This window comes from Ancylomarina sp. YFZ004, assembly GCF_054254355.1.
In genome coordinates this window covers 57,672-115,342 of sequence record NZ_JBTCHQ010000001.1, presented here as the reverse complement: position 1 = coordinate 115,342, position 57,671 = coordinate 57,672, and the positions used below count along the sequence as shown (strand labels likewise).

Here is a 57,671-nt window from a genome sequence, read left to right as displayed (position 1 = left end):
GAGGAACAAGCTTTTGTAAGTGATTATATAGAAACTATTTTTAAGGCAAATTCGATTGATGGTTTTGAAAGAAAAGGACCTTTTACGGTTCAAGCTGGACAGATAGCTCATTTGAAGACAGAATTTAAAATTGAAAAGAAGCTTAGTTTTGAAGATAAAGCAAGTATGATAACAGCCTTACACCCAACACCTGCTGTTTGTGGCTTACCTAAGCAAAATTCGTTAGATTTAATCAATCGTGTTGAATGCCACGATAGGGAATATTATGCTGGCTATTGGGGACCTATGGAAAGGAGTGGAGATTTTGATTTGTATGTGAATTTGAGAACCATGAAAATAGCAGAAAATCAATTATCTTTATTCGTCGGTGGCGGCATTACTGCCGATTCTATTCCTGAGAAGGAATGGGAAGAAACCCAGCATAAAGCACAAACTCTTTTATCTGTGATAAATAGAGGACGCTTTTCATGAATGTAATTCATCGCTTAAAAGATAATTTTAAGACAATGGATTCCTATCTAAAAATATAAGAATGACACAAAATACATCAGATATAAAAGGTGTTAGCGAAATAATTGATATTTGTGCGGCAAAAGGAGTAAATCATGTTGTTGTTTCTCCAGGATCGAGAAATGCGCCTCTAAGCATTTCATTTGCTCGCGATAAACGTATAGAAACCCCGGTGATAGTTGATGAACGTAGTGCAGCTTATTTTGCCTTGGGTATTGCTCAACAAACAGGGAAGCCTGTAGGTTTGGTTTGCACATCAGGAACAGCTCTTCTAAACTATGCACCAGCCATAGCAGAAGCATTTTACCAACGATTACCTTTAGTCGTTATTTCAGCCGACCGACCTCAGGAATGGATTGGACAGGATGATAGTCAAGCTATAGATCAAGTGAATGTTTTGCAAAATTTTGTAAAAGCAAGTTATCAGCTGCCTATTGCCATTGACGGAACTGATGATTTATGGAGTATTAATAGAATAATGAATGAGGCTTTATCGAAATCCATTTCTGGAAGAATGGGCCCCGTTCATATTAATGTGCCATTTAGAGAACCACTTTATGGTGAAAAAGCCCAGGAATATAAATCTGAAAGAATCATTAATAAGCTGGTTTCGAAAGAGGCACTTTCAAATGAGGCAAATGAGAGTTTGAGTCAGGAATGGCAAGCTTCAAAGAAAATTTTAATTCTAGCTGGTCTATTGCCTAAGAATGAAAAGCTAAATGCATGCTTAAGTGAGTTAGCTAAATACAAGCAAGTTGTTGTTCTGACTGAGTCGATTTCAAACTTGCAGAATGAAGCTTTTCTACCCTGTATTGATAGAGTGATTACGAGCTTTTCATCTGAAGAAATTCATAATTTCCAACCCGATCTGCTCATCAATTTTGGAGGACCACTTGTCTCTAAAAAAATCAAGTCATTCTTGCGAGATCATTCTCCTAAGAAACATTGGTTCATAGGGAAAGAAGATACATTTATTGATACATTCAAAACCCTTAGTTCGCATATAGATCTTGCTCCAGATCTATTTTTTGAAGATCTATTAGCTCTTTTTACAGAGAAAGAGAGTAAGTATGCAGAAGTATGGAAAGATAGAGATCAAGCTTGTGATTTAGTACATGGTACTTATCTGCAAAAAACTGAGTGGTCAGATTTAAAGGCTTTTGAGTCGATTTTAAAAGCTATTCCTGAAGGAGGAAATCTACAATTGGCAAACTCTTCAGTCGTTCGCTATGCTCAATTGTTTAAAATTGATCAGAATCTTTCATATAACTCAAATCGGGGTACTTCTGGGATTGATGGCTGTACTTCAACCGCAGTTGGAGCATCACATGTGAATGGTCAAATCACCACACTTATAACTGGTGATATTAGTTTTTTTTACGATAGTAATGGCTTGTGGAATAAATATTTAAATAAACGCTTGAAGATCGTTTTAATAAATAATGGAGGTGGGGGAATCTTTCGTTTTATCCCTGGGCCATCTGATGCGCCCGAATTGGAAGAATATTTTGAAACAACTCAAGAATATCGTGCTGATAAGCTTGCTGAAACATATGGTTTAGATTATTTTTATGCCGACAGCTTGGAAGCTCTCGATCAGACCTTGCTAGATTTTTATAAGGCTGATAATAGAGCCTGTATTTTGGAGCTAAAAACACCAAGAGAATTGAATGATGTGATCTTAAAAGATTACTTTAAGACTTTAAGAGAAATATAAATAGCAATATAATATCCCTGAATTTTAAGCTGTTTTTGCATTTAAAATTGGTGTAATCAGTGAGATTTGTGGATGAAAAACAAAGAAAGATGACAACAAGAAAGTGGACTACAATAAAAGAATACGAAGATATTAAGTTTGATTTCTTCGAAGGAATTGCAAAAATTACCATTAACCGACCAGAGGTTTATAATGCTTTTCGTCCTCAAACGAATTTCGATATGCTTGATGCTATGGAAATTTGCCGTGAGCGTTCTGATATTGGCGTAATTGTATTCACAGGTACAGGAGACAAAGCTTTTTGTTCGGGTGGAGACCAAAATGTAAAAGGAGTTGGTGGATATATCGACGAGCATGGTGTTCCTCGATTGAATGTATTGGATTTGCACAAAGCGATTCGTTCTATGCCCAAGCCAGTTGTTGCTATGGTTAATGGTTATTCTATTGGTGGTGGCCATGTTTTACACGTGGTTTGCGACTTGACTATTGCTTCTGATAATGCAATGTTTGGTCAAACTGGCCCTAAAGTAGGTAGTTTCGATGCTGGTTTTGGTTCTTCATACTTAGCTCGTCACGTCGGTCAGAAAAAAGCACGTGAAATTTGGTTCTTATGTCAGCAGTATACCGCTAAGGAAGCTGAAGATATGGGTATGGTTAACAAGGTGGTGCCTTTAGAAGACCTAGAGGACACAACTGTTGAGTGGTGTAAGATTATGTTGCAGCGTAGCCCAATGGCTCTTCGTATGATTAAGCGTGGCTTGAATGCTGAGCTTGATGGACAGCGTGGTATGATGGAATTTGCAGGTGATGCAACCATGATGTATTACTTGATGGAGGAAGCTCAGGAAGGTAAGAATGCATTCCTAGAGAAGCGTGATCCTGATTTTCAGAAATTTCCTAAATTTCCGGGATAAGAAATACCTTATAGGAGAAATATAAAATTAAACCTGACTGGTTTATTTACACCGTGTAAATAAACCAGTCAGGTTTTTTTAGTTTTTACTGAATTCTTTTATCTCCTGATATTGATATTTGTTTTTGTATCGATGATGTTGCACATAGCTTGACCAAAAATCATCAGATACAGTTTTAGATGTCTTTGGGATTTTGAATGACTTTGATTTAAATAGTGTTGCCTTAAAACCAAACCTCTCATTATAGCTTATTGGTGACCAATTATCATGATGATAGGCATAATCCATAAAATAATAATTGCCTTGTTTGCTATAGAATACGACATCGCGTTCGAACCATATGTCCTTTGATTTATAAGCCTCGGATTTTTCTGCATTCCAAATCTTATTTCTATCGTTTATAGTATTGCTTTCTATTTTTACAATGGCATAATCATCCATATTTATAAATAGATATCCATGAAATTTTAATGCTGCTAGTTGTAGAGTACTTCTATATGATGGGTATTTGCATTTAAAATCGATTCGAAAAACGCTTTGTCCATTGAACTTAAGTGTATCGGAAAGTTGAAAATCATATCTGAACCATTTCAAGGTATTCAGAAAGCTGTTCTTTCTAAAATTGATCAGATCCTGATAAGCGTGGTAATGATGGCGTTTTGATTTAATAGATTTATACCCATTTAAACTTCTTCCTAACGAATCTATAGTGGCAATCCTTGTTGCAAGACATTGCTTATATTCTTTCACACTTGTCATGTCCAACCATCTAGTTTTGTAGCCATTACTGTCGTAAGTGCGATTTACAAATTCGAGTAGGTATTCGGAATTACTATCTGAGTATTTATCTTTTTTGCGGAATAAGACATCTTGTGTATAGGCTTTCTGATAGTAGTTTTTATCGATTGCTCTAATCGTTTTTCTAAGTATCTTTTTTGCCGTGAGTCTTTCTACAGATATTGTCACTTCATTGAGGTCATAGTTCTGAGCTTCCATTTTAATTTCTGATCTCGATGCATTCAAAAATTCTTTTATCGGATGATATTGAATCTTGTAGCCAATGCATGAAAAACAGACTGTATCCTGGAGATTATTATTGGTAATGTCCAGTTTGAAATCACCTTGCTCGTTGCTAATAGTACCTATAGCATCATTTTTTAAACCGATATTGACATACGGAATCGGCTCATCATTTTTATCCATGATTATCTTCCCTAGAATTGTTCTATCAATGTCAGATTGACGAATTGATTTGTAGCTCGATGTTTTGGAATGAACCGTTTCTGCTACCACTTGATTTAACTCTTCGAGTTCTTCTTCGTAGTTAAAGTCTCCTTGATATAAATTGCAGCGCTTTGTCTCCTTGATAAACAAAAGCGCGTCGAATACGTTCCCCCATTTACCTTTAAGAGGTGTATATTCAAGAGCCGAAGAAGTTATACCATCTTCTTTATTTAGGCGAATAATCGCGTTGTTGATAGAATCAGATATGAGCTTCCATTCTATGCTTTCTTTAGTAGGAGTAGGAACAGTTTTAGATTCTTCTGAAATACTGGCATATTCTCCACTTGCACATGTGCTCCCGATTATAAACACCTTCTTATCACCAAGTTCTTTTTTTAAGATACTACCCATTGGAACAAAACGACTGAACTCTTCATTATTCAAGGCTTTTAGCTGATTTGCAAAATGGGCATTAGCTCCCCAACAAATAATCTTCTTATTTGGATTGTGCTTGATGAAATAAAGCAAGTTATTTGCCATGAGTGCATCTCGAGTATTATTATCAGAGGCTTTAAATTCCTCTCTCGATTTACGTGATGGATGATTTTGATGGTAATCTGTTGCAACTTCTTTTATATTGAAAAGGAGCTGTAACCATAGGTGAACTGGCTGCTTATTAATGATTTTATCTGTGTCCAATCGATTTAATTTTAGCTCAAAACGATTAATCAAGCGAATTAAATATTTCAACTTGTAAGTGTCTGGAACGTCAAAGCTGTCACTTAAATAATTAAGTGTTTCATTTAAAAACTGTAACTCTTTTTCGTTTAGTTTAGAATTTAATTTTTCAGAGATAATAAATAGGTCACCCAATAGCATTTCCTGAGAATACTCACTCATAAGTTGACAATCAAAGCCCGTAACTTCTAATTTCGTATTTTGCTTGACTAGATATTTAAGCATGCCTTGAAACTCACTTGCTTGAGCCCAAATCGGATAAATACATCGCCTTAGGCAGTCTACTTTGCTATCTCCTTCGCTTATACTTTGATCGATTTTGTTGAAATCATATAAGCTACTTTCAAAAGCTAATACATCAAATCCCATTTCCTGATTTAGAAATTTGACTAAGCGTGTTTTGGCTTCAAATACATTCCCTTCACCATGTGTGGGTTCCCCAAGGAGAACGACCTGAGCTTCACCAATGATATCTTTAAGCGGTTTTAGGTCATCAAACTGATCATCGCTTGGCGAAATAGTATTAAGTTTAATTATATCTGGATTTTCATTGTTTTGAGCATTAGCAAAAATGGATAAGAATAAGATAATGCAACAATAAAGGTATTTCATATATGTGTGTATGTTTTGTGTGTCTGCAAAAGAAGATAAATGGGGAGATTTATAATTGTAAAAAACAGCCAAAGTTTTAGTCTTGATACCAAAGTGCATCAGAATCTCGATCTAGCATATTTTTGATGATTTTTCTGGGTGTAATATTTGCCATATTCTGACACTCTTTATTAAAATGAGCCTGATCGAAATAGTCTTGATCACATGCTATTTGAGTGAGAGATGTTTCCTTATTTTGCTTAGCCTGATTAAGAGCTTTTCTAATTCGGATTATTTTTTCAAACTGCTTAGGGGCTAAAAAACTGTATTTTTTAAATTTTCGGTAAAGACTTCTTTCGGGCAATTTCATTATTGATTCAAATAGATCCTTAGGGGAAATGCATTTCTCGTTGGTGTCGCAGTGGCTAATAAATTGCTTTTCAAGAAATAATACGATCTCATTTATCTGTTCGCTAATACTGATATCACTAGCTAGTAATTTTTTATTTAAGGCTAACAACTCATCAGGCCATATTTTATCAGCATTAATAACTCCATTGCTTATTGTTTCTGAGCTAATATTAGCTGAGAAATTATGAATACTGAAAGGTTTGAATACAATTGAGATCTCTTTTGATGGACCAGAATTACAAATATTTAATGTTTTAGAATAGGGGAGAATAAGAAGACATTGCATTCCATTTTTAGAATGTTTAATAGTTACCTTATTGGTATCGAATTCTGCTTCAGAATGGAATAAAAAAGTGAGAATTGGATAAACTGATGGTAGACAGTTGTAGTGAGTTGACTTGACTGCCTCTTGATTTGAAGAATAGATTTTATGAATATATTTATTTATCACTTCAGACTGAAATGTATGAAACTCCATCATTGTTTTGTGTCGTATTATATTTGAATCAAATCAATCCCGTCCTAAACGTTTTTGTTTGTGCCTTGTATTTCATTACTAATCTCACAATTAAGCTCAATATTAGGAACAAGGGGTTCTTTTTTAAGCTCAAGGAAATAGGGCCTCTCTTTTAAATCTTTTTCGTTTAACGAAAGCTTTAGTAAGACCGGGAAGTTGAGAACTTGTTCGAAAATCACCCGGCCACACTTAAGCATGAGGCAAATAAGAAAGATATTTAAAAAGCAGCCTTGATCTTTTTTGCTTCGTTTTTTGGATCAAGCCAAAAAATGAAGTCGGGTTTGGGCGAAGCGCCATTTTATTTAGGACGCTATTGGAATCAAATATAATGTTCTGAAATTGTATTTTACCATACATTTACTGCGATTGTTAAATATTAAGTTTGATTAACAATCGAAAACTTCTTTGATACTATCTATTCGTATAGAATTTCTTATTTTTAAATCCTAAATCAAACCTCTACAATCAAATAATGAATATTCGTTTAGCCCAACATACCGACCTTAAATCAATTAATACAATTTACAACCAAGCTATTGATGCGAGGTATTGCACTGCTGATTTAGATCATATCAGTTTAGAAGAACGCGAGCAATGGTTTCAGTCGCACTCAGAGGATAAATATCCTGTTTATGTGGGTGAAGTGGAAGGCGAAGTGATTGCCTGGTTCTCATTTTCAGCTTGGCGTGCAGGGCGGCGAGCTTTAGCTATGTCTTCCGAAGTAAGTTATTATATTCACGAAAATCATTTTCGTAAAGCTTATGCCAGTCAGTTGATGAATTTTGCTTTAAGCAAGGCACCAGCGCTAGGTTTTAGAAATCTGTTTGCCATTCTTTTAGCACCCAACATCGCTAGCACAAAACTGCTTGAGAAGTTCGATTTTGAATTATGGGGGAAATTGATTGATGTGGCCGAGATTGATGGTGAAGTTTGTAGCCAAGGTATTTATGGGAGAAAAGTTTAGGTCAGGTTTAATAGTGGGGGAGTTTATCATAGGATAAAGACTGCCAATCGGGGAGTGGCAGCCTTTGATTATAACGGTTTTGTATATGAAAAGTACGATTATTTAAGGGTAGTAGTTATTTTAAAAGTGCGTAAATGCTACTTGCTAATGATAATACGAAAAAAAATGCTTCAATAATTAGGGTAATCAATAGAGATGTTCGAAGGTATTTTTGCTTGTAGCTTGCTCCTTTAAATGGAATAAGACTGAGAATTGTACCAAGAACAAAACCCAATATTGGAATATTTAAAAATAGAGTTCTTAAAGTTGCTATTCTTGTTTCGTTAAATGCAGCAGCTGAACCATCTAGGTGTTGACCTTGTCCTGTTCCAAAAATACTAGAAAGTAACAATGTGAGAATTGCTAGAATACCAATGTAGATTATCCATTTATTTCTTTTGTCTTTAGGGAATATCTGATTTGTCATAGTTTTTGAAATTACTGGTAACGGGCTTGCTATGTGTTTTGCGGGATTTCGAAGCGCTTCACTTTAAATCTGCATTTAGCCAAAACTTTGATTTACATTAATTCAAATTATAAATTGACAAATCAAAGATTTGGCGGTGTTGCACCGGAGAACTGCGGTTGATTTACCCGCTAAACCCCGCATTACATATAGCTTTTGTTAGGCAAAGTTGTTTTTAGATCAGCCTGTAATGATCTTCTTCTAATTTTATCCCTGTACTTTTTTCATATATCTTCGGATAATTTACAACGTAATTATCATAACCAACATACTTTAAAATTACGGATGATATCAAAACATAAATTTTCAGGTAAAGATAATATCGAAACTTATCAGCTTCATTTAAATTTTTGGGGTCATTTGAGTTAACCATAGGAGTTTTACCATGCAAAAAGGCATTTCTTTGTTCAATAGCCTCAATATCAATTGTAGAAATTGGAATCTTTAATATATTAAACGGAATTAATAATTTATCTCGGTTTGTTCGTTGATTGATTTGGTTGATTCTATTTTCAATTATTTCAATCCCCTCTTCATCAACATCATCCCTAAATGAATCAAGAGCTTTTATTAAACTCTGTCTAATTTTTTTTGAAATGGCTTTTGATTTTATTGGAGCTAGTTTTGTCTCGTTTTCTTCATAAACTACATTTGCTATGGTTTCTAATGCGATGGATAAAATACCAGGTCCAGAAACTAATGTTTGGGTATGTACTTCAATCAGTAATAATAATATCGATTTAACATCGTCGTTAGAATGGCATAATTGACACAATTTTGAAAATTCATTTATGTACAGTGTTCTTACCTTATCCTTATATAAATCTGAAATCTCAGAATTGTGAATATATCCATAAGGATTTGAGAAGATTGGAACATATTGACACTTTATAGACCCTCTCATTTGGCTATAATACAAGCCTGTGGGATCATTCATTTCAATATTATCATATTGAAAAAAGTAACCATCATTGTTTATGAAATCACCTGAGATGTAGCCGAAGCAGATTAATATGGAAAAGCAGTACTCAGAGAATTCAGAGTACTCCATTGGGGATTTGCTTTCCAATATTAAGTAGTTCTGATTAGATGTTTTATTTGACTTGTTTTTGGCTAAGAATAAATGAAATGTTTTATCATTTATTTCAATTTCGGTTGCTTCTCTTGTAAGGAATTTATTTTTGTAATTGTATTCAATTCCAACATTTTCAATGGAAAACATAAAATTCAATTCTCCATCCACAGGTAGGACTAGTCTATGAAAAGCTTTAATTTCCTTACTGAACTTTCCAAATTCAAACGTTGGAATTTTGCCACATGAGATTCTATTTGACTGTTTGGTAAAAAACATAAATGGAACCTTAATTTCTAAATCATCAGACTTGATGTTTAGGTTTTCAAAATTCCATTTATCATGCGAAAAAATAAACGAATCATGATGTAATTTAAACTTTATACCCTTGTTTGCTTTTGAAAGGGTTACTTTATAATTTTCCGAAAATTCTTCCGAGGAGACTACTGAACTCTCAATACCTTGCAACTTTTCAAGAAGCTCCATTGTATTTGAGATGTCTATTTGCCTATTAATCTTTTTCATTATTGCGCTTCTGTTTTTTTTCAATTTTGCCTAACTAGTTTATAACGTCCATATGGCTGTTATCTCTTATATGTTTTTTGAAAAGCTGTTGTTAATTTATTTTCCGAAGCCTAAATTAAGAATAATCTCCCCAAATAAGCCCTTTCACTCTTCCAATTATGATATGTATATTTTAAAGCTACACTTTAGGATAGGGGAGTTCTATATAAAGAGTTTTTAGTATTATATTGTTTTATGGAGCTACACCTATTGTTTTGTGTGGCGGTCCTATTATCAGTTTGTTTACTCATTTGCTCTGCCTTGCCCATATATTGCGATGTTAAGCCATTCAGTTGCAATTTATGATCGTCGTAATGGCTCTGATTTTTCTTGTGTTGCCTTCCTGTTCTAATGTTTTGTTAATTGTTTTAGCTAGTTTGGTATTTGGTCTTGCTCTGTTGGCTTTTAGTGTCGGTGGAAGCTTGCAACGGAGTGGTGGAAGACTGCAACGGAGCGGCGGAAGGTATTAATGTGATGGCTGGCAATATCTTTTTACCGCCATGTAGTTTAAGTATAAAGCTTCTTGAGAAATTCGACTTTGAATTATGGGGGAAATTGGTTGATGTTGCTGAAATTGATGGTGAAGTTTGTAGCCAATGTATTTATGGGAGACAGTATAGTTCTAAACAAAAATAAAAGCACCTTCCGTATCAGGAAAGTGCTTAGGAGTTATTTTATTTAAGATCAATGAGAGAGAATCACTCTCCTTCTTCTAATTCAAAAATATCACCAACAGGCGTCTCAAAATAGCGAGCCATTTTTAGAGCCAATAGGGTAGAGGGAACAAATTTTCCTTTTTCGATTGCATTTATGGTTTGTCGAGAGACACCTATCTTTTCAGCCAAACTTGCCTGCGTGATGTCCTTTTTTGCTCGTTCAACCTTTAAATAGTTTTTCATATCGATTAGTCTTTCAGTGCTATTTCTTGTTCCTCTTCCTCCGAAAGTTCCTTGTTTTTATTACGATGGAATATGATAACATAAACTATGAGTTGCATTTGTAAAATGTAGATGCCATCTAATGGAATAATACTTGAAAAGATTTTTGCCACACCATAGATAATCCAGGAAACTATAAAGGCTTGAAGCATTGATTTTAATCTTAAGTGTTGCATGAATTCATCATCGATTTTCTCTTTAGAAAAGAGGTAGATTAAAAAACCTATAATGGAAAAGAATAAACTAATATTAGCATATATATCAGATTCTTCTTTAGTAAAATATGGTGTAATACTTTGATCTACTTTATCAGATTCTTCATTTAGACTTTGTTGTTCTGTGTAACTTTCCATAAAACCTTTTCTAAAGTCATCTACTCCGGAAATACACGATAAGATAAATGCAATAGATACAAATAGAATTCCAATTCTTTTAAAGTAGTGTGGTAAATAAGTTTTCATAATTTATGGGTAATTGTGATTATATATTTTTTGATTACAAATCAAATGTAAACTAAACTTTACAAATAGACAACTAGTAGCGTCAAAAAGTTTTGTTTGCGCGACTATTTGCTTGTGTTATTAAAATTCATTTTTTATCTGAACCAATCATTTTTAGTTGTTAAGAAGATCTTAAATAGGGGTAAGGATTTTGAAATCTGATGGACTTGTTTTATTTTAGATCAATTAAAAATAAGGAATATGGGACGACTAATAATTATATCTTTATTACTGATGGTATCAGTAATAACAAACGGACAGACGGTGATGAAAAAAGGAAACTATAATAAATTGAATGAGCTTGAAAAGCGTGTGATTCTTAATAAGGGAACAGAATATCCACATACGGGTGAATACGTTAATCACAAAGAGGAAGGAGTCTATGTTTGTAAGCAATGTAACCTGCCTTTGTACAGATCGGGAGATAAGTTTGATTCAAATTGTGGCTGGCCAAGCTTCGATGATGAAATTAAAGGAGCCGTCACACATTTAACTGATGCTGATGGAAGAAGAACGGAGATTATCTGTTCAAACTGTAAAGGACATTTGGGGCACGTTTTTAAGAATGAAGGTTTCACTGAAAAAAATACACGCCATTGTGTCAATTCAATTTCATTGAGTTTTATTCCTGTGGCTGATAAAAAGAAATAAGATTGTATTCCTAAGCTAAAGAACCAGAAAGGGCCGTTATAGTTTTTATACTATCAACGGCCCTCTTTTTATTATTTGAAATTCAAACGAGAATTAAATTGCTTGAATTTTTTGTTTTAACCAAGCCTTATGTTTTTCATCTAGTTGAGGTGCTAGGCTGTCATATACTTTTTGGTGGTAATGGTTGAGCCAGTTCTTTTCAATATCGTTTAGTAGGTTTAAATCTAAAGCTTTGGTGTCAAATGGGAAAAGAGTTAAGGTATCAAACTCTAGAAATTCACCATATTCCGTATTTAGCTTCTCCTTACAAAGAATTAAATTTTCGTGACGAATACCATAGGCACCTTCCTTATAGAATCCTGGTTCGTTAGAACTAATCATTCCGGGTAAAATGGCTTGTTCTTTTAGTTCCTGACGAATACTTTGTGGACCTTCGTGAACATTTAAGAAACAGCCAACACCGTGTCCGGTTCCGTGTCCATAGTTTTTACCATACATCCAAAGTGCCTGGCGAGCTAAAATATCAATATTACAACCACGAGTTCCCTTAGGAAAGACAGCCAAGGTCATTTGAATCATACCTTTTAGAACGAGAGTGAAATCCATTTTCTCTTCCTGGCTTAGTTCTCCAAGTGCTGTAGTACGGGTTATATCTGTAGTACCATTCATGTATTGTCCACCAGAATCGATAAGAAGAAGCCCTTCAGCTTTGATTTCACAATCTGTTTCTTCAGTCGTTGAATAGTGAGGCGATGCACCGTGGGCTTTATAAGCAACAATACTCCCGAAACTTTCACCCATAAAATGCTTTTGCTTCGATCTAAAGTGTCGGATCTGATCCATAAGGGTAAACTCAGTTATTCTGCTTTTACCAAGATTTTCTTCAAGCCAACAGAAAAATTGAGTTAAGGCCAAGCCATCTTGAATCATAGCTTCTTTCATGCCTTTGATTTCAGTCGGATTTTTCTGGCTTTTTAGTAGTTGAGAAGGGTTTTCTCGTTCAATAATGTTTGCAGAAATGGAACTGTAAATACTTAAGTTACTACGATTGTTATCAAGAAGAACATTTTCAGAGCCACGAAGCTCTTCTAAGTCATTGCATATTTTTTTATAGTCAGCAGTTTGAATGCCATCTTTTTGAAGACTCTCAATAAGTTCATTATCTAGTTTTGATTGATCCAGATAGAGAGAGCAGGAATCTTCCTTGATTAAAGCGTAAGCAATAGCAACGGGATTAAAGTCAACATCCTGACCTCTAAGATTAAAAATCCAAGCAATATCGTCAAGACTTCCAACGAAGTGATGCTTGGCTTCAAGCTTGTGCATTTCATTGCGAATGATAGCTAGTTTCTCTTTACGAGATTTGCCAGCAAATTCTACGGGGTGTTCAAATATTTTGTGCTTAGGCAAACTTGGTCTATCTGACCAGATTTCATTAATCAAATCATCCTCTTCACAGATATGGATAGATAAGTCGCCAAGCTTATTTTTTAATTCTCGGGTTTGAGCGATTGAAAAACAAGTTCCATCGAAGCCAATATTAGCTTCAAACTCTAGCTCAGAAAGTAACCATTGGTATTGGTTTGGTACACCAGGTACCCCCATTTTAAAAAGATCGATACCACTTCCGTCCAGTTCTTTTTCAGCTTGTAAAAAATAACGTGAATCTGTCCATAAACCGGCTTTGTCTTTTGTAATAACTACAGTTCCGGCAGATCCTGTAAAACCAGATATCCACTGACGAGCAGTCCAGTATTCTGGAACATATTCACTCATATGAGGATCTGAACTGGTTATGATGTAAGCGTTTATTTCTTTTTCTTCCATCAGCGAACGCAATGCATTCACTCTTTCAAAAATGGTCATAATTAAGTTTCGTTATTGTTTATCCGATAAAAATACGATTAAAGCGATGTCTGACACTAATAATCAGAAGAAAATTTTAATAGATAATGTTTTTTTTATAATCATTATGAAAAGACTTTGGCGATTTGAACAAAAAAATCCCTCTTCCAGTTTATGAAAGAGGGATGAATTATATGTAAAGCATTCTATTTAAGACTCACATTGCCATATTTACTAATCACATGTACTCTTGATTCTGGAGAACTTGAATTTCCTACAAGGACCTTGATTTTAGATTCAGAATGATTTTTCACTTCTTCGATTACCTTCGATTCGCTCGGGTAACTGATACCGGAATACTTGGTTTCAGCATCGAGCATATAAGATGCACCTTCAGCAATTGAAATGCGACAAGGTACATATTGATTATCGATTTTAATATTATCAAAATCAGAAGATACATTGTCAACTTTGCAATTTCCATATCTTAGGGTCATATTTAAGTTGCGACTTACATTTTCGATTTTAATATCAGAATATTGACCTTTGCTAATTAATACAGATTCTGTATTCATAATGTTAATTGCATCATATTTAGAGTCTGCAATAAGAGAAACGTTGTTATCTAAATGAAGCTTAGAAAATCGACTAACAACAACAAGGGTTTCGCTGGTCCCAATATTCATCTTTGAATACTTCAAAGTCAATTTGGTACGATTACATTCATTAATGGTTGCCTTTGCATATGAAAGGTTTATGCTACTCAATGGTTTCTCGTTTGGATAAAGAAATTTTTCAGCAAGTAAGTTACCATAGCTCAAATTGATATTTGTTTTAGCTCTAACCGTATTGATGTAGATATCTCCAAACTTATTATTTAAAGAAATTTGAATGTACTCAGGCATAAACACCTCATAATCGATACTGAATTTGTTTCCTGTTTTGAAGGATTTTTCCATCTCAGTAAATGCCATGATGGTCTCACCAATCTGGTCCATATTAATTTCAATACCCTTGAATAATGTTTCTGCTTTAGATTCGCTTGAAGCATGGGCCGTAATGGTTGCTTTTATAAGAACTGAATCGACCTCCCAGTTTTTGATTTCAATATCTCCATATTTGTTTTCTATGGTCAATTGGGAGCCTTCTTTAACAGCATATTTCCCATCGAAAGTCTTGATGTAATCATCCGAAGCAAATACCTGACTGCTTAGTCCTATACAAAGAAGCAGTATAAGTGCAGAAAGTTTAAATCTAGTTGTTTTCATGCTAGTAGGTTTTTATATTAATTTATTATTTTTTCTAAATACTAATGATATCTGCAAGAGGAATATCTTGTTGATTTATCAGATATAGTTGCTGTACAATTCGATTTAAAATATTGTTTTTGACCTGAAAGTGTTCGATCATGGCCTGAATTATACGTTCATCTTTAGGGTTAGCTTGTAGCTCCTCTTCAAGCTCATTGTAGAGCAGGTCCATACCTGCGAGTTCTTCTTTTATGGTTTTTTGTTCCTGAATATCAGTCGATATTGATAATTGACTGATAATATCAAGTTGCTTGTCGATACTTGCTTTAAAATAGTCTTCTACTTCTTGATATTCAGGTGAAAGCTGACCAAAACTAAAATGCGGCGATTGAATGTCACGAAGCTGATAAGTTGTTAAGCCAGCAATTGCCACAATAGCAATCATAGCTGCGATTTTCATCAGCTCTTTCCATTGCCATCTGGATTTTACTTGATCTTGCAATTGCATTTTTTGTCTAAACTGATCGAAATGATCGTTTTGAGGTTCTTCACTATCGAAGTTCGCTCGGTTTTGTTTGATTATATCTTCAATATTCTTCATCTGATTCTTCTTTTTAATGGCTTGTTCGTGCTATCTTCTAATATCTGAATCAATTTCTTTTTGGCTCTGTTGTATTGCGATCTTGAGGTTGATGCTGCAATGTTTAATATTTCACCTATCTCTTCGTGATCGTATGCTTCGATTAAGTATAGATTCAAAACAATACGGTAGCCAGATGGTAATTGCTCTATGGCTTTTTTTATTTCTTCTATACTGTTCCCAACTTCAAGCGTTTCATTTTGATCTTCATCTTCGCTAAGTTGATTTATTTTATCATCAAGAGGAAGACTATCAATTTTATTTTTTTTAAGATAATCTAAGGCTTTGTTTACTACGATTCTTTTTAACCAGGCTCCAAAACTAACCTCTCCTTTATAAGAATCTATTTTATCAAAAGCAGATAAAAATGCTTCCTGCATAACATCTTCAGCCTCCTGTGTATGATTTAAAATACGCAGAGAGGAATTATACATGGCTTTATAGTATAAATTGTAAATCTCAAATTGGGCCTTGGTATTACCTTGGCGACAAGCATCGATTAAATCCTGATGTATGTTTTGGTAGTTGGATCCCATTAATTATCTTCTAATCTAATGACGAGTCTATAATTGAAGTGTTGCACATTTCCTTAAATCCGAAATGTTTTTTTTATAATAGATAAATATCGGTAAATAAAATTAGATGTTTGATGCTTACATAAAAATTCCTGATCGATTTTATAAATCGATCAGGATTATGTGCTTATCTCTTAAGTTGAAATTAATTTAGATCTTATTCTGCACCATCAAAAATGATATTATAATTGTCCCAGAAATTCTCATCGTATTCCATATTTTCATAGTAGGCTCGATTATTAATGACCTCAGGATTGGTTGTTATAATTTTTGTAATCAACATTTCTGCATTGGTATCTATTTCTTTTATTTCACCACTGGTTTTGTTTTCAAGTTCATGATGACGTTTGTAGTCAACGTAACTTAAATAGTAATAGCCAAAATGTTCTTTATAGGTCGAACTAAAATCGTATTCAATTTTAATAGGTTTCCACTCTTGTCTTTCAGGATTTACATAGAAGCTACGTCCTTGTGGAGAATAGTTGCTTGCTACCACATGTGTTTCGTTCTTGATGACAGAAAAATCTTTTAGCTTGATATAAATTTTACCTGAGTAGGAGATTGCATAGTAATCACTGGTATTACTCAATATGGGTCTTTTACTTTTGTAGGCAATGACCCAAATCGAATCATTCTCATATTCTGTTACTCGATCTAAACTCAGATCGTAAAAATTAAGGTGATTCTTATTCAGGATATTGCCACGACTTCTTACAATATCCATTTCCAATAGTTCATCCAGGTATGTTGATCCATCAGCTAAAGAATTGTTTTCAAAGTTTTTTCTTACCTGTAGAAATCGATACGAACGCTCTTTGAATACTTGATATGCATTCTCCCGAACGTAACCTTTATCATCGTATATGCGAATAGCAGCTTCACGTTTACGCTCTAATTTTTTGTTCTCTGACTTTTCAGCTCGATAATAAATATCGTAATTAAATGGAGTCTGCAAATAGTTGTCTGGAATTCTGTCTATGGCATTTTTCAGCATCTTGATTAAGACTAAAGACTGAGCAGTCACTTCAACTTCTGCTATTTTATAATTCACAGGTTTCAATTGAATATGAAGCGTATCAAGCTCGCTGCAATCTTTTATGCTCGAATTGTAAGTGGTGAAACCTACGGCAGATATCTGAATGTTTTTATCTGCATATTTTCCTGGCACTTTTAGTTCAAAGTAACCGTCGAAATTTGTGGCAGCTCCAATATAAGTGTCCATTACACCTATGTTTGCAAAGGGAATGGCTTGCTGGTTAGCTGCATTGGTAAGTTGGCCAATGATTCGGATTGTTTTGGCTTGTTCCTCTTCTTGTGCTTGAATGGTTCCAAACACATGTGATAGGATGAATAGTGCGAAAATGAATTTTTTAATCATATAGTTTAAATCGAAGAATGAGTCTGAAGTATTAACTTTTGAATAATTACAGGACAACTACCTACAAGTATTTTGCCAAAAGTATTCGAAAAGCTAAATTAGTTATTTTATAAAATATGCAAGAGTAAATCATCGAAAGAAATCTCGGTGCTTATCTTTATTAAGTTTATTTAACTTGTTATTGTACACATATAAATTGTAAATTGCACAATTCAAACATTAGGAATCCTGCGATCTGAAAATATCTCACATTATGAATAGAAAATTACTGATTTTATCAATTATGCCACTGGTACTTGTATCCTGTGTGGTTTCGAAACGTAAATATGAAGAACTTGATTACGCTAAACGTAAAAGTGATGCTCAGGTTCGCAAGCTAGGAAAAGATAATACGACTTTGGACTCGAAATTGAAGCAAACATTAGCTGAGTATAACGAGATGAAAAACAGTATGGCTGAAAGTAATGCTCAAAAGAATGTTGAGATTGATGAGTTGAGTACTGAATTATTTTCTATGGCTTCCGATACCACCAGTTTGAAGCTTAAATTGCACGAAACACTTGGTAATTATAAGTTTGCTCAGGAAAGAAATGCTGAGAATGAAATGATAATCAGTAAGCTGAATGAACAGGTTAAGGGTTTGAAAGCTGAATCATCTCGTTTGACACAAGATTTGAGTGCTAGCATAAAAGATAAAGAGTGGGAAGGTAAAAAGGTCGCTGGCCAGAAACTGAAGCTTGAGGAGAAGATTGCTCAAAAGGATAACCAGATTGCTAAGGTGAAAAAGGAAATGGATGTGGTTAATGGAAAGATTACTTGGTTGCGTAAGGTTAAGAAACAAAACGATGCAGAAATAGAAAGATTAACCAATCAAATGAATCTTTATAAAAAAGAATACGAAAAGGCAACTTCTAAGAAGTAGTCTTTATTACATAGAACAAAAAAGCTCCCTAATCAGGGAGCTTTTTTTGTGATTCTAACTTTCTAAGAAAGTCTTGAAATTTTGATAATTATTTGGCATACGAATACTTATTTTTTCTTTTGTCAAACAAGATTTAAGATAATCTGGAATTTCTATCTGTGTTTCAATAACTTCTTCAACAATTTCAATAAACTTGGCGGGGTGAGCTGTTTCTATGAATACACCTAGTTCATTTGTGCTGTCTAGTTCTTCTTGCAAGCCTAAATAGGCAACTGCACCATGAGGATCGAGAATATAGCCAAAGTCTTTGTAGACTTTCCTCATAATCTCTTTGGTTTGCTCATCGTTAAACGAAGCCCCTTTTAAATCTGCACATATTTTAGGATGATTTTCTTGGTAAAGAGTCATCATTCTATCAAAATTACTTGGAGCTCCTACATCCATTGCGTTTGAGATGCTAGGGATTGATGCTTTACTCTCATATTTCCCTGTATTTAAATAGTCAGGTACAACCTTGTTTAAGTTGGTTGAGGCTATAAACTTTTTAATTGGAAGCCCCATTTGTTTAGCCATTAATCCAGCAGTTAAGTTGCCATAGTTGCCACTTGGAACTGAGATGACTAGATCCTTATTATGACCTTTAAGTTGTCCGTAAGCATAGAAATAGTAGAAACTTTGAGGAATTAAGCGAGCAATATTAATGGAATTAGCTGAGCTTATTTTCATTTTCTTATTCAAATCTTTATCCTGAAATGCCTGTTTTACTAAAGCTTGGCAATCGTCAAAACTACCATCAATTTCAAGTGCTGTAATATTATTGCCAAGTGTGGTTAATTGTTGTTCTTGAATTTGACTGACTTTGCCAGATGGGTATAAAATGACAACCTCAATGTTTTCTATGCCAAGGAAACCATTTGCAACAGCACTACCAGTATCGCCTGAAGTCGCAGCTAGAATCGTGATTTTTTCATCACTCTCTTGAGCAAAATAACTGAGACATCTTGACATGAATCGAGCTCCAACATCTTTAAAAGCACAACTAGGTCCATGGAACAGTTCCATAGAGTAAACGTTGGGCTCAAAAGAAACTAGTGGAGTAGGGAAGTTGAGTGCATCCTCACAGATTTCTTTAAGTTTATCTGTAGGAATATCATCTCCTAAAAAATGACTTGCAACATGAAAACCAATTTCAGCCAAGGATAAATTTTGTAGGTCATCTATAAAAGAATGATCAAGCTGAGGAAGGCTTTCCGGATAGAATAAGCCACCATCGGGAGCTAGTCCTTTTATCACAGCTTCTTTAAAGCTAAACTTAAGCTCTTTATTTTTAGTACTATAATATTTCATTTTATTGGGTGGTTAATTTGATTAATAGTTAGTGTCAATTAGTCTTGATCAATAATTCTTACACCATCATTACTTACTTGCGATGAATATATGAAGAATGGAATATTTGTTTTAGAATACACATCATTCATAGCCAAGCTTACATTTTTAGCTTTATCCTCACATTCGCATAAAGCAAAGACCGATGGGCCTGAACCAGAAATACTACAACCTAAGGCTCCAGCTTCAAAAACGGCTTGTTTTAAGTTGTCAAACTTTGGAATAAGAACTTTGCGTTGTTCTTCCACGATATGATCTTCCAGAGATCGACCAATTAAATTGTAATCCGATTTATGTAGTCCAGATATTAAACCAGCTACATTTCCCCATTGACGAATCGCTTTTTTAAGTTTTACATCTGGAGATAATAGCTCTCGGGCTTCTTTTGTTTTAATCTCAATCTGAGGATGAATGACAACGCACCATAAATCTTTAGGAGATTCAATCTGGATAACATCAAGAGGATCGTAAGCCCGAACAATGCAAAAACCACCCAATACTGTTGGGGCTACATTGTCAGCGTGTGCATCTCCAGATGCAGCGACTTCACCTTGCATGGCAAAATCAATTAATTGTCCTCTACTGTATGGTTTGCCTAGTAATTCGTTTGCAGCAACTACAGCTCCTGCAGCACTTGCAGAACTCGAACCAATACCACTACCAGGTTTGATATTTTTTTTAATCTCAATATCGAATCCTTGCTCGCTACCTAAATCATCTAATAAAGCTTGAATGGCTACACCGGCAACATTTTTTGTTGGATCTGTGGGTAAATTCTCATAGCCTTCAATGAGCTTAATATGAATTTTATTCGAATCATTTTTTCTAAGAATCATTTCATCACCAATTCCATCAATGGCAAATCCCAGAATATCGAAACCACATCCCACATTTGAAACACTTCCTGGTGCAAATACTTTTATGCTTTTATTCATTTTACTTGTATATCTAGAGATGATCTTTAATCTCTTATTTATTATTTTGAAGAAATACTAATGATATCGCCGAATATTCCAGAAGCTGTAACTTCAGAACCGGCTCCAGCACCTTTTATAATCATTGGTTGATCTTTATACCAAAGCGTATTTAAAGATACAATACTATCCTTACCATCTATATTATAGAATGGATGCTCAGGACCAACTGCCTTCAAGCCAACACTTGCTTTTCCATCCTTAAAACTAGCGACATATCTAAAACGAACGTTTTGCTCATTCATTTGTTTTCGCCAATTCTCAAAGAATGCTTTCTTTTCTACTAGTCTTTCAGTTAGCTCATCATTTGTTTTCGACTTTAAACAATATTCTGGCACCATAGCTTCTAGTTCAACATCATTTGCTTCTAAGATATAACCTGATTCACGAGCGAGTATTAATAACTTTCGTAAAACATCGACTCCATTTAAATCAAGTTTAGGATCTGGTTCTGTATAACCTTCGTCCATTGCAAATTTTAATGCTTCATCAAAACTATAACCTTCTATAAATTTATTGATAATATAGTTAAGACTACCAGAGACGACAGCTTCAATGCTAGTAATTTGATCACCGGTATTTTTTAGATAATTGATTGTACTGATAACCGGTAATCCAGCTCCGACATTACTTTCAAACCTAAAATCGACATTATTCTTCTTTGCCGAAGATTTTAATTGTTTATAGCTTTCATAGTCTGACGAAGCTGCAATTTTGTTACAAGCAACTATAGAAGCAGTCGAGTCCAATATTTGTTCGTAAACGTCACTGACTTGCTGGCTTGCTGTGATATCTACGAAAATTGAATTTCGTAAATTAGAATTGTCAATGTGTTTAATGAATTTATCGATATCTGCGACTTGTCCTTCTTTATCAAGTTTGCTTTTCCAATCATGTATTAGGTTCTCATCTTTTGCGAAAACCATTTTGCGACTATTGCTAATAGCTCTAATGATAAGATCAATACCATTTTCCTCTACCAAATGTTTATGTTGATTTCTAATGTGTTCCAGTAATTTACTTCCCACATTTCCTACACCGACTATATAAAGGTTAATTTTTTTTGATGTAGAAAGAAAGAATCTTTCGTGTATCACATTCAGCGCCTTTTTAACATCAACTGTACGAACCATAAAGGTGATGTTTAGTTCATTACCACCTTGAGCCATGGCTCGAATATTCAAGCCGTTTTTCCCGAGAATACCGAATACTTTTCCTGATATGCCAGGTGTATAACCCATATCTTCACCAACAACTGCGATTATCGACAAATCAAGTTCTAGCTTTAGTTTGTCAACATGATTCATTGCAATCTCTGCAGCAAATTCTTCCTCTATTACCTTACAAGCTCTGGGACAATCATCTTCATGAACAGCAACACTCATACTGTGTTCCGATGAAGATTGGGTGATGAGGCTAACGTTAATTCTTTGATTGGCAAGGCTCGAAAACAATCGAGCAGCAAAACCGCTTATACCAACCATGCCACTTCCAGATAGTGTGATGAGATTGATGTTATTAATGGAGGAAAGTCCCCGAACGGTAGTTCGTTCAGATTTGGGTTGAGAACTGATTAGAGTTCCTTTTGCTTCAGGATCAAAGGTGTTTTTAATAAGGATATCAATTTTCTTCTGTAAAACAGGTGAAAGGGCAGGAGGATACATCACTTTAGCACCAAAGTGAGACAATTCCATGGCTTCCTGAAATGACATCTGATCGATAGGAATAGCTTGTGAAACCAGTCGTGGATCAGCTGTATACATTCCACTAACATCGGTCCATATCTCAAGCTTTTTTGCATCGAGTGCAGCTGCCAGAATAGATGCTGTGTAGTCAGAGCCTCCTCTGCCTAAAAGACTTGGTTCATTGTTGGCGTTGGAAGCTATGAAACCGGGGAATACACCAATCTTAAAATCCTGTCTGATGGCTTTAATTCGCCTGTAGCTCTCATCTCTATTGAGTAAGATGCCTCTATTGTTCTGAGTTTTGATGTATTTTCTTGAATCAAAGTGCTTTGCATCTAAGCCTGACTGTTTGAAATAATTAACGATTAGATGAGAAGATAGAACCTCCCCCAAACCTAAAACACGACACTTTACCTTTTCAGGAACCTCTTGTAGTATAAAGATGCCCTGTAGTAAATTTGACAGTTCAGAAAATTGATCGTCTAACCAGGTTTTGAGTTCAGTATTAAGCTGAAGTTCAAGGATCATATCCAGGTGTCTTTTGTGAAGGTTTTCAAGGGTGTCTAAGTAGTACTTGTTTTGTGAACATGCCTGTTCTAAACAGCTTGAGAGCGAGTCAGTAACACCGCCAAGAGCTGATACTACCAGGACTATTGTCTGATTGGAATTAATATTGTTGACTATTTTACGGACTTTCTTGAGGCTATCGACATGAGCGATTGAACTCCCTCCAAATTTTAAGATTCTCATATGATTATAGTATTGAATGGGTTTTTAGAGCATAAAAAAAGCCTGCAGAATAATCTGCAGGCTTCGTTAAAATATTTTTTATATTAAAAGCTTCACATTATTCCACACGATGAGCAGGGCATCATAATAGATGTGCCTGTCGGTTGAATAAAATATGTGGTTAATGCTAAGTTCATAATTTCTCTTTCCTATTAGCAAATATGGTGAAAAAATGGAGGAAAACAAATAGGGAACGCATTGTTTTTAGTGAAAAGCAAGTTTTAATTCATTGAAAACGTTTGTGGTAGCATTAGTGTGTCTTATCATTTTTGTTGGCTGAGCTCAGGTTTTAGATTACACTAATTTTTAAATCACAGTAAGAATAAAAATTACTCATCTGTATATCTTGATTTATTAATATCTAATATCTAGTTTTGCAGCATGAAAGTATTATTGTTAGTTATCTTGGCTGGAGCCGCTTTAACCTTACTCATAACCTATTTGAGTAAGTTGTTTTTCTCTAAAAATAGTGATGAGCAGGAACCAGCTAGTGAACCTTTAGAGGAGTGTTGTGGGGCTCACGAAGTTTGTGAGACAGATTTGCTAAATAAAATGTCTGAAGAAATTATCTATTATGAGGATGAAGAATTGGATGCTTATAGAAATTTCGAGGAGAACGATTATAACGACGATCAAATTGATGAGTTTCGAGAAGTTTTATACAGCCTAAAAGAAAAAGAGATTGAGCCTTGGTTAAAAAGCCTTGAGTTAAGACATATTCTTTTGCCTTCAATCATTAAATCTGAGGTGGTTTTCATGCTAGTGAAATAGATTTTTGAAGATTATATAATATTTATTAATCAATTTCAAACGTTTGTTCTTCGATATATCCACAGCTGAGGAGTATTTATATTTAGATATTCGATTTTAAAAGAGTACTTTAGTGCGTGCTGCATACCTTTAGTGAAGTAAAAATCCAAAAAATGATGATTTAAGTTATTAATGGTTACCTTTGCGGCTTCATAAATTATTTGGTAGACGTTCTTTTGTCAAGGGTTTCATTCGCTTCGAATTGAAAATTTTAGTGTGACAGGGGGCATCATGCCATGTCACAATTAAATCATTCGAATGAATTCATTTGAAAACTTAGGTTTATCTAAACCAATTTTGGAAGCCATTACAGAATTAGGCTTCACAACACCAACAGCTATTCAGGAAAAAGCAATTCCAGTTCTTTTAGAAGGAAGAAGCGATTTTGTTGGTCTAGCACAGACGGGAACGGGAAAAACGGCAGCATTCGGCCTGCCATTGTTACAACTAATCGAGCCAGATGAGAAGATCCCACAAGCTCTTATTTTATCTCCAACACGTGAATTAGGTATTCAGATTGCTGATGATCTTAAAACATTCTCAAAAAACATTTTGAACTTAAATGTTGTAAATGTTTACGGTGGAGCAAGTATCGACGATCAGATTAGAAAGATTAAAAGAGGTGCACACGTTGTTGTTGCAACTCCGGGTCGTTTATTAGACTTGATTCGTCGTAAAGCTATCAACTTATCAAAAGTAGAATATGTGATTCTTGATGAGGCTGATGAGATGTTGAATATGGGATTTAAGGAAGATATTGATTCTATCCTTTCTACTACATCTGATAAAAAGCTAACCTGGTTATTCTCAGCAACTATGTCTAGTGAGGTTCGTCGAATCTCAAAGAATTACATGACTGATCCTGTAGAGGTGACAGTTGGTGGGGCTAATACTACTAATACAAATATTGAGCATCAGTATTATTTGATGAACAATAGAGATCGTTACAATGTATTAAAACGTATTGTCGATTTCTATCCTGATATCTATGGTATCGTTTTCTGTCGTACTCGTAAGGAAACTCAAGAGGTTGCAGAATTGTTGATGAAAGATGGTTACAATGCCGATGCTATTCATGGAGATTTATCTCAGGTTCAGCGTGACAGAGTAATGCGTAGTTTCAAAACCAAATCATTGCAAATGCTTGTTGCGACTGATGTTGCTGCACGTGGTATCGATGTTGATGATTTAACACACGTATTGCATTATAACCTTCCTGATGAGTTAGAATATTATACTCACCGTTCGGGACGTACTGCACGTGCAGGGAAAAAAGGTATCTCAATTGCTTTAGTTACACCTCGTGATGAGAGAAAAATCAAAGATCTTTCTCGTCGTTTAAAAATGGAATTTGCTCAAGTGAAGATTCCTGGTGGAGCAGAGGTTTGTGAACGTCAGCTTTTGAATTTCATGAAACGTGTAATAGACGTGAATGTTGAAGAGGAAGCAATTCAGCAATTCTTACCAGCTATTCACGAAGAGTTGAAAGACCTTGATCGTGAAGAGTTAGTAAAACGTATGGTTTCTCTAGAATTTAATAGATTCTGGGACTATTACAAGAATGCTCAAGATCTAAATATGAGATCTTCTACTCAGAAACGTGTTCGTCAGAATGATGGTGCGGTTAGTACTGAAGATCGTTTATTCATCAATGTTGGTCGTAAAGATGGTATTGATGTGCCAAGCTTACTAACATTGATTCATAAGCAATGTGGTGTTCGTGGTAAAAATGTAGGAAGAGTTGACCTTAAGGGTGTATTCTCATTCTTCGATGTAGATAAGGAATTCACTGAAGAAATCATCAAAGGTTTTGCTGGTGCTGAAGTTGGTGGAAGAGCTGTTCGTATTGAAGTTTCAGGCGATCGTCCAGAAACTACAGATACAGAAGAGAGAAGACCTCGTGGCGGAAGCAGATCTCGTGGTGGTTACTCTGGCGGTGGTGATAAATCTCGTGGAGGATACTCTGGAGGTGGTCGATCACGTGGTGGTTCTGGAGACAGATCACGTTCTGGTTCAGGTTCAGGTTCTGGAGACAGAAGAAGAAAACCTGAAGGAGCAGGAAGATCTACTGATCGTAGAAGAAGAGATTAATTCGTTAATTATAATATACTTAAAAAAGGGAGCTATTAGCTCCCTTTTTTTATACTCTTCATTTTGCAAAAACCAAAAGAGCACCAAGAAGTTCAATTTTGAATTCTTGATGCTCATCCCCAAAATAATTAGTTAGTCGGTAAATATTTGAGTGTTGTGATTCACTTATGAAATTATGATTGGATTACCATTCAATTTCGCGATATTCAACACTTTCCTGATTGATGTGGTAGCCACTTTGTTGGTTCGAATTCTCAAACTTGTAAGCACTAACGCATACTGTGTAGGTGGTTCCAGCTTTCATAGTGTAATTTGGATTCCAACCTGATGTGGTTTCTTTTAGCAATAGTTTGTTCTCATTTAATATATCAGATTTAAAAACAGTTTGCCCATCGATTTCTGTTGCGATCGTAATATGGTAGATGTCTCTGTTTTCAACAGTATTCCAAGTCATATCGACTTCGTGGTTTTCAGCATTGTATTCGAATTTTGTAATTTCAATAGGATCGATTCTTTCTTCCAAGAGCTTATCTGTTACTTTAAGGCTATCTGACTCAGTAGAGATTAAATTAAATTCGTAATCACCATTGTTGATATCATTAGTACTGTAATCTTCTATTGCAGGAGTTGAAGCAAATTTCATTGCGCTTTCGCCAAATTTACTTAGAGCGATTACGGGGCTATCTTCATCCGAAAAAGTGAGTTCAGCTTTCGACATGTACATATTACTGTATGCGACATAAACTGGAGCGTATTTAATTTCATTATCGATCTTTTGGCATCGTACATACACGTCTCCTACGGCATCAAATTTCACATCAAAATCATCATTGTCATCACAAGCTGATAATATACCTAAAGAGATTCCAAGTCCTAAAATAATTTTACTTTTCATTTTTTTAAATTTGTTTGCTATAGATTATATAATCTATACCTCTTGTTTCTTAATATGGTTTTCTAATTATAGAAGGGAATTTATGGCCATATTCCCCTTCTTAGTCTTAGTTCTAAGCATTGAGATTACTTTTTGTATCTCACCATAGAGATGTCACTTTTTGAAATGGTTGCGTTAAGCCTTGTGAAAAAATTGTCACAGATCTATGATTCGTCTAAAAGGTTATTTTGACGAGGATGAAACAATTGTCACTTAAAAAAAAGTTTGTGAACACTGTTTCTGTAGGATGTTTAAATAAGTATAAAAAAGAATTAATTTTGACGCAACCAAATGAACCTTTTTGCAACTTGATATTGAAATCAGTTACCTAAGACATGCTTTAACTTGAAGGATAAGAAACTTGAGCGGATAATAAAGGACTCAATTAAGGGCAAATCCAAAGCACAGGAAAGTCTCTATGTTGAATATGCTCCCAAAATGATGGGGGTGTGTTTGAGGTACGCGAAATCCTACGATGAAGCTGAGGATATTCTTCACGATGGCTTTATTAAAATATTTCAAAGTTTGAGTTCTTTTCGATTTGAGGGATCTTTCGAAGGGTGGATGCGCAGAGTTGTCGTAAATACAGCTTTAGAACGATTTAGAAGTAAAGTACAGCTTCATCCGGTTGAAGAGTTCGACGACGTGGAAGAGGAAGATGACTTGGATGTGAATGAGGCATCTTTAGAAGTGTTGTTAAAAATGATTCAAGACTTACCTGAACGTTATAGAATGGTTTTTAGTTTGTATGTTTTGGATGGTTACCCTCACAACGAAATTGCAGAAGTAATGCAAATCACAGTTGGAACCTCTAAATCGAATCTTGCAAGAGCAAGAGGGATATTAAAGAGTAAATTAATTGAGTATTGGAATGATCAGGATCATAAAAGCAATTTGAGAATATGCTAAAGAATAATGGACATATTGACAAATTATTTTCTGAAGGACTTAAGGATTTGTCTGTGCAGCCAAGGCCAGAGCTTTGGGGTAAGATTAATGCAGATGTTAAGCTTGTAAGAAGGAAGAAACGTGCCGCATTGATTTTTATATCTTTAGCAGCAGCTGCCTCTTTAGCCTTATTATTTACACTTTCGGATAGTTTATTATTTCAGCAAGATGTAAAAGTGTATCAGGAAAAATCATTGGCTGAAATTAAGACTAATTCAAATTTAGAGAATGCTAAAACTGAATCTGTGGCTACTGATAATGAAGTAGGACAACTTGCAGATGCTGTAATTCAATCTGACTATAAACCAAGATTTCAAAGAAGCACAAATCTGCCTGTAAATACCCATCATTCAAGCAATATTATTCAAAATAGAGAGATGAGTCTGCAAATGGTTCTCCCAAAATCGAGAGAGAATATCATAGATAATTCGACTTTAATTATGAATCTTTTTGACTCAGGTATTAAGGAAAGAACAGTTTCAACTTCAGTATTATTAAAAGATTCATTGATTATTGCTCGTAATCTCAGTATGCTAATTCAGTTTGATAAGGCTGAGGGTAAAAAGAAAGAATGGTCAATTTTAGGACAGGTTTCGTCATCATATTCTTCTTATAAAGGCGATAAATCAGGTGATAAGCGTGAAAATGGTTTGATAAGTATTGGAGGAGGAGTGAAGTTGAATTGGCAAACAGGAAAGAAACTGGCTATTCAAACAGGTATCATATATAATAAATTTGGTCAGCAATTGGCAGGTAGCAACCAAATATTAGAAAGTGCTGTTTTTAATAATGTTTTGGCCAAGCAAGTTGATTTTGATCCAGTTATTGAGTCTTCTGCGGGTAAAATAGTTATGAAGGGAAGTTCTGAAGGATTAAATTCTAGTGAACTTTTTGCTACGCGTTCAAATTCTTCACCTGATATGGTTCAGAGTTTTGAAGCTATTGAAATACCATTTGTTTTAAGATATAGTCTTATTGATAAAAAGTTTGGATTGCATCTTAGTGGAGGATTAAGTACCAACTTAATGATTGGCAATAGAGTCTATAATAAAAGTACAAGAGAGACTTTAGGGGAAACATCGGGCATTCGTTCTACAAACTTCAGCACAAGCTTTAGCTTAGGTATGGAATACCAATTAAGTTCTAAATTTAGTCTTTCAATGGAGCCAGCCTTTAAGTACTATTTAAATTCTATAAATAAGGACTCTAATTTTAATTACAAGCCATACTCAATTGGTTTGAGCTCAGGAATTCGATATAAATTCTAATCCCCATTCACCCAGAGAATAAAGATCATATTTGGATTTAATTTTATTAAGATAATCATATTGTTTATATTTATAAAAACAATATAAATCTCATGAATTTGAATCAAGATATAAGGTTTGCAGATATCGTTGATATTAAGGAAGTGCAGTTAATGATGACTGATTTTAATGAATTAACGCAAATCCCAATTGGTATTATTGATGTAAATCACGAAATTTTGGTCGCAGCAGGTTGGCAGAAGATTTGTACTCATTTCCATCGTAAACATCCCGAAACACTTAAGAACTGTCAAGAGAGTGATAAGTATATTTTTGCTCATTTGCACGATAAAGAACATAAAGCTTACCGTTGTAAAAATGGTATGTGGGATATTGCAGAACCTATTATAATTGATAATGTTCATTACGCTACAATTTTTTTAGGTCAGTTTCAATTTTCAGACAAGCCAGAAAATGATTCGTTTTTTATTAATCAGGCTAAGAAATTTGATTTTGATCAAACTGAATATATCGAGGCTCTTCATTCTATACCAACTTACACGAAAGAAAAAGTAAATCAAATAATGCGGTTTTATTCAAAGTTAGGAACAATCCTTGCTCAGCAAGGATTAAATAACCTAAAATTGAGGAGAGCCTATGAGGAAATAGAGCAAAAAGAAAAAGTTCTTTTGCAGAAGAATAAAGAGATTGAAAATCTTAATGAAGAATATAAAGAACAAAACAAACTGTTGTTCGAAGCAAAAAATAAAGCTGAACAGAGTGATCGATTAAAGACTGATTTTATAAATAATATGTCTCATGAAATCCGAACACCTATGAATGGAATAATGGGGTTTTCGAGTCTTTTATGTGAGGAAGAATTAAGTAATGAAAAAATAAAAAGTTACACTAAAATTATAAATAATTCAGGCAAACAACTGATGCGAGTAATTGATGATATTCTTGAGATATCTCGTCTTGGGACCAATCAGATAAGTGCAACTGAAGAGGAATTTTGTTTGAATGAGCTATTATTAGAAATTTTTGCTCTTTTTAACATAAAAGCAAAGGAAAAGAAATTGGCTTTCTATTTAGAAAGACCATTGTCAGATTTAGAGAGTACGATAAAAACCGATAAATTAAAACTGAATAAGATTCTAAATAATCTATTGGAAAATGCTCTTAAATATACGTATGAAGGTAAAATTGACTTAGGTTATCATATGAAAGATGATAAACTAATTATTCATGTTAAGGATACAGGTATTGGTATTGCAAATGAAGATCAAGAGGTTATTTTTGAACGTTTTTCTAGGGCGCCCGTAGATTCTCATAAAGATGTTGTGGGGCTTGGACTCGGTTTATCCATTGCAAAAGAAAATGCCGAATTAATCGGAGGACAAATTCATTTAGAATCCGAGAAAAATAAAGGGGCTAACTTTTATATTACGATTCCATACCAACCGACTTTAATGAAAATTGAATCGGATACTGTTGAATATACGATTCTAGTTGCTGAAGACGAGGAAGTTAATTTTCTATATTTAGAAATATTACTCGAAAATAATATTACCCAAAAATGTCGTGTAATTCACGCTAAAAATGGAGAAGAAGCAGTTGAAATCTGTCGATTAAGAGAGGACGTGAATCTTGTATTGATGGATTTAAAAATGCCAATTATGAATGGTTATAAAGCAACCCGGTTAATAAAGGAAATTCGCCCTGATCTACCTATTATTGCACAAACGGCATATTCTACTGACGATGATAAAAATAAAGCTTTTTCAGTAGGTTGTGATGATTTTATTTCTAAACCGATTTCGAAGAATGAATTGGTTTTAAAACTGGATAAAGTTTTCTCTCAATCTTGAAAAAATAGAATTTTATATGGAGGGAGAATTGTTATGGTTCTCCTTCCTATTTAAACGATTCATCTTACCAGGTAAAGTTGCAGTTGTATGTCCCAATATTTCCAACAGCATCCTTCACAGTTAATTTCAGCTGATGCTTCTTGTTACGTGGCAATCTACTTTTATCAAAGGTATAGAACAGTCGGTTTTTCTTTCTGTCGAATTCGAATAATACCCACTTATTATCAATTTCACCATGATATGATTTAATACCTGATAAGTCATCTTTTATTGTAAAATCAATAAATTTCAGAGTCTTGATATTTTTGTTTTTATAATTGGTTTTTGTGGTGATACTTGGAGCAATTGTATCTATCGAAACAGCGTAATTACCAAGGCTTTTAGTTTTTGTCTTGATGTGACCATCAATATAAATACCTCCAGCTGATGATGCATTCCCATCTTTATCGATTTGAACAACGACTAATTTATCAGATAAACGTTGATCTGTTTTATCAAGTTTTATTGAAATGCTATAATATTTATTTAGTGCTACACTTTGTTTGTGTATGTGATGTATCGGTGATAAAAAGCTAGAATCCTGACTTGTAGAATAATCAAATTCAAGATTTGAAAACAAACAATTCTTAGGAAATTTTAAATCAAGACCTGCTTCTGAGAATTTGTTTTCATCTTCATATTTAAATAAGCTACTAAATGTTTTCTCTGGGAAGTTAACTGACGTTGTATCTCCTTTAGCAGTAAACTCTAGTTTTGATTTATTCTGATAGGAATCAAATACAGAAAACTCAATTTTATAGTTTTTATTCTCATCGAACCCATATGAGCCATCCGTTGTCATTTTTGAATAAAAACTCAATTTATTATTGGGCTCAATAAAAGCTTTATGGACTTTTCTATTTTTTTCGTGGTTGAGCTCATAATCCATATGAGAATTGATATAGCTACTCTCGTTGAATGAAAACTTGTTAAGTGAATAATTGGTGACTAGAGAATCGTTAATTTTTAATTGGAGTTTATTAATTCCACATTTCCCCCAGGTATTGTCCAGAAAATCATTAGTATGAATAGCAAAGCCAATTTTGCCATGCAGTTTCATTTTATTTGTTTTTAGAATGAATTTGTTTTTATTCAATGCACTAACCTTGAAAGCTACTCGTGTGTTTTTTCCATTGACACTACTATTTTTATCAAGAGGATAAACGTATAGATTATAAATTTTAGGGGCTGTTGTATCCAGAATTTTGAAACCTAAAAGCATTGGGTTAATTGGTTTTTCACTTTTTGTTTCTCTAATCTCAAAATGCAGATGTGGCCCCATAGATGAACCTGTGTTTCCTGAATAGGCAATCACACGGCCTTTCTTTAATTTGAATTGCTCTTTTTCATGCGATTTCATCTTGCTAAGATCAATATCAACTTCAAATTTCTTATTTATGTATTGTTGCGATTTGATAAAGGCTTCAATTTTTGGTGAAAATTTACTCAAGTGTGCATAAACCGATGTATATCCATTTGGGTGATCTATATATAAAGCTTTACCATACCCTCCTGCGGATATTTTAATACGACTCACTATACCGTCAGCTATGGCATAAACCTTTTTACCTGTTGTGAAGGTTCTAATATCTATTCCTGAATGGAAATGATTATTTCGAAGTTCAGCAAATGTTCCAGATAGGGTGATTTTAAAATCTACTGGCGACCTGAAATAGTTCTTAGGTATATTTTGAGCACATATTGAGAAAGGGAGAGATAATAAAAATAATAGGAAAAAAAGAATATTTATGTTTAGATGCTTTATTTTCATGGTATTCCAAATTAAGGTGTCATTCTTTGAGAGTGTAAAACTAATAAAAATGTGTTTTTTTAAGGCTTTCAATTGAAAATAGAAAGCAATATTTTTGATTATCTTAACAGCAATGTTAATTTTGTAGAAGAAAGTTTTGATAATGGAGATAAAGTCAATTGAAATAGTATCTGAATTACGAGGGCAAATCTCTCGTCTTATTGCTTTGTATCAAGATTTAAAGCTCGAAAAGGACAAGCTAGTTCATGAAAAAATGGACTTGTTAGAACAAGTAGAGATTTTAAGCAAAGAAAACGAAGAATTCAAACATCAGTATGATACTTTAAAATTGGCAAAGACTTTTGCTGTGAATACAGGTGATTCGCAGCAGGCTAAAAATAAAATTAGCCAAATCGTGCGGGAGATTGACAAGTGTATTGCTCTTTTAAACAAATAGAAATTGTTTATGTCAGACGAATTTTTGATAAAAATTAATGTAGCAGGTCGTCTTTATCCTTTAAATATAAAAAGGAATAGAGAAGAGATTATTCGAAAGGCAGCAAAAACTATAAATGAAAAGGTATTGCAATACCAACAGAAATATAAAGATAAAGACATTCAGGATTTTTTAGCCATGGCTTCTTTACAGTTTGTGGTAAAAGTATTGGAATCAGAAGCAAAAACCGATGTATCCCCAGTTTTAAAGGAACTGGAAGCTTTGGAACAAGAACTGAATGACTTTATTAAGGAAGAACAATAGAACACCTTTAAAAGAACAATAGCCCGCATTATTTCTTAGAAGCTAATTGCATTTAAATCATTACATATCAGTCCAAGGGATGGTGTGATTTGTTGTAGTTGGTAGTTCTGAGTGATGGTGCGGGTTATTTATTAAATAAAGAAAATTGAGTATTGACTAAATATAAAAAACAATGACAGAAATAATCATAGGAGCCATTGCTTTAGTTGGAGGCGGATTTATATCCTATTTCGTCTTGCAGCGTGCTTTAAAAAGTAAGAGCGAAGGTATCATAAGGGATGCCCAAGCAGAAGCAGAGGTTCTTAGAAAAGATAAAATCCTACAAGCGAAAGAGAAATTTTTACAGCTTAGAACGGAACACGAAAAGCAAATTAATTCTAAAAATGCTAAGCTTTTGGTGGTTGAAAACAAAGTAAAGCAAAAAGAGACTGCAGTTAATCAGAGAGTAGAAGATTTCCAACGTAAGAAAAAAGAAGTTGATACCATTCGTGAGAACCTAAATGTTCAAATGGAGTTGGTGGAGAGAAAAGAGATGGAGCTTGAGAAATCTAAGCGTCAGCAAATTGAACAGTTGGAGAAAATTTCAGGTTTATCAGCTGAAGAAGCTAAAAACCAGATTGTAGATTCTTTAAAAGAAGAAGCTAAAACTGAGGCAATGTCTTATGTGAACGATATCATGGAAGATGCCAAGATGTCGGCTAATATGGAAGCTAAAAAGGTTGTGATTAAAACAATCCAGCGTGTAGCGACTGAAACAGCAATTGAAAATTCAGTTACTATATTCCATATTGAATCTGATGAAATTAAGGGACGTATTATTGGCCGTGAAGGACGTAATATTCGTGCTCTTGAAGCAGCTACTGGTATTGAAATCATTGTAGATGATACTCCAGAAGCAATTGTACTTTCAGGATTCGATCCTGTTCGTCGTGAAATTGCTCGTTTGGCACTTCATCAATTGGTAACTGATGGTCGTATTCACCCAGCCCGTATTGAGGAAGTTGTGAATAAGACTCGTAAGCAGATTGAGGAAGAAATGGCTGAGACAGGTAAGCGTACTGCTATTGACTTAGGTATTCATGGTTTACATCCTGAATTGATTCGTATGATCGGTAAAATGAAATACCGTTCGTCTTATGGTCAAAATCTATTGCAGCATGCTCGCGAAACAGCTAACCTTTGTGCTATTATGGCAACTGAGCTTGGTTTGAATGCTAAAAAAGCAAAACGTGCAGGTCTTTTACATGATATTGGTAAGGTACCAGATGATGAGCCGGAATTGCCACACGCAATTTTAGGTATGAAATTGGCTGAGAAGTATAAAGAGAAGCCAGATATTTGTAATGCAATTGGAGCTCACCACGATGAAATCGAGATGACAACTCTAATCGCTCCAATTATTCAAGCTTGTGATGCTATTTCAGGAGCTCGTCCAGGTGCAAGACGTGAGATTGTAGAATCTTACATTAAGCGTCTGAAAGATCTTGAAAACCTAGCTCTTTCACATCCAGGTGTATTGAAAACATATGCAATTCAAGCTGGTAGAGAGTTAAGAGTTATTGTGGGTAGCGATAAAATTTCTGATAAGGAAGCTGAAGTTCTATCATTAGATATTGCTCAGAAGATTCAGGATGAAATGACATATCCTGGTCAGGTGAAGATCACAGTTATTCGTGAAACTAGAGCCATCAACTACGCAAAATAAAGAATTGCTAGATATTTAAAATCTCCAACTCATACGAGTTGGAGATTTTTTTTGTCTTTTATTTTATCATGTCTTCTTATGAAGAAGCACGTTCAATAGCTTTTTTAGAATTTCAACATATTTGAAATTACTCTGGCGTCCATAACAGAATATCTGATTTTGAATGAGTAGTTTGATCAGATCAAGATTATTACAAGGTTTATAATACTGAGGAAGATTTTTTAGTTTTTTGAATTTGATTACATGTTCCAATTGAATAGATGAAAGAACAGTCCCATTATCAATCGGATTGATGTAGAAGTAATTTCGTTTTGATGTTTTTGATGCAGGATCAATCATAAAACTTTCACAAGATAATAGGATGCTATTGGGAAGCTGAATGCCAGTAACAGGTAATTTTAAAGCTTGAGCAATTCCTGCATAAATAATACATGTAATAATATAGTTGCCTTTTTTTTGAGCTATAACAGTACTAATATTTCCTCCCCAATTCGTTTCTTCTTTGGGAGATAAAACCATGTAATTGTGGATGAAATAAAGGAAATGGTTTAGAATCTTTATCCTCTCCAGATAACTTTCTAGTTCTTTAATCTCTGGCTTAATTTCATCAACAATTTTATTAATTGTTGATGTTACATTGTTTGTCGACAAATGGTAATTGACGCTTCTATTGATAAGGATGGCTCCATCAATTAGATTTTGTTTGGGAGAGTTTTTCCAAATTATGAGCTCCTTAATAATTGAATTGTGATGAATTTCATCGATAACCGCCTCTAAACGCTCTTGAAAAAGAGGGCTGTCAGACTCTAGCCAAATATCTTCCAAATAAGGAATATTTGAGGCTGCCAACTTAGATAATTCTTTACTGATGTTGATGTAAACATTTGGATCCGAATCATCTAGAAGTGAAATTAGAGCACGTACTTTCTCTTCGTTCATATCTGTTTTGAGATCTGTTGTTACTTAAATATAATAAAACCCACTAAGAAGAACAATTCTTGTGGGTTTCAGAGCTTTTTGATCTCAAAATCTTAAGCTAAAGACAAATCTTCAATCTCGATATGTTAGACTATTTACTCAATCGATCAAGTACTGTTAAGATTAGTTTTTTTATAACAGGCTTGTAATCCTTGCTAGCATCTTTGTTGACACGATTTGCAATAATCGCGCAAACTGTTGCAGCTTGGTGTCCTAATAGAGCTGCTAATCCAGCAATTGCAGAACTTTCCATTTCGTAGTTGGTGATTTTTTGTCCCTGATATTCAAAGGCTTCAATTTTATCATTTAAATCCATATCCAGAGTATTCAAACGAAGGACTCTACCTTGTGGTCCATAAAAACCATTTGCAGATATCGTAATTCCCTGAATCATATCATCCCCGTCAAGAAGATTGATTACTTTCTCAGATGAAGAAACAAAGTATGGTGAAGCCAATTTTGGATTCCAATTCACACCTTCTTTAAATGCTTTCTCAAATTCAAGATCTGATACGTCATCTCTACCTGCGTAGAAATTTAACATACCATCGAATCCAATTGATTTCTTAGATAAAAGAAATGAATCTACCGGAATATTTCCTTGTAATGAACCAGAAGTTCCAATACGAACAAGAGTTAGAGATTTGTGCTCTTTTTTAGGAAGACGTGTCTCCAAATCGATATTGACTAAAGCATCCAATTCGTTTACTACAATGTCAATATTATCAGTACCAATACCTGTTGACAATACAGAGAAACGTTTCCCTTTATAGCTACCTGTTTTGGTTACAAACTCACGGTTCGATATTGTTAATTCAACTTCGTCGAAAAAACTTGCTACTAATTCTACACGTCCAGGATCTCCTACAAGAATAACCGTATCAGCTAGATGCTCAGGTCTTAAATGCAAGTGAAAAATACTTCCGTCTGGATTAATAATTAGTTCTGATGATTTAATAGGTTCCATATGTTTTTAAAATTTTGAATTGCAATAGTTCAGATAGCTTCAAGTTTTTAACCATATCAACAAATTCTATTTGTAAATATAAGTAGAAAAATAGGCAAACTGTTAATTGCAGATTAACAATACTTTATTATGGTTGTTTGGAGTAATTTATAGAACTCGAAAGTAGAATAGATATGAGAAGTTTGACTTTCTATTTTTCCATCGAGTTCCCAAATATACAAATAAATCAATCATTCGGAGAATGAGAATAGCATATACATGAAAAAAAAGAGACATTGATTAAAATGGTTTCTTATTCCATCAATGGATATATTATGCTATATTTACCTTTCTATTAATGAAAATTATAATGACTCTAAAGCCCATACAACATTGTCTATTTTAGTTGTTCTTATACTAAAGTGATATTTAATCAATTGGGCATTAAACTTCAAAAAATGAAACAAAAACCGTATTTCTTAATCGTAGTTGCAGCTTTTGCACTGATTCTTGTTATGTCAGGATCGAGTATGTTTAAAACGCTTCAACCAGGAGAGCGTGGTGTTATTTTCCGTAAATTTTCTACAGGACTTGATAAGGATAATATTATAATGCCTGGTTTTTTAGTTATTGCACCATGGAACGATCTGCATGTATATGACGTAAAGGAGCAAAAAAGTGAAGAGACTATGGATGTATTGGATAAGAGTGGATTGTCTGTAAATATTGACGTATCCGTTCGTTTTAATCCAACCTATACTAAAATTGGATATCTGCATGAAATCTTTGGAAAGAATTATATCAATCAGTTGGTTACCCCTGAGGTGCGTTCTTCGGTTCGTCAAGTAGCTGGACGTTATACGGCTGAGGAAATTTATTCTACTCGTAGAAAAGAAGTTGAAGATGCAATTATCACAGAGACTTCATTAATTCTTAAGAAGAATAATATTGAGATGAAGGCCTTATTGATTCGTTCAATTAATTTGCCTGCAAAAATTAAGACAGCTATTGAAAGTAAACTGAAACAGGAGCAGGAAGCTCTAGCTTATAGGTTTAAGCTTGATCGTGAGAAGAGTGAGGCTGAAAGAAAGCGTATTGCTGCTGAAGGTGAAGCTAAAGCAAATAAGATTATTAATAGTAGTTTGACTGACGCTCTATTGAAGATGCGTGGTATTGAAGCGACGATTAAATTGTCTGAATCTCCAAATGCAAAAGTTGTCGTTATTGGTAGTGGAAAAGATGGTATGCCTCTTATTTTAGGTAATAACTAATCTTTTACAATAAAATATTTATTAAGGCTGTTTCGTAAGAAACAGCCTTTTTTATTGATTTCATTTTTTTGGTAATCGATGTTCGTTTTCGAACATCAATTGTTCTATAAGCGTTCACTTTTTATAAGAGATGAATAATCTTGTATTCTTATAGTCAGTGTAGTATGTGATTTGGTATGATAAGTGATAATATAAGTTGACCTAAAATATCCAAAGAAAACCAAAACCACTATGATTAAATACTTACTCCTGGCACTTGCCATGTTGTTTGCTTTCTATCAACCCGTAAAAGGATTCGAAAAAAAAGAGATCCAAGCAAAACGAGTCAAACATACTCCTAAAATTGATGGAATTTTAAATGATGCAATTTGGAGAGATATTCCTGTTGCTAATGAATTTGTTCAATTGGATCCTGATAATGGAAAGCCCTCAAATTTTAGAACAGAAGCTATGTTTGTTTACACTGATAATTCTCTTATTGTAGGCATTATGATGTTTGATGATCAGCCTGACAAGATTTTGAAGGAGCTAAGCAAGCGAGACGACTTGAATAATTCGGATTACATTCTTCTACTAATAGATCCCTTTAATAATGGATTAGATGCCTTTGAATTTATTGTGACTCCTATGGGAGTGCAAATTGATGCTAAAGTTGTTAAGAATAGAGAAGATAATAATTGGGATGGCGTCTGGAAAAGTGGTGCTCATATTGGAAAAGATGGTTGGAGTGTTGAATTTGAAATTCCTTATTCTGCTCTTCGATTTCCTAAAAAAGATATACAGGAATGGGGAATCAATATTATTCGTAATATACAACGCGAAAAGGAAAAAGTAAGTTGGAATTTTATTGACAAAGAAGAATCTGGTTGGGTTAATCAATCAGGTATTCTGAAAGGAATAGAGAATATTAAGCCACCAACGCGTCTTTCTTTTTCCCCCTATTTTTCAGTTTATGTTGATAAATCGTCTGATAAATCTTCATTTGAGACGAACTATCGGGGAGGTCTTGATTTGAAGTATGGTATTAATGAGAGTTTCACTCTAGATATGATGTTGATTCCTGATTTTGGTCAGGTGCAGTCTGACGATCAAATTTTGAACCTTTCGCCTTACGAAACCAAGTTTGATGAGAAAAGGCAATTCTTTACTGAAGCCACTGAACTTTTTAATCGTGGTGATATTTTTTACTCTAAACGAATTGGTGGAATGCCCAAATACATATATGATGTAGAAGATGATTTGGGAGAAAATGAGATCATTACTGAGAATCCGATTGAAGCCAAAATTATAAACTCAACAAAGATATCAGGTAGAACGAGTAAAGGATTGGGGATTGGCTTCCTGAATTCTATGACTCGTAATACATATGCTGACATAAGGGATACTATTACTAATGGCAGTCGTAAGTTTAGGACCCAGGCATTTGCAAATTACAACATGCTGGTATTGGATCAGAGTTTAAAGAACGAATCTTATATCTCTGTTTTTAATACGAATGTTAATGTGCCTAAAGAAGACTATGTGGCAAATGTAAGTGGTACTGAGTTTTTGTTTAAAAATAAATCACGTACTCACCAGATTAAAGGTAAGGGGATGGTGTCGCAACGTTACGAAAAACAGACCAGCGACGAAATCGGACACTATCATCAACTCTCTTTAGGGAAAATTAGTGGGCAATTCAATTGGAATTTTTACAATGAGATGATTTCGGAGGATTATAACCCTAATGATTTGGGTTTTTTGAATCGGAATAATGTCATTAAAAATAATTTTAGCCTTGGATATCATCTCTATAAGCCTATTGGAATTTTGCTGGCTCAGCATAATAACTTGACCATTAGTCATGAAACGCAGTATGATCCAGCTCGTTTTTCACGTTTCACCATTTACTACAATTCAAGATTTAAATTCAAATCCTATAATTCTGTAGGTGTTTATGGAAACGTTCGACCTATGCATCAATACGATTTTTTTGAGCCTAGAGTTGATGGAATGAAACTTAGAAAAGGCTCTTCTGCATTTTTAGGCCTTTGGTTCTCCTCTGATTACAGAAAAGAGTTTGCTTTTGACGTTGAGATGGAATATGGGAAACGTTTTTCTACTGACGATTTAATTGTTTTTTCCTTATCATTAAAACCTCGATTTCGATTCAACGATAAGTTCACTATGCAATATAGGATGAAGTGGGATAGACAGTTGGATGATATGGGGTATGTGAATGACGAAGAAATTGGTGGCTTAACTAATGTATATATTGGGAGAAGGAATACAGCTTATTTGGAGAATAGATTAACGGCAAATTACATCTTTAATAATAAGATGTCTCTGAGTTTTAGGGCCCGTCATTATTGGGCTAAGGCGGAATATAAGAACTTTAGTACTTTGTTGGATAATGGTCGATTAATGGCGAGTGACTATTCTGATAATCATGATATCAACTTCAATACGTTTAATATTGATATGGTATATTCATGGCGATTTGCTCCAGGAAGTGAATTGGTTTTAGTTTGGAAGAATTCCATATTTAGTGAAGATGATAAAATTGCACATCGTTTTATAAACAACTTGAAAAGTACATTTGAAGCAACAAGATTTAATTCTTTATCAGTAAAGCTTTTGTATTATATCGATTATATGTCTTTAAAAAAGAAAGGTTGATCCTTAAGCAAGAAGAAAATTTTGTTGTTTGTAAATTGACGAGTAAGAGTGGTAGATGAAAATTTGCTGCTCTTATTTTTAAGTTTAAATTTGTGTTCGGAAATACTTTTTAAATGAAAAGTAAAACCCTAAAATATTAATTTTCAATTTTAACAAAACTATGATTCAAAGAATTCAAACTTTATTCCTATTAGGTGTATTAATCCTAATGACATTGATGTTCTTTTTCCCTTTGGCAGAATTAATCGACTCAGTAAATAATTCTTATTCATTTATATACCGAGGAATTCCTTCATTAAAAGAAGGTGAACCTATGCTTTTTAAAGCCTACCCAATTGCTATTTTATTAGCAGTTATCGTATTAAATGTTTTGGTGACTATTTTTTCTTACAAAAAAAGGATGCGTCAAATCCGATTAACTGTTTTTAATATTTTCTGTATGTTGGGAATGGTTGGTTTAGTGTATTATAATGTTAATTCTCAAGTAGAATCAATGCAAGCAATTGCTAATTATAGCCTTATTAATGCTTTCCCATTAGTAAGTATTGTTTTATCTTACCTAGCTATTCGAAATATTGGTAAAGATGAAGCAATGATTCGTTCAATGGATAGAATTCGATAAGATTAAAAACGTTAAAGTGATATCTTAACTTCATTTTGATTGAATGTATATGAAAAGCCTGCACTTGTGTAGGCTTTTTTTGTCATGTAATGACCCGTATGTTTAAGGGAGTATTATAAAAACACTAAATATCATCTATTTATGCAGTTGATGAGATGTTTTATGCAGTAAAAAACATTATTTTTTTGTAAATTCTATAAGTATAAAAATAGGTTTCAATTATTTGAAAAATTATCCCATATGCGCTATTTATTTTTAAGTTTATTTCTAGTTTTTACTTCTGCCTTTTTAACTTTCGGTAAGACTTCCACAAGTAAGGATAAAAAACATATTCTGGTTATACATTCCTATCACCAGAGTTTTGTGTGGACGGATAGTATCTCCAGTGGTATTGAGTCTGTATTAACTCCCCGCGAAAATGAAATTGAAACTTTTTACGAATATTTAGATTCGAAAAGATTCGTAGATCCCATATTTATTGAATCTTTTGTGCATAAATATAAACTTCTATGCCCTAGGGTATCTTGCGATGCAATTATTGTTTCTGATAATAATGCTTTGAATTTTGTGATAAAAAATAGATCCCGATTTTTTAAGAATATCCCAATTATTTTTTGTGGTATTAATAATTATAAACCCGAATTACTAAAGGGTGAAAGCCAAGTAACAGGGATTGCTGAGTATACAGCAATTGATTCTACCTTAATGCTTATGCACAAGTTGCATCCAGAAAAAAAGATTCTAATTATAAATGATAGAACAGTTACAGGTTTGGCAAATAAGGCAATTATCATGAATGCCTTACCTGAACTGGAGAAAAATATGGTTATTGAGTATTCTGATAATAGTAATATGAAGGCTGTACAAGATAAAGTTAAAAGTTTATCTGATGAATGGATGATATATTTAGCACCCTTTACAATGGATGCTGATGGAAATTATTATTCATTTAACGATGCGGTTAGGTTGGTAAGTAAGGCTAGTTCTGTACCCATCTATAGCTCATGGGATTTTTATCTTGGAAAAGGAATTGTTGGGGGATATATAACCAGTGGTTACATGCAAGGGAAATTTGCTGGAGAATTAGCTCTATCCATTGTAAAAGGAGCAAATCCTGATATGATTCCGGTTTTTGAAAAATCAGCAGTTAGAATTAAGTTCGATCATTCAATTTTATCTAAATATGATATTGAATTGGACCATTTGCCTAAAGGAGCTATCTTGATAAACAGAGAGAAAACATTTTTTGAAAAGAATATCAGATTATTCAAAAATATTTTACGTCTGGGGTTAGTTGTCATTCTTTTATTGATCGTTTATTCAGTTTTAAAATATAAACAGAAAAAGTTATTAGAACGACGCAATTTGGAATTAGATCAAAAAGTTGAAGAACGTTCGCGAGAGCTTCTAGAAGCAAATGATAATTTGAATAGAAAAAATGTTGAAATTACAAAGCAGGAAGAGCTTACGAAACTTGCTTATTTACGTTTGAAAGCTATTCTGAACAATTCATTAGTTGGTATTGTTGTTACTGATGGAGAAGGGAAAATAATTGATCAAAATAATCGAATATCTGAAATTCTTGGATGTGATAAAGGAGTTCTTTTAGGGAAAAAAATCATGTCTACATTTTTGAGTGAAAATAATTATGACATTCTGATGAATGAATATCAGCAACTACAAGGCAGTAAGGCTCTTATTCGAAATGAAATCCCTCTAAAAAGAGAAGATGAAAGTGTTCTTTGGACTAAAATATATATCAGTGAAATGCTATATTCTCACATCGAAAATGCCAATATTTGGGTGATTGATGATGTTAGCGAAATAGTTGAAAATAGAGCTAGTTTGGAGAAAAAATCTGCTGAACTGAAAGAATCCAATGAAATGAAGGATCAATTTTTTTCAATTATTTCTCATGACTTAAAGGGGCCTCTTGCTTCGATATTGGGACTTTTGGAGATTATCACCAAAAATCCAGAGATTTTTTCGGAAGTTGAAAAGTCGATATTTATTGGTAATTGTTACGAATCAGCTCAAGATATGAATGATCTCTTAGATAACTTATTAAGATGGGGACGTATTCAAATTGGAGGTGTTTCATGGAATCCTAAGATAATCGACTTAAATCAGATTACTGATTCTGTTTTGCAAACACTTATAAACATTGCAAAAGCAAAAGAAATTCAAGTGAATAATATTATTCCTATAAATTTTAAAGCATTTGGTGATGAAAATATGATTAAAACTGTAGTTTTGAACCTAATTAATAATGCGATTAAATTTTCTCATAAAGGTGGATTTGTTGAGATTTCTGCTGAAGTAAGAAATAATAGAGTTAAAGTTCTAGTTCGTGATAATGGTATTGGTATAAATAAAGATGATATACAGTATCTGTTTAACATTGATAAGAAAATACAACAAGAAGGAACAAATAAGGAATCAGGAACAGGTTTAAGTCTTATTATTGTCAAAGATCTTATAGAAAAGAATAAGGGGACTATAAGTATTGAAAGTCAATTAAACATTGGTACTAGTGTCTGTTTTGATCTGCCTTTAAAAGCTTAAAATTGAAATGCAGAATTTTTTAAAGAGAATTAATTTTCGTGAATTTAATATCGAAAATAGGGTAGCAATCCTTTATATTTTTTTGGGAGCTTTATGGATTATTGCTTCTGATATGATTTTGTTGTTATTTAATTTTAACGCTGATTTTTCAACTCAAATACAAACCTATAAAGGTTGGTTTTTTGTTATAGTTACAGGTGTTTTAATCCATAGTTTGATTAAGGCTGATAGAAAGCAGGAGCTGCTTTTAAAAAAAGAATTGGGTGAAGCCATTCTTAAATCTCAGGAGTCGGATAGGCTAAAATCGGCATTTCTATCGAATATTTCTCACGAACTACGTACGCCATTAAATTCTATTTTAGGATTCTCGGAGCTGCTTAAAAGTCCAAGAATAGAATGCCATGAAAAGGAGGAATATATCGATTATATAAATGAAGGCAGTAATCAGTTACTAGCAGTTCTTAATGAATTAATTGAAATTTCTAAATTAGAATCAAATTTAACACAGGTTGTTAATAAGGAATTTTGTCTAGTTAGTTTATTGCATGAGTTATATCCGATCTATAGGTTCGAACTAGAGATGAATAGCAATAAAAACTTGAGTTTTGAATTGAATATACCCAATCACAAATCTTATTTAGTAAAATCAGATCGATTTAGAGTAAAACAAATCATTACTCATTTCTTAAATAATGCAATCAAATTTACACAAGAAGGCTCTATAGAATTGGGCTATGAAGAGAAAAGCAATTTTGTTTCGATCTATGTGAAAGATACTGGTATTGGAATAGAAAAGAGTAAGATGTTGAGTGTAATGAAACCTTTTATTCAGTCAGATATGGCATCGACGAAATCATATGGAGGAGTGGGAATAGGCTTAGCTTTGTGTAAGGAGTTGTCTATCTTATTAAATGGAGAAGTTACTATCGAATCTGAATTAGGAAAAGGAACTTGTATTTCACTTACTTTATCAACGGATACTTCCAAGAATCAAGTTGTGTCACAAGATATTCTTACTTGTTAGATCTTGTGACATCAACACGATATACTTTATTTTTTTGAATTTTTAAGAGCTAGCTTCTTTTTAGTTTTTTTCTTCATAACTGAATGTCCAAAGCGACCAATAAGTTTACCCAATTCATAGTAATGTCCATGAGCATAAGCAATAGGTTGTGCTTTGTCTAAGCGGAATTGGCCACTTTCTGGATCGATATATTTTTCATCGGCCTGTACGTTCACAACTTCAGCTATAAACATATCATGTGAGCCAAGTTGTACAATTTCTTTCAGTTTACACTCAATAGAAAGTGGAGATTCTTCAATAATTGGAGCTTTTATTTCTTTTGATTTTCCAGGAGTTAAGTTCATTTCTTTAAACTTATTGAAATCTTTACCTGATTTTACACCACACCAATCTGTTGCGTAAGCTAAATCTTTAGTTGTAAGATTAATAACAAACTCACCATGTTTTTTAATAATATCATATGAATGACGGTTGGGACGAATTGATATGTAACACATTGCCGGATCAGTACAAATAGTCCCAGTCCATGCAATAGTAATAATATTATAATCATCTTCACTTGCCCCACAGCTTACCATTACAGCAGGCAATGGATAGACCATTGTTCCAGGTTTCCAATTTTGTTTTCCCATGATAATTGAATTATTTTGTCTATTTGATTATAATTATTTGTCCCAAAATGTTGAGTAGATATTCTTTTCACCCCAATAAAAATGGATATAAGAAGCAAGCACATTATTCTTCCTTATAACTTGAGTCTCTAAGCGTTTATCACGTGCAGAATATACTTCTATATCTTTGGTTTCTTCTGTTGAATCAACCAAATGAGAATAATGAAATTCGTGTCCGAATAGAGTATCGTCTTTTAACTTAATCTTTCGGTATCCAAGTTTTAGTTTCATATTTTCCATGCTGGCATTCTGGTCTAGAAAACCAACCATTGGAAATCGCTTACCATCTTTGTCAATAATTTGTTTTGAGAGATACATCATACCTCCACATTCTGCAAGTATTTTCCCTCCAGATGTAGCAAAGTCTTGTATTGACTTCCTCATGCTAACATTTTGAGAAAGTTTATCTAAATACAATTCAGGATACCCACCCGCAAGATATATGAAATCGACCTTTGGCATGATGCTGTCATTTATTGGAGAAAAGTAGCTTATTTCACCAATTTGTGATAGAGCTCTTAGGTTTTCATGATAAGTGAAATTGAAAGCTTCATCTTTTGCAACACCGATTCTTAATTTTGTATTCGTTTTATTAGAACTAGCCTTATAATTAGGCCTCTTAGATTCACAGATATCTAGAATTTTATCAATGTCAACGGTTTTCTCTAGGTGTAAAGCCATTGCATTAATAGTATCTTCGTAATTATCCTCGGCTGATATTTGTAGTCCTAAATGTCGTTCAGGTAAATTAATTTTTTCATTACGTGGGACATAACCTAATGCTTGAACTCCGACATCTTCGCAAGCATCTTTCATAAATTGATAGTGAGACTCGCTATTTACAAAATTGAAGATTGCGCCGGCAATCTTAATTCCAGGATAGAAGTGCTTGTAGCCATAAAGCAAAGGAGCCACAGAGTAAGCTGTCGCTTTTGCATTAATAACCAGAATGATTGGAATATCCAATAACTCAGCAATTTGAGCTGAACTACCTTCCATTCTGTTAGCTCCATCAAAAAGTCCCATTACACCTTCAACGACTGTAGCATCTGCCTTTGAACTGTATTTTGAGTATATTTTTTTAACATGTTCTGGGCTGCTCATGAAAGTATCCAAGTTGATTGAAACATTTCCAGAAGCCCATTCATGATGTTTGGTATCTATATAATCAGGTCCACATTTAAAGGCTTGAACTGAGAAACCTTTATTACTTAAACTACGAAGTAAACCTTGTGTAATTGTTGTCTTTCCAGAACCACTTGAGGGAGCTGCAATTAAAAATTGGGGTAACATATGCTAAACTTATGAGTATTAAAATATATTTCTAAAGAGATTTCTGATTGCAATAGATAAACCTATCTATTGCTGATTGGGAAGTTCAATAATAAAATGACTGCCTTTCCCCAACTCACTTTCCACAAAAATACGACCTTGATTTTTTTCTACAAGTTCTTTTACTAGAATTAATCCTAAACCTGAGCCTTTTTCTTCATTAGTACCTCTTGTACTGAAACTTTCATCAATTCTGAAGAGCTTATCCTGAGTTTCCTTATTCATACCAATACCTGAGTCACTAACTGCTAGTCGTAGTATATCATTGTTTTGGTGAACGCTGATGTTAATCGTTCCATTTTCAGGAGTGAATTTTATTGCGTTATTGATAAGGTTACAAAGACAAATATTTAATGTTGGCTGATCAGTATATACAAATTGACTAGGATTACAATCAACTTTAAGTTCTATATTCTTGGTTCGTGCATTGAGCTTATAAGTATTCAAAACAGATTCGATTAGGTTGATGATGAAAAACTCTGTTTGTTTTATTTCAATCAAACCTTTCTGGGAGCGAGACCACTCAAGTAAGTTTTCTAAAAGCGTAAATGTTGAATTGGCTGTTTCAGATAAATCGGTAATCATTTGTTTCTTTTCATCATCATTCATATCATCAAACTGAAGTTTGAGGATATTTGAAAAACCCAAAAGAATATGGAAAGGATTCAATAGGTCATGAGCGATAATAGAGAAGAATTTATCCTTGGTAGCATTTACTTCTCTAAGTTTTGATACGGTGGCGTTTAACTTATTAATCAATAAATCAAGCTCTTGTTTTTGGAGATTTATTTTCTTGTTTTTTGAAACTAAGTCATTCGATAACAACTTTTGTTTGCGGTATTGCCAGATTGCAAAAAAGAGCAACAAACCAATCAAGATCGAAAATACGATCATATAATTGAGGGTATACTTCTGGTTTGATATTTTTAATTCTTGAACTTGTGTTTTTGATTTGAGGAGTTGATTTTCTTTAATTTTATTCTTGGTGTCGTATTGTGTTTCCAGTTTTGATAATTCAAGAGCTTTTTTATCGGTATAAATACTTCTCTCAATCTGATTGTGAAGAGATAAATATTTATAGGCAGAGTCAAGTTTGTTGTTGGCTTTATAAACCTTTGCTAGTGTTTTATAAACAGATTTTTGGCTTGATTTGTGTTCTGTCCCTCTTATCAATTTGTGAGCCTGTAGTGATAGAGTTAAAGCCTCGTGGTGATCCTTAGTTTTTAGATAACACAATGCCATACTTACAAGTGCAATTGCTTCACCACTAATGTATTTCTGAATTTTGGAATTTTCATATGATTTACTGTAATGGAAAAGGGCTTCTTCAAATTTAGATTCCTGATCGAAAATGAGACCAATTTGTCTGTGCGCCATCCCTATATACTTATGATTTCCGATCTTTTCAGCGCGCTCTAATGCTTTAGAATAGTAATAAATAGAACTGTCTTTTTGATGTGTTAAATTATAGGCATTTCCAAGTTGCAGTTCTGCTACTAAAATATTTTGTATGTCATTTGACTTGGTCGAAATTTTCAAAGATTTTTGAATGGATTTAATAGCTTCAGAATAATTTTTGTTCTTGAGATAGATGTATGCAATATTGTTTAGTGATGAATATGTCATATTCTCCTTACCAATCTTCTCTAAAAGTTCAATGGCTTTAATATTAAATTCTAAGGCTTGAGGGTAATTGGAAATTTTAAGCTGAATTAAGCCCAAGTTGTTGTAAATAAATGCTTGTAAAAGTTTGTCATTAACTTCTTTTGCAATTATAAGTGCATTTTCAAAAATTTCTATAGCCTCAGAATACTTTTGTTGTTCTATAAGGATAAGACCAATGCCATTCTGGCTATCACCGATCAAGCGTTTTATATTTTTATCAAGACAATAATCAAATGATTTGTAATAATAATAAAGAGCGCTATCGGTCTTGTTTTTCTTGTAATAGAACTGTCCCAGAATATTATAAGATTTAATTATTCCCTTTTGATTATCATCTTTGAATGCAAGATGTAAGGCTTTATTAGCAAAATGCTTAGCACTATCATTTGAAGAAAAAGAATAGCGTTCAGCAATCTGGTTTAAGCGTTCTACTTTTTCTATTTTATTTGATGAATGTAATAATAATTTTAGGCTATCAATATTTTGAGATTTAAGGTTCGTACTGAAGAAAATACAAATAATAAGTAGATAGCGCATATACAAGAAATAGAAGGGTACGGATAGATTGAGTTTTTAAAAATACACAAATTTATCAGACCTAAAAAAAGCCTAGAGATCTTTTATCTCTAGGCTTTGTATCTTTTAAGACTTACTAATTTGAATCAAATACAGATTTGCAAATTAATAAGTTAAGGATTAATCATTTTTATGAACATGTACATCCATTTGTGGGAAAGGAATATTAAGTCCTTCATTACCGAATGTCTTATAAACGTTCTCATTTAAATCGAAGAAAACACCCCAGTAATCTGGTGCTTTTACCCATGCTCTAACAGCAAAATTAACTGAACTATCAGCTAACTCCGAAACAGCAATAAACACTTCAGGGGCTTTAAGAATTCTTGAATCCGCATCACAAAGTCTTTTGATAACAGCTCTCGCTTTATCAACATCATCACCATAAGCAATGCCTATTGTCCAATCAACTCTTCTCTCTTCTTCAGTTGAATAATTGATCATCGAAGAGGTCGATAAGCCTCCATTAGGGATGATAATTGTTTTGTTATCAGGAGTCGTAACGATTGTATTGAAAATCTGGATTTCTTTCACAACGCCCATATAGCCTTGTGCTTCAATGAAATCACCAATTTTGAAAGGCTTAAATATTAGGATCATAACACCGCCAGCAAAATTTTGCAAAGTGCCCGATAAAGCCATACCTACAGCTAAACCTACAGCACCTAAGATGGCAATAAATGAAGTCATTTCAATACCAAGCATGCCTAAGGCACTAATAAATAACATCACCTTAAGTAACATCCCTACTAGCCCTTTTAAAAATGGTTTTAAAGAATCATCCATTTTGCTCTTGTCCATCATTTTACCGAAAGCGCGGATCATCCCTTTAATAATCCATCCTCCGATAATAAGAACAACAATCGCTCCTAGTAATTTGGGTCCGTAATCAACGCCAATCTGAATTAATTGATCTAAAATTTTATCTGTATTCATAATTATTATAGTATATATGGTGTAATCGAATTCTATCAATTTTTTAATTGAGCATCAAAACTACGCCCATTAAATTTTATTATCAAATATTTTATGAAAGATTTGAATAACATCCAATTTATCCATGCCAATGGATTATGACTTGTTTCAAAAAATGAAAATATGATTTATTATACAGATAATTCAAGCATTCTAGTAAATGGAGCTTTTGCCTTTTCCATAATACTTTCTCGAAGAATGATTTCAGGTTGTACATTCTTGAGTGGCAGGTAGATCTTCTCCATAGTGTTAGTATCTATATAATCAGGTCCACATTTCTTTCTACAATCTATTTTATAAGAATAATGAATATCACAAAAAAAAGCCTGGAGATCTTTTATCTCCAAGCTTTGTATCTTTTAAGACTTACGAATCTGAATCAAATACAGATTTTCAAATTAATAGGTGAAGAATTAATTGTTTTTGTGAACATGTACATCCATTTGTGGAAAAGGAATGTTAAGTCCTTCAGAACCAAATGTCTTATAAACGTTCTCATTTAAATCGAAGAAAACACCCCAGTAGTCAGGAGCTTTTACCCATGCTCTAACAGCAAAATTAACTGAACTATCTGCTAACTCCGAAACTTGAATAAATACTTCTGGATCTTTTAGAATTCTTGAATCTGCATCACACAGTCTTTTGATAACAGCTCTTGCTTTATCAACATCATCTCCATAAGCAATCCCAATTGTCCAATCAACTCTTCTCTCTTCTTCAGTAGAATAATTTGTCATCGAAGAGGTCGATAAGCCTCCATTAGGGATGATAATTGTTTTATTATCTAAAGATGTTAAGATTGTGTTAAAAATCTGGATTTCTTTCACAAGGCCTAAATAGCCTTGAGCTTCAAGGAGATCACCAATTTTAAAGGGTTTAAATATTAGGATCATAACGCCACCAGCAAAATTCTGTAGCGTACCAGAAAGAGCCATACCTATGGCTAAACCAGCAGCACCAAAAATGGCAATAAAGGAAGTCATCTCAATACCAATCATTCCTAATACACTTATGAATAGAAGTGCTTTAAGTAACATGCCAACAAGTGACTTTAAAAATGGTTTAAGGGATTCGTCCGTCTTGCTTTTATCCATCATCTTGCCGACTGCTCGGACTAATACTTTAATTACCCAGCCCCCTATAATCAGAACGATTATTGCTCCAATTAATTTAGGTCCATAATCAACTCCAATTTGAATTAATTGCTCAGAAATTTTCTCTGTATCCATAGTATATATATTAATAAAAGGTGTAATTGAATATTAAAATTACACCCTTTATATTCTATTGTCAAATATTTTATGAATGATTTGAATAACATCCAACTTATCTATGTGAATGGATTATGACTTGTTTCAAAAATTGCAAATACAATTTATTTTATAGATAAATCGAGCATTCTAAGAAGTGGAGCCTTCGCTTTTTCCATAATATCCTTAGGAAGAATGATTTCAGGTTGCTCATTTTTTAAAGCCAAGTAGATCTTTTCCATTGTATTTAATTTCATATACGCACAATCGTTGCATGCACACGATTCGTCGGCAGGAACGATTAGGAATTCTTTTTCAGGGGAATCTTTCTTCATTTGGTGAAGAATGCCTGTTTCTGTCGCAACAATAAACTTTTTAGATTCGGAATTCTTAGTGTAGTTTAGCATGGCTGTAGTAGAACCAACAAAATCAGCAAGAATAAGAACGGGGTGAGTACATTCTGGATGTGCTATAAGAGTTGCATCTGGGTTTTCAATTTTCATCTGCATGATTTTTTCAGCAGATAAAATATCATGTACTTCGCAAGATCCATCCCAAAGGATCATTTCTCTTCCAGTAACTTCATTGATATAACGACCTAAATTCTTGTCAGGTGCAAATATAATTTTCTGATCCTTAGGATATGATTCAACAATTTGGACTGCATTTCCAGAAGTGCAAATGACGTCAGACAGTGTTTTAATCTCAGCTGAGCAATTGATATAGGAGATAACAATGTGATCAGGATATTTGGCTTTAAACTTAGCAAATTCATCTCCAGGACAAGATTCTGCTAGTGAACAACCTGCATTCATATCTGGAATTAAAACTTTACGATTGGGGTTTAAGATCTTTGCTGTTTCGCCCATAAAATGGACACCTGCAAATAAAATAATATCAGCTTTAGTCTCTGCAGCATATTGTGCAAGTGCTAAGCTATCGCCTTTGAAATCGGCTATTTCTTGTATATCAGGAGTTTGGTAGTAGTGCGCTAAAATAACAGCATTTTTTTCCTTTGCTATTTTTAAAACTTTATCTCTCATTGCATCCATTATCTTTATGCTTAAAGTGTAGAAATTAAGATGCAAATATCTTTAAATTGTTGGGTAAATCAAAATTGAATCAGAAAAAAGGAGAAGTCTTTATTTTAGTACCTTTGGCGAAGAATCTTCAGATTACAGAATTGAAGATTATATTATACTATAAACAAACGAATGAAAGTAAAAATAAGTCAATTCATCCTTAAACTATCTGGATGGAAATATATAGGTGAAATTCCTACTGAAAAAAAAGCGGTTGTTATTGCTGCACCGCATACATCTAATTGGGACTTTGTTTGGGGGAAAATGGCTTTTGTCGCACATAATATCAACACAACAGTTCTAATGAAAAAAGAATTTTTCTTTTTTCCACTTGGTGCCATTTTCAGATCGATGGGTGTAATGGCCATAGACAGAAGCAAAAAAAGCAATTTAACGGATCAATTAGCCGAGGAATTTGCTAAGCGTGATGAGCTTTACTTATCACTTTCACCAGAAGGCACAAGGAGTAGACGACCTGTATGGAAAAGAGGATTCTATTTTATAGCACTTAAAGCAAATGTTCCTATCTTGTTAGGAGACTTGAATTATGAGACTAAAACTTTGAGTTTTATTGAAACCTTCTATCCAACAGGAGATGTAGAAGCTGATATGGCATATATTAAATCTAAGTATAAGAACTCAAAGCCAAAGTATCCAGAGCTTTTTTCAACAGGAGATTAAATTCGTTTATTGGGAATTTTAAATATTATGGTATGTCAGATATTCTAAGACTTAGTTTGGTTCAGTCCAATTTGCTTTGGGGAGATGTCAAAGCAAATTTAGAGCAATTCACTCAACAATTATCTAAATTGAAGGGGAAGAGTGATTTGATCGTTTTACCTGAGATGTTTACATCTGGGTTTATGATGTCTGGTAAAGATGAAATTTCTTCATATACTGATGTGGCTGTTGCCTGGATGTGTGAACAAGCTAAAAACTTAGATTCTCATATCATGGGAAGTTTAATTGTATGTGAAAACAATGCCTATTATAATCGAATGTATACGGTTTCTCCTCAAGGTGAAATTTCAACCTACGATAAGCGACATTTGTTTCGAATGGGAAATGAACATGAGCACTTTGTGGGTGGGAAGGATAAGGGAATTGTGAAAATTGGAGAATGGAGAATTCGCCCAATTGTTTGCTACGATCTACGTTTCCCAGTGTGGAGTCGCAATCAGCAAGATTATGATCTTTTAATTTGTGTGGCTAACTGGCCTGATGCACGTCGTGATGTGTGGAATACGATTTTAAAAGCCCGATCGATTGATAACCAGGCATATGTTGCTGGGGTTAATCGTGTAGGAAAGGATGGTATGGATCTAAGTTATGCCGGAGATTCTTCCTTATATGATGCTCGTGGTATATTAATGGGGAAATGTGAAGATTATATGAATGATATTCAAACGATACATCTATCACTGGATAAACTACGAAATTTTAGAACTAAGTTTCCTGTTTATCTTGATGCCGATGATTTTGAGATAAAAATGTAAGTCAAAAAATATGAATTAAAATTGAATCCTGAGAAAGCATTTAAGATATGTCAACTCAGGATTATTTTTTTGTGGTAATCGATAAGATCTTTAGATCGTCAACTTTTTAATATTTCTAGCTTCGGTATATTTTTCTAGCAAATTTTCTGCCAAATTCATGCTATCATCTAATTCATCTTCCCCTTGGAATGAAATAAAAATCATTAGGAAATTCTGACAAGACAAGTCGATTTGTGTACGAAGAGAATCACTGGTTGCACTACCAAAAGGACCCAGATCGTCACGAAAAATAGGAAGGAACTCTATATTTAATTGCCCTCGGCCAATACCTTGATATTCTTCATCAGTTTCGCCTAAACCCATATTAATATCGCCTATAATTTTGTCTGCATTATATCCGCCAATAGAAAAGCCAGACTTGATGGAAACCAAATTAAGTAAATCAACCACATTATTGATTTTGTACAAGCCTTTTCCGTTCACAATTCGTCTTAATAGAGATTCTGCAGAAAGTCGATATCTATTGGGATCTTTTCCAACACGACGATAGCCATTTTTAGAGGATAGTATTGTGCTTTTGTTCCGAATGTCTTCTACAGATAAATCTATCTCAATTTGTTTGATATATGGATTGATTTCGTTCCAAAGCTTATCACTATTTTCAGTGACTTTTACCTCGCATTCTATCACGCCTAGCTTTAGATCTGGACATAGTTTTGCTAATTGTGGCTCAATTTTTATTATTCGGTTCATATTTAAATAGATTAAAATCAAATTTACTGATTAATTGAATTTATTCAGACTTTAAACGACTCAAAATATATAATTGATGTATTTTTGAAAATAGCTATTATTTAGGATAAGAATATGGAAGGTAAAACAGCATTAATAACGGGATCAGCTAAGAGAATTGGGAAAGAATTAGCTCTTCATTTGGCAAAACAATCTTGGAATTTGGCACTTCATTATAATACTTCAAAAGGAGAGGCTATGGCTTTGAGAGATTACCTTAAAGCTATATATCCTAAGCAGGTATTTAAAGTGTTTTGCTGCAATCTTTCCGATGAGATTGCCTGTGAATCTCTAATCTCTGAGGTCAACAAGGAATTTGGACAGATTGATCTTTTAATTAATAATGCTTCTGTTTTTGATCCTGCTTTGATTAAGGGAACGAGTATAGCTCTTTTCAATGATCAGGTGAATATCAACTTTAAAGCACCTTTTATTTTAATGCGCGATTATGCCAATATTTGTAAAAAGGGAGTCATTTTGAATTTCCTGGATACACGAATAAGCAAGCATGCACCTGACTTTGCTGCTTATAGTCTATCTAAAGTTGCATTATCTCATCTGACTCAAATGGCTGCTTTGGAATTTGGACCTGATATTAGAGTAAATGGGATTGCACCAGGTTCTACTATTGCTCCACTTAATGCCGATGAAAATTATTTAGAAGATAGAGCTGCTTCAACACCAATGAATGTACCAGGAGGCATACAGCCCATTTTAAAATCGCTGGATTACATTCTGGATAATAACTTTCTAACAGGACAAATTTTGTTTTGTGATGGGGGAGAGCAGCTGACTTAATTGGAGTTGTCAATTAATCTGTTAACAATTGGTAAATCGGCTTCTGCCCAGTCTAGATCATAAATTTGATCTAAAGTCAGCCACTTTATGTCCTGATGAGCTAAAAGTTGGAAATTGCCCAGGATATGTTCTACAAAGTATGCTTTTAGCTTGACAATTTTGTCTCCATAGTCGTGGGTATTCTCACATAGAAACTTGCCACATTTAGCTTGAATATTGAATTCTTCATGTAATTCTCTCTCTATGCAGGCTTCGGGGCTCTCACCAATTTCAATTTTCCCACCCGGAAATTCCCATTTACCTCCCTGTTCGCTGGTACCTTTTCTTTGTGCACAAAGAAAGCGATTATCCTTTTGGATAATCGCAGCTGTGACTTCAATTGTTTTTTTTGAATTCATATTTTAAAGTATGATCTAGCTTAGGAATACTGCTATAGATACACCAATAAATGTTCCGATAATATAGCCTAAAATACCGACTAGAATTCCCGGAGTAATTAGTTTCTTTTGTCCCATTGAGGCAGCCATAGGTGCTGCTACAGAAGGTCCCATTATATTTGCAGCAGACGAGATAACGACTTCGTATACATCTAATTTGAAAAGTTTTGCCAGTGCCAATAAGAAAACGAAATGGAACGTCATGATAGTGATATAGAATCCTAGAATTGCAGGACCGATCTCGAAAATCTGATGAATATTAGTTGCTGCTCCAATTACCGCTAAGAAAATATACATCATCCATATACCAACAGAAAAAGCCGTGTTTTCTAATGCTTTTAGGCGTTTAGGAAAAAGGTTGGCAGCTAAAACAGCCAATAGGGTAATGAGTAGAATGCTAAGATTGAGTTCCGTATTTATTAAGTTTTGTAAATAAGGAGCTAAGAAATTTCCTGTTCCAGCAATTAGGGCTGCAATGAAAACAGATACTGCAATACGTTCTATAGTAATTGGGTATTCATCCTTCTGATTATCTTCATTAGAATCGATTTCATTCTCTTTCTTTGGTTTTACAAAGAATCGCGCTAAAAACATGAGCGATGGTGTTAGAAAAAGAAATAGCGTATAAAGATTTGAAACCAAATTATCTACAGCAATAGTTGCAGTAAACATAGGATTGGTGCTGAAATTTAAACTCTCTGCAGCTGCAATAAAGTTAACGCTACCCCCAATTAGAGTGGCAGCAATTACACCAGCAGTATTACCAGCATCTTCACCCAAATCGATCAATGAAAAAGCTAGAAAGCAACCTAATACTATCCCTATCGCTCCAATAATATAGGCTAATAGTAGCTTACCACTTTCCTTTACGATTTTCAGTAAATTAGAGCTAAACAATAGCATTGGAATTGAGATAGGAATAAAATAGGTGAAAACCATATCGTAAACTTCAACCTTCACGTTTGGGTTAGAAGCTACAGGGAGAACACCCAACATGGCTAAAATTGACATGGATATCATGGTAACAAGAATTCCCGATAGTTTTCCAAACCATTTTTTGTGTTCAGAATAAATACCAAAAGCAGCACCACCGGCTACAACGAAAAAGAGTATAAAAT

The 57,671-nt window shown here is 33.9% G+C and carries 50 protein-coding genes (2 of these 50 cut by a window edge); 23 read left to right on the top strand and 27 right to left on the bottom strand.

The genetic code is table 11. The features are described 5' to 3' along the window. The 3 genes from ACXR6G_RS00500 to menB all read left to right on the top strand — a co-directional run. Nucleotides 1–471 carry the 3' portion of a chorismate-binding protein gene (locus tag ACXR6G_RS00500; protein WP_458359434.1) on the top strand. 666 nt of this gene lie to the left of the window's left edge, so 471 of the gene's 1,137 nt are visible here — the last part of the coding sequence; its start codon lies beyond the left edge, outside the window; the stop codon is at nt 469–471. 61 nt (nt 472–532) lie between these two features. Beyond that, nucleotides 533–2,227, top strand: coding sequence for a 2-succinyl-5-enolpyruvyl-6-hydroxy-3-cyclohexene-1-carboxylic-acid synthase (gene menD, locus ACXR6G_RS00495; RefSeq protein WP_458359433.1), 1,695 nt, complete (start codon nt 533–535; stop codon nt 2,225–2,227). 89 nt (nt 2,228–2,316) lie between these two features. Next, complete coding sequence (gene menB / locus ACXR6G_RS00490) at nt 2,317–3,141, top strand: 1,4-dihydroxy-2-naphthoyl-CoA synthase (protein WP_458359432.1); 825 nt, start codon at nt 2,317–2,319, stop codon at nt 3,139–3,141. A gap of 78 nt (nt 3,142–3,219) precedes the next feature. Here the strand turns inward: menB and ACXR6G_RS00485 are convergent, their stop codons facing one another. Then, the gene (locus tag ACXR6G_RS00485) at nt 3,220–5,715 is read right to left on the bottom strand and encodes an erythromycin esterase family protein (protein ID WP_458359431.1); all 2,496 of its coding nucleotides are present in this window, start codon (nt 5,713–5,715) and stop codon (nt 3,220–3,222) included. A 76-nt stretch (nt 5,716–5,791) separates the two neighbouring features. After that, nucleotides 5,792–6,586 (bottom strand): helix-turn-helix domain-containing protein, encoded by a 795-nt coding sequence (locus ACXR6G_RS00480; RefSeq protein ID WP_458359430.1) that lies wholly within the window; start codon nt 6,584–6,586, stop codon nt 5,792–5,794. 508 nt (nt 6,587–7,094) lie between these two features. Here ACXR6G_RS00480 and ACXR6G_RS00475 point away from each other — a divergent pair. After that, on the top strand, nt 7,095–7,586 hold the full coding sequence (locus ACXR6G_RS00475; protein WP_458359429.1) for an N-acetyltransferase family protein: 492 nt from the start codon (nt 7,095–7,097) through the stop codon (nt 7,584–7,586). Nucleotides 7,587–7,701: 115 nt separating this feature from the next. On the opposite strand, the gene ACXR6G_RS00470 is transcribed toward ACXR6G_RS00475, so the two are convergent. Further along, nucleotides 7,702–8,052: a hypothetical protein gene (locus ACXR6G_RS00470; protein ID WP_458359428.1), complete on the bottom strand. Its 351-nt coding sequence runs from the start codon at nt 8,050–8,052 to the stop codon at nt 7,702–7,704. A gap of 214 nt (nt 8,053–8,266) precedes the next feature. Continuing rightward, nucleotides 8,267–9,688 carry a hypothetical protein gene (locus ACXR6G_RS00465; RefSeq protein ID WP_458359427.1) on the bottom strand — a complete coding sequence of 474 codons (1,422 nt, stop codon included), beginning with the start codon at nt 9,686–9,688 and terminating at the stop codon, nt 8,267–8,269. Nucleotides 9,689–10,162: 474 nt separating this feature from the next. On the opposite strand from ACXR6G_RS00465, the gene ACXR6G_RS00460 reads away from it, so the two are divergent. Next, complete coding sequence (locus ACXR6G_RS00460; RefSeq protein WP_458359426.1) at nt 10,163–10,363, top strand: hypothetical protein; 201 nt, start codon at nt 10,163–10,165, stop codon at nt 10,361–10,363. 62 nt (nt 10,364–10,425) lie between these two features. Here ACXR6G_RS00460 and ACXR6G_RS00455 read toward each other — a convergent pair whose 3' ends face one another. Next, entirely contained in the window at nt 10,426–10,626 is a 201-nt protein-coding gene (locus ACXR6G_RS00455; protein ID WP_458359425.1) for a helix-turn-helix transcriptional regulator, read from the bottom strand. Between the two features lie 5 nt (nt 10,627–10,631). Continuing rightward, nucleotides 10,632–11,126 (bottom strand): hypothetical protein, encoded by a 495-nt coding sequence (locus ACXR6G_RS00450; RefSeq protein ID WP_458359424.1) that lies wholly within the window; start codon nt 11,124–11,126, stop codon nt 10,632–10,634. A gap of 240 nt (nt 11,127–11,366) precedes the next feature. Between ACXR6G_RS00450 and ACXR6G_RS00445 the strand changes: the two genes are divergently transcribed. Beyond that, complete coding sequence (locus ACXR6G_RS00445; RefSeq protein ID WP_458359423.1) at nt 11,367–11,816, top strand: methionine-R-sulfoxide reductase; 450 nt, start codon at nt 11,367–11,369, stop codon at nt 11,814–11,816. A gap of 93 nt (nt 11,817–11,909) precedes the next feature. Here the strand turns inward: ACXR6G_RS00445 and ACXR6G_RS00440 are convergent, their stop codons facing one another. From ACXR6G_RS00440 to ACXR6G_RS00420, 5 genes are all read right to left on the bottom strand, one after another. After that, the gene (locus tag ACXR6G_RS00440; RefSeq protein WP_458359422.1) at nt 11,910–13,682 is read right to left on the bottom strand and encodes an aminopeptidase P family protein; all 1,773 of its coding nucleotides are present in this window, start codon (nt 13,680–13,682) and stop codon (nt 11,910–11,912) included. A 185-nt stretch (nt 13,683–13,867) separates the two neighbouring features. Continuing rightward, nucleotides 13,868–14,929: a hypothetical protein gene (locus tag ACXR6G_RS00435; RefSeq protein ID WP_458359421.1), complete on the bottom strand. Its 1,062-nt coding sequence runs from the start codon at nt 14,927–14,929 to the stop codon at nt 13,868–13,870. Between the two features lie 34 nt (nt 14,930–14,963). Further along, nucleotides 14,964–15,512, bottom strand: coding sequence for a hypothetical protein (locus tag ACXR6G_RS00430; RefSeq protein ID WP_458359420.1), 549 nt, complete (start codon nt 15,510–15,512; stop codon nt 14,964–14,966). Then, nucleotides 15,509–16,087 (bottom strand): RNA polymerase sigma factor, encoded by a 579-nt coding sequence (locus tag ACXR6G_RS00425; RefSeq protein WP_458359419.1) that lies wholly within the window; start codon nt 16,085–16,087, stop codon nt 15,509–15,511. The genes ACXR6G_RS00430 and ACXR6G_RS00425 overlap by 4 nt, the downstream gene beginning before the upstream one ends. Before the next feature lie 196 nt (nt 16,088–16,283). After that, nucleotides 16,284–17,504: a carboxypeptidase-like regulatory domain-containing protein gene (locus tag ACXR6G_RS00420; RefSeq protein WP_458359418.1), complete on the bottom strand. Its 1,221-nt coding sequence runs from the start codon at nt 17,502–17,504 to the stop codon at nt 16,284–16,286. Between the two features lie 253 nt (nt 17,505–17,757). Here ACXR6G_RS00420 and ACXR6G_RS00415 point away from each other — a divergent pair, with 253 nt between their 5' ends. Next, nucleotides 17,758–18,426, top strand: a complete 669-nt coding sequence (locus ACXR6G_RS00415) for a hypothetical protein (protein ID WP_458359417.1) — start codon at nt 17,758–17,760, stop codon at nt 18,424–18,426. A gap of 54 nt (nt 18,427–18,480) precedes the next feature. Here the strand turns inward: ACXR6G_RS00415 and thrC are convergent, their stop codons facing one another. The 3 genes from thrC to thrA are packed head-to-tail and all read right to left on the bottom strand — an operon-like array spanning nt 18,481 to nt 23,221. After that, a complete protein-coding gene (gene thrC, locus ACXR6G_RS00410) occupies nt 18,481–19,773 on the bottom strand; it encodes a threonine synthase (RefSeq protein WP_458359416.1) in 1,293 nt (430 codons plus the stop codon). Nucleotides 19,774–19,811: 38 nt separating this feature from the next. Beyond that, nucleotides 19,812–20,747 carry a homoserine kinase gene (locus ACXR6G_RS00405; RefSeq protein WP_458359415.1) on the bottom strand — a complete coding sequence of 312 codons (936 nt, stop codon included), beginning with the start codon at nt 20,745–20,747 and terminating at the stop codon, nt 19,812–19,814. Nucleotides 20,748–20,788: 41 nt separating this feature from the next. Continuing rightward, the gene (gene thrA, locus ACXR6G_RS00400) at nt 20,789–23,221 is read right to left on the bottom strand and encodes a bifunctional aspartate kinase/homoserine dehydrogenase I (RefSeq protein ID WP_458359414.1); all 2,433 of its coding nucleotides are present in this window, start codon (nt 23,219–23,221) and stop codon (nt 20,789–20,791) included. A 420-nt stretch (nt 23,222–23,641) separates the two neighbouring features. Between thrA and ACXR6G_RS00395 the strand changes: the two genes are divergently transcribed. Further along, a complete protein-coding gene (locus ACXR6G_RS00395; RefSeq protein ID WP_458359413.1) occupies nt 23,642–24,031 on the top strand; it encodes a hypothetical protein in 390 nt (129 codons plus the stop codon). A 297-nt stretch (nt 24,032–24,328) separates the two neighbouring features. Next, nucleotides 24,329–26,161, top strand: a complete 1,833-nt coding sequence (locus ACXR6G_RS00390; RefSeq protein ID WP_458359412.1) for a DEAD/DEAH box helicase — start codon at nt 24,329–24,331, stop codon at nt 26,159–26,161. Nucleotides 26,162–26,345: 184 nt separating this feature from the next. On the opposite strand, the gene ACXR6G_RS00385 is transcribed toward ACXR6G_RS00390, so the two are convergent. Further along, nucleotides 26,346–27,056, bottom strand: a complete 711-nt coding sequence (locus ACXR6G_RS00385; protein ID WP_458359411.1) for a hypothetical protein — start codon at nt 27,054–27,056, stop codon at nt 26,346–26,348. Between the two features lie 384 nt (nt 27,057–27,440). Between ACXR6G_RS00385 and ACXR6G_RS00380 the strand changes: the two genes are divergently transcribed. The 3 genes from ACXR6G_RS00380 (at nt 27,441) to ACXR6G_RS00370 (ending at nt 31,161) form a co-directional block, all read left to right on the top strand. Further along, nucleotides 27,441–28,004 carry an RNA polymerase sigma factor gene (locus ACXR6G_RS00380; RefSeq protein WP_458359410.1) on the top strand — a complete coding sequence of 188 codons (564 nt, stop codon included), beginning with the start codon at nt 27,441–27,443 and terminating at the stop codon, nt 28,002–28,004. Then, nucleotides 27,998–29,311 (top strand): hypothetical protein, encoded by a 1,314-nt coding sequence (locus ACXR6G_RS00375; protein WP_458359409.1) that lies wholly within the window; start codon nt 27,998–28,000, stop codon nt 29,309–29,311. The genes ACXR6G_RS00380 and ACXR6G_RS00375 overlap by 7 nt, the downstream gene beginning before the upstream one ends. 92 nt (nt 29,312–29,403) lie before the next feature. Then, nucleotides 29,404–31,161 carry a PocR ligand-binding domain-containing protein gene (locus ACXR6G_RS00370; RefSeq protein WP_458359408.1) on the top strand — a complete coding sequence of 586 codons (1,758 nt, stop codon included), beginning with the start codon at nt 29,404–29,406 and terminating at the stop codon, nt 31,159–31,161. A gap of 64 nt (nt 31,162–31,225) precedes the next feature. On the opposite strand, the gene ACXR6G_RS00365 is transcribed toward ACXR6G_RS00370, so the two are convergent. Further along, nucleotides 31,226–32,971 (bottom strand): M23 family metallopeptidase, encoded by a 1,746-nt coding sequence (locus ACXR6G_RS00365; RefSeq protein ID WP_458359407.1) that lies wholly within the window; start codon nt 32,969–32,971, stop codon nt 31,226–31,228. Nucleotides 32,972–33,113: 142 nt separating this feature from the next. Here ACXR6G_RS00365 and ACXR6G_RS00360 point away from each other — a divergent pair, with 142 nt between their 5' ends. The 3 genes from ACXR6G_RS00360 to rny all read left to right on the top strand — a co-directional run bounded on the left by ACXR6G_RS00360 (nt 33,114) and on the right by rny (nt 35,415). Beyond that, a complete protein-coding gene (locus tag ACXR6G_RS00360; protein WP_458359406.1) occupies nt 33,114–33,407 on the top strand; it encodes a hypothetical protein in 294 nt (97 codons plus the stop codon). Between the two features lie 9 nt (nt 33,408–33,416). Beyond that, complete coding sequence (locus ACXR6G_RS00355) at nt 33,417–33,710, top strand: cell division protein ZapA (protein ID WP_458359405.1); 294 nt, start codon at nt 33,417–33,419, stop codon at nt 33,708–33,710. A gap of 172 nt (nt 33,711–33,882) precedes the next feature. Then, a complete protein-coding gene (gene rny / locus ACXR6G_RS00350) occupies nt 33,883–35,415 on the top strand; it encodes a ribonuclease Y (protein ID WP_458359404.1) in 1,533 nt (510 codons plus the stop codon). A 66-nt stretch (nt 35,416–35,481) separates the two neighbouring features. Here the strand turns inward: rny and ACXR6G_RS00345 are convergent, their stop codons facing one another. Together ACXR6G_RS00345 and ACXR6G_RS00340 are read right to left on the bottom strand one after the other, a co-directional pair. Beyond that, nucleotides 35,482–36,354 carry a transglutaminase family protein gene (locus ACXR6G_RS00345; protein ID WP_458359403.1) on the bottom strand — a complete coding sequence of 291 codons (873 nt, stop codon included), beginning with the start codon at nt 36,352–36,354 and terminating at the stop codon, nt 35,482–35,484. 130 nt (nt 36,355–36,484) lie between these two features. Further along, a complete protein-coding gene (locus ACXR6G_RS00340; RefSeq protein ID WP_458359402.1) occupies nt 36,485–37,360 on the bottom strand; it encodes a nucleoside phosphorylase in 876 nt (291 codons plus the stop codon). Between the two features lie 437 nt (nt 37,361–37,797). On the opposite strand from ACXR6G_RS00340, the gene ACXR6G_RS00335 reads away from it, so the two are divergent. The 5 genes from ACXR6G_RS00335 to ACXR6G_RS00315 all read left to right on the top strand — a co-directional run bounded on the left by ACXR6G_RS00335 (nt 37,798) and on the right by ACXR6G_RS00315 (nt 45,479). Next, on the top strand, nt 37,798–38,610 hold the full coding sequence (locus ACXR6G_RS00335) for a prohibitin family protein (protein ID WP_458359401.1): 813 nt from the start codon (nt 37,798–37,800) through the stop codon (nt 38,608–38,610). 231 nt (nt 38,611–38,841) lie between these two features. Beyond that, complete coding sequence (locus ACXR6G_RS00330) at nt 38,842–41,268, top strand: DUF5916 domain-containing protein (protein WP_458359400.1); 2,427 nt, start codon at nt 38,842–38,844, stop codon at nt 41,266–41,268. 160 nt (nt 41,269–41,428) lie between these two features. After that, nucleotides 41,429–41,890 carry a DUF4293 domain-containing protein gene (locus ACXR6G_RS00325; protein ID WP_458359399.1) on the top strand — a complete coding sequence of 154 codons (462 nt, stop codon included), beginning with the start codon at nt 41,429–41,431 and terminating at the stop codon, nt 41,888–41,890. Nucleotides 41,891–42,130: 240 nt separating this feature from the next. Beyond that, nucleotides 42,131–44,455, top strand: a complete 2,325-nt coding sequence (locus tag ACXR6G_RS00320; RefSeq protein WP_458359398.1) for an ABC transporter substrate binding protein — start codon at nt 42,131–42,133, stop codon at nt 44,453–44,455. A 7-nt stretch (nt 44,456–44,462) separates the two neighbouring features. Further along, nucleotides 44,463–45,479 (top strand): sensor histidine kinase, encoded by a 1,017-nt coding sequence (locus tag ACXR6G_RS00315; protein WP_458359397.1) that lies wholly within the window; start codon nt 44,463–44,465, stop codon nt 45,477–45,479. Between the two features lie 26 nt (nt 45,480–45,505). Here the strand turns inward: ACXR6G_RS00315 and ACXR6G_RS00310 are convergent, their stop codons facing one another. The 6 genes from ACXR6G_RS00310 to nadA all read right to left on the bottom strand — a co-directional run bounded on the left by ACXR6G_RS00310 (nt 45,506) and on the right by nadA (nt 53,000). Beyond that, the gene (locus ACXR6G_RS00310) at nt 45,506–46,111 is read right to left on the bottom strand and encodes a flavin reductase family protein (RefSeq protein ID WP_458359396.1); all 606 of its coding nucleotides are present in this window, start codon (nt 46,109–46,111) and stop codon (nt 45,506–45,508) included. Nucleotides 46,112–46,144: 33 nt separating this feature from the next. Then, nucleotides 46,145–47,443: a cobyrinate a,c-diamide synthase gene (locus ACXR6G_RS00305; protein ID WP_458359395.1), complete on the bottom strand. Its 1,299-nt coding sequence runs from the start codon at nt 47,441–47,443 to the stop codon at nt 46,145–46,147. 66 nt (nt 47,444–47,509) lie between these two features. After that, a complete protein-coding gene (locus ACXR6G_RS00300) occupies nt 47,510–49,684 on the bottom strand; it encodes an ATP-binding protein (RefSeq protein ID WP_458359394.1) in 2,175 nt (724 codons plus the stop codon). 159 nt (nt 49,685–49,843) lie between these two features. Next, entirely contained in the window at nt 49,844–50,659 is an 816-nt protein-coding gene (locus tag ACXR6G_RS00295; RefSeq protein WP_458359393.1) for a mechanosensitive ion channel family protein, read from the bottom strand. A gap of 452 nt (nt 50,660–51,111) precedes the next feature. Continuing rightward, nucleotides 51,112–51,927 (bottom strand): mechanosensitive ion channel family protein, encoded by an 816-nt coding sequence (locus ACXR6G_RS00290; protein WP_458359392.1) that lies wholly within the window; start codon nt 51,925–51,927, stop codon nt 51,112–51,114. A 146-nt stretch (nt 51,928–52,073) separates the two neighbouring features. Then, nucleotides 52,074–53,000, bottom strand: coding sequence for a quinolinate synthase NadA (gene nadA, locus ACXR6G_RS00285; protein ID WP_458359391.1), 927 nt, complete (start codon nt 52,998–53,000; stop codon nt 52,074–52,076). A gap of 162 nt (nt 53,001–53,162) precedes the next feature. On the opposite strand from nadA, the gene ACXR6G_RS00280 reads away from it, so the two are divergent. Continuing rightward, complete coding sequence (locus ACXR6G_RS00280) at nt 53,163–53,711, top strand: lysophospholipid acyltransferase family protein (protein WP_458359390.1); 549 nt, start codon at nt 53,163–53,165, stop codon at nt 53,709–53,711. Between the two features lie 32 nt (nt 53,712–53,743). After that, the gene (locus ACXR6G_RS00275) at nt 53,744–54,526 is read left to right on the top strand and encodes an amidohydrolase (protein ID WP_458359389.1); all 783 of its coding nucleotides are present in this window, start codon (nt 53,744–53,746) and stop codon (nt 54,524–54,526) included. A 90-nt stretch (nt 54,527–54,616) separates the two neighbouring features. Here ACXR6G_RS00275 and ACXR6G_RS00270 read toward each other — a convergent pair whose 3' ends face one another. Further along, complete coding sequence (locus tag ACXR6G_RS00270) at nt 54,617–55,279, bottom strand: B3/B4 domain-containing protein (RefSeq protein WP_458359388.1); 663 nt, start codon at nt 55,277–55,279, stop codon at nt 54,617–54,619. Between the two features lie 114 nt (nt 55,280–55,393). Between ACXR6G_RS00270 and ACXR6G_RS00265 the strand changes: the two genes are divergently transcribed. Then, nucleotides 55,394–56,116: an SDR family NAD(P)-dependent oxidoreductase gene (locus ACXR6G_RS00265; RefSeq protein ID WP_458359387.1), complete on the top strand. Its 723-nt coding sequence runs from the start codon at nt 55,394–55,396 to the stop codon at nt 56,114–56,116. On the opposite strand, the gene ACXR6G_RS00260 is transcribed toward ACXR6G_RS00265, so the two are convergent. Next, nucleotides 56,113–56,514, bottom strand: coding sequence for a (deoxy)nucleoside triphosphate pyrophosphohydrolase (locus ACXR6G_RS00260; RefSeq protein WP_458359386.1), 402 nt, complete (start codon nt 56,512–56,514; stop codon nt 56,113–56,115). The genes ACXR6G_RS00265 and ACXR6G_RS00260 overlap by 4 nt on opposite strands. A 15-nt stretch (nt 56,515–56,529) precedes the next feature. After that, nucleotides 56,530–57,671: the 3' portion of a DUF819 family protein gene (locus ACXR6G_RS00255; RefSeq protein WP_458359385.1), read on the bottom strand. It continues 28 nt past the right edge of the window; 1,142 of the gene's 1,170 nt are visible here — the last part of the coding sequence; its start codon lies off the right edge, out of view; its stop codon occupies nt 56,530–56,532.

Bases quoted from the DNA above. Each gene is read 5' to 3' on its own strand.
- menD (WP_458359433.1), top strand. From the start codon at position 533: ATGACACAAAATACATCAGATATAAAAGGTGTTAGCGAAATAATTGAT.
- menB (WP_458359432.1), top strand. From the start codon at position 2,317: ATGACAACAAGAAAGTGGACTACAATAAAAGAATACGAAGATATTAAG.
- ACXR6G_RS00485 (WP_458359431.1), bottom strand. From the start codon at position 5,715: ATGAAATACCTTTATTGTTGCATTATCTTATTCTTATCCATTTTTGCT.
- ACXR6G_RS00480 (WP_458359430.1), bottom strand. From the start codon at position 6,586: ATGATGGAGTTTCATACATTTCAGTCTGAAGTGATAAATAAATATATT.
- ACXR6G_RS00475 (WP_458359429.1), top strand. From the start codon at position 7,095: ATGAATATTCGTTTAGCCCAACATACCGACCTTAAATCAATTAATACA.
- ACXR6G_RS00470 (WP_458359428.1), bottom strand. From the start codon at position 8,052: ATGACAAATCAGATATTCCCTAAAGACAAAAGAAATAAATGGATAATC.
- ACXR6G_RS00465 (WP_458359427.1), bottom strand. From the start codon at position 9,688: ATGAAAAAGATTAATAGGCAAATAGACATCTCAAATACAATGGAGCTT.
- ACXR6G_RS00455 (WP_458359425.1), bottom strand. From the start codon at position 10,626: ATGAAAAACTATTTAAAGGTTGAACGAGCAAAAAAGGACATCACGCAG.
- ACXR6G_RS00450 (WP_458359424.1), bottom strand. From the start codon at position 11,126: ATGAAAACTTATTTACCACACTACTTTAAAAGAATTGGAATTCTATTT.
- ACXR6G_RS00445 (WP_458359423.1), top strand. From the start codon at position 11,367: ATGGGACGACTAATAATTATATCTTTATTACTGATGGTATCAGTAATA.
- ACXR6G_RS00440 (WP_458359422.1), bottom strand. From the start codon at position 13,682: ATGACCATTTTTGAAAGAGTGAATGCATTGCGTTCGCTGATGGAAGAA.
- ACXR6G_RS00435 (WP_458359421.1), bottom strand. From the start codon at position 14,929: ATGAAAACAACTAGATTTAAACTTTCTGCACTTATACTGCTTCTTTGT.
- ACXR6G_RS00430 (WP_458359420.1), bottom strand. From the start codon at position 15,512: ATGAAGAATATTGAAGATATAATCAAACAAAACCGAGCGAACTTCGAT.
- ACXR6G_RS00425 (WP_458359419.1), bottom strand. From the start codon at position 16,087: ATGGGATCCAACTACCAAAACATACATCAGGATTTAATCGATGCTTGT.
- ACXR6G_RS00420 (WP_458359418.1), bottom strand. From the start codon at position 17,504: ATGATTAAAAAATTCATTTTCGCACTATTCATCCTATCACATGTGTTT.
- ACXR6G_RS00415 (WP_458359417.1), top strand. From the start codon at position 17,758: ATGAATAGAAAATTACTGATTTTATCAATTATGCCACTGGTACTTGTA.
- thrC (WP_458359416.1), bottom strand. From the start codon at position 19,773: ATGAAATATTATAGTACTAAAAATAAAGAGCTTAAGTTTAGCTTTAAA.
- ACXR6G_RS00405 (WP_458359415.1), bottom strand. From the start codon at position 20,747: ATGAATAAAAGCATAAAAGTATTTGCACCAGGAAGTGTTTCAAATGTG.
- thrA (WP_458359414.1), bottom strand. From the start codon at position 23,221: ATGAGAATCTTAAAATTTGGAGGGAGTTCAATCGCTCATGTCGATAGC.
- ACXR6G_RS00395 (WP_458359413.1), top strand. From the start codon at position 23,642: ATGAAAGTATTATTGTTAGTTATCTTGGCTGGAGCCGCTTTAACCTTA.
- ACXR6G_RS00390 (WP_458359412.1), top strand. From the start codon at position 24,329: ATGAATTCATTTGAAAACTTAGGTTTATCTAAACCAATTTTGGAAGCC.
- ACXR6G_RS00385 (WP_458359411.1), bottom strand. From the start codon at position 27,056: ATGAAAAGTAAAATTATTTTAGGACTTGGAATCTCTTTAGGTATATTA.
- ACXR6G_RS00375 (WP_458359409.1), top strand. From the start codon at position 27,998: ATGCTAAAGAATAATGGACATATTGACAAATTATTTTCTGAAGGACTT.
- ACXR6G_RS00370 (WP_458359408.1), top strand. From the start codon at position 29,404: ATGAATTTGAATCAAGATATAAGGTTTGCAGATATCGTTGATATTAAG.
- ACXR6G_RS00365 (WP_458359407.1), bottom strand. From the start codon at position 32,971: ATGAAAATAAAGCATCTAAACATAAATATTCTTTTTTTCCTATTATTT.
- ACXR6G_RS00360 (WP_458359406.1), top strand. From the start codon at position 33,114: ATGGAGATAAAGTCAATTGAAATAGTATCTGAATTACGAGGGCAAATC.
- ACXR6G_RS00355 (WP_458359405.1), top strand. From the start codon at position 33,417: ATGTCAGACGAATTTTTGATAAAAATTAATGTAGCAGGTCGTCTTTAT.
- rny (WP_458359404.1), top strand. From the start codon at position 33,883: ATGACAGAAATAATCATAGGAGCCATTGCTTTAGTTGGAGGCGGATTT.
- ACXR6G_RS00345 (WP_458359403.1), bottom strand. From the start codon at position 36,354: ATGAACGAAGAGAAAGTACGTGCTCTAATTTCACTTCTAGATGATTCG.
- ACXR6G_RS00340 (WP_458359402.1), bottom strand. From the start codon at position 37,360: ATGGAACCTATTAAATCATCAGAACTAATTATTAATCCAGACGGAAGT.
- ACXR6G_RS00335 (WP_458359401.1), top strand. From the start codon at position 37,798: ATGAAACAAAAACCGTATTTCTTAATCGTAGTTGCAGCTTTTGCACTG.
- ACXR6G_RS00330 (WP_458359400.1), top strand. From the start codon at position 38,842: ATGATTAAATACTTACTCCTGGCACTTGCCATGTTGTTTGCTTTCTAT.
- ACXR6G_RS00325 (WP_458359399.1), top strand. From the start codon at position 41,429: ATGATTCAAAGAATTCAAACTTTATTCCTATTAGGTGTATTAATCCTA.
- ACXR6G_RS00320 (WP_458359398.1), top strand. From the start codon at position 42,131: ATGCGCTATTTATTTTTAAGTTTATTTCTAGTTTTTACTTCTGCCTTT.
- ACXR6G_RS00315 (WP_458359397.1), top strand. From the start codon at position 44,463: ATGCAGAATTTTTTAAAGAGAATTAATTTTCGTGAATTTAATATCGAA.
- ACXR6G_RS00310 (WP_458359396.1), bottom strand. From the start codon at position 46,111: ATGGGAAAACAAAATTGGAAACCTGGAACAATGGTCTATCCATTGCCT.
- ACXR6G_RS00305 (WP_458359395.1), bottom strand. From the start codon at position 47,443: ATGTTACCCCAATTTTTAATTGCAGCTCCCTCAAGTGGTTCTGGAAAG.
- ACXR6G_RS00300 (WP_458359394.1), bottom strand. From the start codon at position 49,684: ATGCGCTATCTACTTATTATTTGTATTTTCTTCAGTACGAACCTTAAA.
- ACXR6G_RS00295 (WP_458359393.1), bottom strand. From the start codon at position 50,659: ATGAATACAGATAAAATTTTAGATCAATTAATTCAGATTGGCGTTGAT.
- ACXR6G_RS00290 (WP_458359392.1), bottom strand. From the start codon at position 51,927: ATGGATACAGAGAAAATTTCTGAGCAATTAATTCAAATTGGAGTTGAT.
- nadA (WP_458359391.1), bottom strand. From the start codon at position 53,000: ATGGATGCAATGAGAGATAAAGTTTTAAAAATAGCAAAGGAAAAAAAT.
- ACXR6G_RS00280 (WP_458359390.1), top strand. From the start codon at position 53,163: ATGAAAGTAAAAATAAGTCAATTCATCCTTAAACTATCTGGATGGAAA.
- ACXR6G_RS00275 (WP_458359389.1), top strand. From the start codon at position 53,744: ATGTCAGATATTCTAAGACTTAGTTTGGTTCAGTCCAATTTGCTTTGG.
- ACXR6G_RS00270 (WP_458359388.1), bottom strand. From the start codon at position 55,279: ATGAACCGAATAATAAAAATTGAGCCACAATTAGCAAAACTATGTCCA.
- ACXR6G_RS00265 (WP_458359387.1), top strand. From the start codon at position 55,394: ATGGAAGGTAAAACAGCATTAATAACGGGATCAGCTAAGAGAATTGGG.
- ACXR6G_RS00260 (WP_458359386.1), bottom strand. From the start codon at position 56,514: ATGAATTCAAAAAAAACAATTGAAGTCACAGCTGCGATTATCCAAAAG.